48 protein-coding genes (2 of these 48 only partly in view) are annotated in these 57671 nt (G+C 50.5%); 35 read left to right on the top strand and 13 right to left on the bottom strand.

What is annotated here, in order from left to right; translation table 11 throughout:
• The 8 genes from SATMO3_RS26510 to SATMO3_RS26475 form a co-directional block, all read left to right on the top strand.
• Window positions 1-285: the 3' portion of a hypothetical protein gene (locus tag SATMO3_RS26510; protein WP_371373380.1), read on the top strand. Its footprint begins 75 nt before the window's first position; only the last 285 of its 360 coding nucleotides appear in the window; the start codon falls outside the window, past its left edge; it ends in the stop codon at window positions 283-285.
• Window positions 286-436: 151 nt separating this feature from the next.
• On the top strand, window positions 437-763 hold the full coding sequence (locus SATMO3_RS26505) for a single-stranded DNA-binding protein (RefSeq protein WP_175490584.1): 327 nt from the start codon (window positions 437-439) through the stop codon (window positions 761-763).
• Between the two features lie 450 nt (window positions 764-1213).
• Window positions 1214-1528 carry a hypothetical protein gene (locus SATMO3_RS26500; protein ID WP_371371732.1) on the top strand — a complete coding sequence of 105 codons (315 nt, stop codon included), beginning with the start codon at window positions 1214-1216 and terminating at the stop codon, window positions 1526-1528.
• A 49-nt stretch (window positions 1529-1577) separates the two neighbouring features.
• Complete coding sequence (locus SATMO3_RS26495) at window positions 1578-2114, top strand: N-acetylmuramoyl-L-alanine amidase (RefSeq protein WP_371373377.1); 537 nt, start codon at window positions 1578-1580, stop codon at window positions 2112-2114.
• A gap of 265 nt (window positions 2115-2379) precedes the next feature.
• Window positions 2380-2601, top strand: a complete 222-nt coding sequence (locus SATMO3_RS26490; protein ID WP_090939609.1) for a DUF1659 domain-containing protein — start codon at window positions 2380-2382, stop codon at window positions 2599-2601.
• Window positions 2602-2646: 45 nt separating this feature from the next.
• Window positions 2647-2871 (top strand): DUF2922 domain-containing protein, encoded by a 225-nt coding sequence (locus tag SATMO3_RS26485; RefSeq protein ID WP_371371731.1) that lies wholly within the window; start codon window positions 2647-2649, stop codon window positions 2869-2871.
• Between the two features lie 22 nt (window positions 2872-2893).
• Window positions 2894-3049, top strand: coding sequence for a YvrJ family protein (locus tag SATMO3_RS26480; protein ID WP_090939604.1), 156 nt, complete (start codon window positions 2894-2896; stop codon window positions 3047-3049).
• Window positions 3046-3222 carry a hypothetical protein gene (locus SATMO3_RS26475; protein ID WP_175490583.1) on the top strand — a complete coding sequence of 59 codons (177 nt, stop codon included), beginning with the start codon at window positions 3046-3048 and terminating at the stop codon, window positions 3220-3222. Before SATMO3_RS26480 ends, SATMO3_RS26475 begins: the two co-directional genes overlap by 4 nt.
• Before the next feature lie 135 nt (window positions 3223-3357).
• Here SATMO3_RS26475 and SATMO3_RS26470 read toward each other — a convergent pair whose 3' ends face one another.
• The 6 genes from SATMO3_RS26470 to SATMO3_RS26445 all read right to left on the bottom strand — a co-directional run bounded on the left by SATMO3_RS26470 (window position 3358) and on the right by SATMO3_RS26445 (window position 13381).
• Window positions 3358-3798 (bottom strand): OmpH family outer membrane protein, encoded by a 441-nt coding sequence (locus SATMO3_RS26470; protein ID WP_371371730.1) that lies wholly within the window; start codon window positions 3796-3798, stop codon window positions 3358-3360.
• Window positions 3799-3803: 5 nt separating this feature from the next.
• Window positions 3804-4070, bottom strand: a complete 267-nt coding sequence (locus tag SATMO3_RS26465) for a hypothetical protein (RefSeq protein ID WP_371371729.1) — start codon at window positions 4068-4070, stop codon at window positions 3804-3806.
• Window positions 4067-8662, bottom strand: a complete 4596-nt coding sequence (locus SATMO3_RS26460; protein WP_371373374.1) for a beta strand repeat-containing protein — start codon at window positions 8660-8662, stop codon at window positions 4067-4069. The genes SATMO3_RS26465 and SATMO3_RS26460 overlap by 4 nt, the downstream gene beginning before the upstream one ends.
• Window positions 8663-8676: 14 nt before the next feature.
• A complete protein-coding gene (locus SATMO3_RS26455; RefSeq protein ID WP_371373372.1) occupies window positions 8677-10380 on the bottom strand; it encodes a ShlB/FhaC/HecB family hemolysin secretion/activation protein in 1704 nt (567 codons plus the stop codon).
• Window positions 10381-10553: 173 nt separating this feature from the next.
• Window positions 10554-10781 carry a DUF2442 domain-containing protein gene (locus SATMO3_RS26450; protein WP_090939587.1) on the bottom strand — a complete coding sequence of 76 codons (228 nt, stop codon included), beginning with the start codon at window positions 10779-10781 and terminating at the stop codon, window positions 10554-10556.
• Window positions 10782-10906: 125 nt separating this feature from the next.
• Window positions 10907-13381 (bottom strand): LuxR C-terminal-related transcriptional regulator, encoded by a 2475-nt coding sequence (locus SATMO3_RS26445; RefSeq protein ID WP_371373370.1) that lies wholly within the window; start codon window positions 13379-13381, stop codon window positions 10907-10909.
• Window positions 13382-13469: 88 nt separating this feature from the next.
• On the opposite strand from SATMO3_RS26445, the gene SATMO3_RS26440 reads away from it, so the two are divergent.
• From SATMO3_RS26440 to SATMO3_RS26405, 8 genes are all read left to right on the top strand, one after another.
• Complete coding sequence (locus SATMO3_RS26440) at window positions 13470-13976, top strand: hypothetical protein (protein WP_371373367.1); 507 nt, start codon at window positions 13470-13472, stop codon at window positions 13974-13976.
• Between the two features lie 322 nt (window positions 13977-14298).
• Window positions 14299-14511: a hypothetical protein gene (locus tag SATMO3_RS26435; protein ID WP_371373364.1), complete on the top strand. Its 213-nt coding sequence runs from the start codon at window positions 14299-14301 to the stop codon at window positions 14509-14511.
• 123 nt (window positions 14512-14634) lie between these two features.
• On the top strand, window positions 14635-15597 hold the full coding sequence (locus SATMO3_RS26430; RefSeq protein WP_371373361.1) for an AAA family ATPase: 963 nt from the start codon (window positions 14635-14637) through the stop codon (window positions 15595-15597).
• Window positions 15598-18054, top strand: coding sequence for a S8 family peptidase (locus SATMO3_RS26425; protein ID WP_371373358.1), 2457 nt, complete (start codon window positions 15598-15600; stop codon window positions 18052-18054).
• Window positions 18055-19202: 1148 nt separating this feature from the next.
• On the top strand, window positions 19203-19424 hold the full coding sequence (locus tag SATMO3_RS26420) for a SymE family type I addiction module toxin (RefSeq protein WP_371373355.1): 222 nt from the start codon (window positions 19203-19205) through the stop codon (window positions 19422-19424).
• A gap of 145 nt (window positions 19425-19569) precedes the next feature.
• On the top strand, window positions 19570-19776 hold the full coding sequence (locus SATMO3_RS26415; RefSeq protein ID WP_371373352.1) for a hypothetical protein: 207 nt from the start codon (window positions 19570-19572) through the stop codon (window positions 19774-19776).
• Between the two features lie 202 nt (window positions 19777-19978).
• The gene (locus SATMO3_RS26410; RefSeq protein ID WP_371373350.1) at window positions 19979-22063 is read left to right on the top strand and encodes an ATP-dependent endonuclease; all 2085 of its coding nucleotides are present in this window, start codon (window positions 19979-19981) and stop codon (window positions 22061-22063) included.
• The gene (locus tag SATMO3_RS26405; RefSeq protein ID WP_371373347.1) at window positions 22057-23808 is read left to right on the top strand and encodes a UvrD-helicase domain-containing protein; all 1752 of its coding nucleotides are present in this window, start codon (window positions 22057-22059) and stop codon (window positions 23806-23808) included. Before SATMO3_RS26410 ends, SATMO3_RS26405 begins: the two co-directional genes overlap by 7 nt.
• A 668-nt stretch (window positions 23809-24476) precedes the next feature.
• Here the strand turns inward: SATMO3_RS26405 and SATMO3_RS26400 are convergent.
• The 3 genes from SATMO3_RS26400 to SATMO3_RS26390 all read right to left on the bottom strand — a co-directional run bounded on the left by SATMO3_RS26400 (window position 24477) and on the right by SATMO3_RS26390 (window position 26893).
• Window positions 24477-25235: an SDR family oxidoreductase gene (locus SATMO3_RS26400; protein WP_371373344.1), complete on the bottom strand. Its 759-nt coding sequence runs from the start codon at window positions 25233-25235 to the stop codon at window positions 24477-24479.
• Window positions 25236-25399: 164 nt separating this feature from the next.
• Window positions 25400-26035 carry an O-methyltransferase gene (locus SATMO3_RS26395; RefSeq protein ID WP_371373341.1) on the bottom strand — a complete coding sequence of 212 codons (636 nt, stop codon included), beginning with the start codon at window positions 26033-26035 and terminating at the stop codon, window positions 25400-25402.
• Between the two features lie 411 nt (window positions 26036-26446).
• Window positions 26447-26893, bottom strand: a complete 447-nt coding sequence (locus SATMO3_RS26390; RefSeq protein WP_371373338.1) for a MarR family winged helix-turn-helix transcriptional regulator — start codon at window positions 26891-26893, stop codon at window positions 26447-26449.
• 133 nt (window positions 26894-27026) lie between these two features.
• On the opposite strand from SATMO3_RS26390, the gene SATMO3_RS26385 reads away from it, so the two are divergent.
• The gene (locus SATMO3_RS26385) at window positions 27027-27263 is read left to right on the top strand and encodes a SymE family type I addiction module toxin (RefSeq protein ID WP_371381802.1); all 237 of its coding nucleotides are present in this window, start codon (window positions 27027-27029) and stop codon (window positions 27261-27263) included.
• Between the two features lie 29 nt (window positions 27264-27292).
• On the opposite strand, the gene SATMO3_RS26380 is transcribed toward SATMO3_RS26385, so the two are convergent.
• Window positions 27293-28228 (bottom strand): LysR family transcriptional regulator, encoded by a 936-nt coding sequence (locus SATMO3_RS26380; protein ID WP_371373335.1) that lies wholly within the window; start codon window positions 28226-28228, stop codon window positions 27293-27295.
• Between the two features lie 122 nt (window positions 28229-28350).
• Between SATMO3_RS26380 and SATMO3_RS26375 the strand changes: the two genes are divergently transcribed.
• The 5 genes from SATMO3_RS26375 to SATMO3_RS26355 all read left to right on the top strand — a co-directional run bounded on the left by SATMO3_RS26375 (window position 28351) and on the right by SATMO3_RS26355 (window position 31690).
• On the top strand, window positions 28351-28530 hold the full coding sequence (locus SATMO3_RS26375; RefSeq protein ID WP_371373332.1) for an N-acetyltransferase family protein: 180 nt from the start codon (window positions 28351-28353) through the stop codon (window positions 28528-28530).
• A 134-nt stretch (window positions 28531-28664) separates the two neighbouring features.
• Complete coding sequence (istA, locus tag SATMO3_RS26370; protein ID WP_371371065.1) at window positions 28665-30173, top strand: IS21 family transposase; 1509 nt, start codon at window positions 28665-28667, stop codon at window positions 30171-30173.
• Window positions 30170-30907 (top strand): IS21-like element helper ATPase IstB, encoded by a 738-nt coding sequence (istB, locus tag SATMO3_RS26365; protein ID WP_371371064.1) that lies wholly within the window; start codon window positions 30170-30172, stop codon window positions 30905-30907. Before istA ends, istB begins: the two co-directional genes overlap by 4 nt.
• Before the next feature lie 39 nt (window positions 30908-30946).
• Entirely contained in the window at window positions 30947-31327 is a 381-nt protein-coding gene (locus SATMO3_RS26360) for an N-acetyltransferase family protein (RefSeq protein WP_371373329.1), read from the top strand.
• Between the two features lie 21 nt (window positions 31328-31348).
• Window positions 31349-31690, top strand: a complete 342-nt coding sequence (locus SATMO3_RS26355) for a GlpM family protein (RefSeq protein ID WP_371373326.1) — start codon at window positions 31349-31351, stop codon at window positions 31688-31690.
• A 249-nt stretch (window positions 31691-31939) separates the two neighbouring features.
• Here SATMO3_RS26355 and SATMO3_RS26350 read toward each other — a convergent pair whose 3' ends face one another.
• Window positions 31940-32521, bottom strand: coding sequence for a TetR/AcrR family transcriptional regulator (locus tag SATMO3_RS26350; RefSeq protein WP_371373323.1), 582 nt, complete (start codon window positions 32519-32521; stop codon window positions 31940-31942).
• Between the two features lie 537 nt (window positions 32522-33058).
• On the opposite strand from SATMO3_RS26350, the gene SATMO3_RS26345 reads away from it, so the two are divergent.
• Entirely contained in the window at window positions 33059-33805 is a 747-nt protein-coding gene (locus tag SATMO3_RS26345) for a DUF169 domain-containing protein (protein WP_371373320.1), read from the top strand.
• Window positions 33806-34050: 245 nt separating this feature from the next.
• Here the strand turns inward: SATMO3_RS26345 and SATMO3_RS26340 are convergent, their stop codons facing one another.
• Window positions 34051-35793: an ABC transporter ATP-binding protein gene (locus SATMO3_RS26340; protein ID WP_371373318.1), complete on the bottom strand. Its 1743-nt coding sequence runs from the start codon at window positions 35791-35793 to the stop codon at window positions 34051-34053.
• A complete protein-coding gene (locus SATMO3_RS26335; RefSeq protein ID WP_371373315.1) occupies window positions 35787-37604 on the bottom strand; it encodes an ABC transporter ATP-binding protein in 1818 nt (605 codons plus the stop codon). The genes SATMO3_RS26340 and SATMO3_RS26335 overlap by 7 nt, the downstream gene beginning before the upstream one ends.
• A gap of 390 nt (window positions 37605-37994) precedes the next feature.
• Between SATMO3_RS26335 and SATMO3_RS26330 the strand changes: the two genes are divergently transcribed.
• From SATMO3_RS26330 to SATMO3_RS26275, 12 genes are all read left to right on the top strand, one after another.
• Window positions 37995-38978: a helix-turn-helix transcriptional regulator gene (locus SATMO3_RS26330; protein WP_371373313.1), complete on the top strand. Its 984-nt coding sequence runs from the start codon at window positions 37995-37997 to the stop codon at window positions 38976-38978.
• Between the two features lie 303 nt (window positions 38979-39281).
• A complete protein-coding gene (locus SATMO3_RS26325) occupies window positions 39282-40022 on the top strand; it encodes an energy-coupling factor transporter transmembrane protein EcfT (protein WP_371373309.1) in 741 nt (246 codons plus the stop codon).
• Window positions 40023-40089: 67 nt separating this feature from the next.
• Entirely contained in the window at window positions 40090-41583 is a 1494-nt protein-coding gene (locus SATMO3_RS26320) for an ABC transporter ATP-binding protein (RefSeq protein ID WP_371373306.1), read from the top strand.
• A 12-nt stretch (window positions 41584-41595) separates the two neighbouring features.
• Window positions 41596-42204 (top strand): MptD family putative ECF transporter S component, encoded by a 609-nt coding sequence (locus SATMO3_RS26315; RefSeq protein ID WP_371373303.1) that lies wholly within the window; start codon window positions 41596-41598, stop codon window positions 42202-42204.
• Window positions 42205-42271: 67 nt separating this feature from the next.
• Complete coding sequence (locus SATMO3_RS26310; RefSeq protein ID WP_371373300.1) at window positions 42272-44254, top strand: TonB-dependent receptor plug domain-containing protein; 1983 nt, start codon at window positions 42272-42274, stop codon at window positions 44252-44254.
• A 122-nt stretch (window positions 44255-44376) separates the two neighbouring features.
• A complete protein-coding gene (locus tag SATMO3_RS26305; RefSeq protein ID WP_371373297.1) occupies window positions 44377-45357 on the top strand; it encodes a helix-turn-helix domain-containing protein in 981 nt (326 codons plus the stop codon).
• Window positions 45358-45455: 98 nt separating this feature from the next.
• Entirely contained in the window at window positions 45456-46223 is a 768-nt protein-coding gene (locus SATMO3_RS26300) for a thioesterase II family protein (protein ID WP_371373293.1), read from the top strand.
• A 73-nt stretch (window positions 46224-46296) separates the two neighbouring features.
• Complete coding sequence (locus SATMO3_RS26295) at window positions 46297-47046, top strand: 4'-phosphopantetheinyl transferase superfamily protein (protein WP_371373290.1); 750 nt, start codon at window positions 46297-46299, stop codon at window positions 47044-47046.
• Between the two features lie 189 nt (window positions 47047-47235).
• Entirely contained in the window at window positions 47236-48051 is an 816-nt protein-coding gene (gene aroF, locus SATMO3_RS26290) for a 3-deoxy-7-phosphoheptulonate synthase (protein ID WP_371373287.1), read from the top strand.
• Window positions 48052-48170: 119 nt separating this feature from the next.
• On the top strand, window positions 48171-50150 hold the full coding sequence (locus tag SATMO3_RS26285; RefSeq protein ID WP_371373284.1) for a (2,3-dihydroxybenzoyl)adenylate synthase: 1980 nt from the start codon (window positions 48171-48173) through the stop codon (window positions 50148-50150).
• Window positions 50122-51141 (top strand): salicylate synthase, encoded by a 1020-nt coding sequence (locus SATMO3_RS26280; protein WP_371373281.1) that lies wholly within the window; start codon window positions 50122-50124, stop codon window positions 51139-51141. The genes SATMO3_RS26285 and SATMO3_RS26280 overlap by 29 nt, the downstream gene beginning before the upstream one ends.
• 52 nt (window positions 51142-51193) lie before the next feature.
• Window positions 51194-57671: the 5' portion of an amino acid adenylation domain-containing protein gene (locus SATMO3_RS26275; RefSeq protein ID WP_371373278.1), read on the top strand. The gene runs 2603 nt beyond the window's last position; 6478 of the gene's 9081 nt are visible here — the first part of the coding sequence; the start codon lies at window positions 51194-51196; the stop codon falls past the right edge of the window.

Below are 57671 nucleotides of genomic sequence, written 5' to 3'. Positions count from 1 at the left end.
TTGTGGGGTGTACTGATGCACCTGTTTAACCGGGCCGGCTGGCCGCCCCGGCTGACCTTGGCAGCCAGTACACTGTTAGGGTTTTTGGGTTATAGTTATGCGACGCTGTCGCGGGCCCGAGGCGAGCTGGTGGCGGTCGGCCTCTTAGTTCATACGCCCCGCCCCGGCCGGCTGGCACCGTATTATGAACTGCACCCACTGAGTGGCAAAGCTGTGGATAAATCTGTTGATAACCCTGTGGATAAACCGCGATTGACTTTAGTAAAGCCCATTTGCCAATCATAATGAATGGCAAATGGAATGGCAAAACCGGATTTGTCAATCATTATGATTGGCAACCTGAATACATTATTTAAACGTAAACTTTATTTATAAACGTAAACCAATAATAGTAATAGAGCCTGTGACTATGTGGACAACAAGGGGGAGGATGGGCATGAATAAGGTCTTTCTGGTGGGAAGCTTGTCCCCGGACCTGGACATGCGCATAACCAACAGCGGCAAGGCGGTTTGTTCTTTTTCTTTGACCGTTGCTTTTAAGACCAGGGTGCGGGAGGAAACCGACGCGATTGACTGCGTCGCCTGGGATGCGCTGGCGGAGCAGATTGGTCAGGCGGGCCAAGGTGGTCGCCGGGTGGCGATTGAAGGGCGGCTGCATACGCGGCAGCTAGAAGGAGCAGACGGGCAGCGGCGGAAAGTGACCGAGGTGGTGGTCCGGGATATTGAGTTTTTGGACAGGCTGGGCCTGGCCCGGCCGGGGTAGCCAATCAGACAGAGGTGTTGTGTGATGGAAAGTAAGACGTTGGCGGTAGCGATGCCGGAGCGGATGCATCGGGAACTGGCGAAGTTTGCGGCGTTGTTTATCGGCAAAACTGCTCAGGAGCGGCCGGACGCGGGAATATAGCCTGGAGGAGGCGCTGCTGCTGGCGGCTATGATTTATATTGATGACTACTTGTACCGGCAGCGGCAGAATGTGCCGCTGGGCGGCGTTTCCTCTTCCCCTCCCGTTTCGCGGGAGGGCTCAGGGGTGGGTCCATCAACCCTGAGCCAGGGCGAAGGTCTGCGTCAGCAGCGGTGGACGTCCGCTAATGTTTTGTTTATGTCCAGCGCAGCGTTAGCCCGGCGGAGCGAACCCAAGGGGGCGGGCGTGGACATAAAGGCCATTAGCGGATGGCCGCCTTCCCTTCCCTGGCAGGGAAGGGTTAGGGATGGGTGGCCGTCGCCCCCAGCAGGTCGGCGGCGAGCGTCAGAGAGCTGCGGGCCTGCTCCCTTGCCAGGCAGACGGATGCCGCCTGGCAGGATACGGCTTTAAGCGTCAGCGGTGGACGGACGGGAGCGGATGAGGAGAGTGGAGCGCCAGCGAAACGCCGCAAGGAGCGGACGACCGGCCATAGAGCGGTATCCGTCTGTAAGGCACTGAGCGGAGCAGCCCGAGGACGGCGGGCGGAAGACGCGGCAGCGGCTGCAGCGCCGCCCGCAGGGATGCGGAGCGGGCGGGCTTGCCTGTGTGGGGATTATTCTGTCTGACGCCAGATGGGATACGATCGGACATACGATAAAGAGGTGAGAAAGAAAAATGAAAATTGTCATCGACCCCGGCCATTCCGGGCCGGTGGAACCGGGCGCCTGCGCTGTCGGTATACGGGAGTGCGATGTGGTACTGGCGATTGCCAAGCTATTGGCCGAACAACTGGCCGATGCGGGGCATGAAATCATACTGACCAGGACGGGCGATATTGCGACCGATGACCTGGGTTTCCGGGCTGAATTGGCCAACGTCAACGGGGCGGATGTGTTTATCAGCATTCACGCCAACAGTGCTGCCAGCCCGGCGGCCCATGGCACGGAAGTGTATCATTATCCGGGCAGCAAATGGGGGCGACGGCTGGCAGTCTGCCTGCAGGCCCGGCTGGTGGCCGAACTCAATACTGCCGACCGGGGAGTGAAAGAGGCTAATCTCCAGGTACTGAGGGAAACGGACTGCCCGGCGGTGCTGGCGGAAGTGGCCTTTATCTCCAATGAGGCGGACCGGTCGCTCTTAACCAGTTATGCCGGACAGTTGGCGGCGGCCGTGGCCATGGCCGGCGGGCTGGCCGATTATGCGGCCGGGTAGTGGTTTTTAACGGCGAGGCGAGGATTGTTGATGCCGCCGGTGGGGTTCCCGTTGCTGTACAGGTAGAAAATACTTTACAATATTGCGAATTGCTTATATAATAAATACAAAATGAAATAATGCTCCTGGAACGGGCAAAAAGTAGATGACCCGCGCGGTTTTTCGGCCGCGCTTGTCATAATCCGTTCCAGGCGCAAATCAGGCACACCTCCCGGGGTGTGCCTTTTGCGTGGGATTATCCGGGAAGGAAAGGAGGCGAGAGACAGTGGCCGTAGTAAAGTTACCGCAAACCAGCACGATCGCCATTAAGCTGCAAAAGGGCGTGACCACGTCCGGCAGTCCGGCCTATGTGACCCGGAACTATACCGGCAAACCGGCGGCAACCGACCAGGATTTGTTTGATGTCGCGGTGGCATTGATGGGACTGCAGGCGTATCCACTGGCGGAGATTGCGCGGGTGGACAACGCCATCCTGCTGAGTGAGTAAGGGCAAGGGGAAGTTTTTAACAAATGATAGGAAGGGGGGAACAGGATGGCTGATACCAATACCAAGACGCTGGAGCTGGTATTTATCACCGAGGGCAACAAAGAGGTGACGGTGGTGGTGAAAGACCCCAAGGACGGGGTGACGCTGGCCGAGGCTCAGGCAGTGATGGCGACGATTATTGCTAAGAATGTGTTTGCCGCCACCAGCGGCGATTTGGTGACCGCCAAGGAAGCGCAGCTTCGTCAACTGGCGATCACCGAGTTGAGCTAATGCGGGAAAGGAGGCCCTGCAGATGGAAGAGTTGGCCCGCCTGACGGCGACTTACGGTTTTCCCATGGCAGTAGCCTTCTATCTGTTGGTCAGGCTGGAAAAGCGCCTGACCGAGCTGACCAGCGCCATCAATCAGATGTGCAGTTGCGTCGAGAGGATGGAGGTCACGAAGAAATGATGCTAAAGACTGTGTATGGCCCGCCGCCGGCCGATCGGGAACGGATTGAGGCGACGACGGAAGATGCGATAGACGGCGCGCTGGTGCGCGAGACAACTGAGGAAGCGGCGACGGCTGCAGACCTCGCAAAGGCGGGTTGTCCGGCAGCCGGCCTCGACAGGCAGCCGGAATAAGCCGTACGTCTGGGTGTACGAAGGGCCGGTCGGGAATATTCCCGGCCGGCCCTTCGCGTTGCGTGCCGACAAAGCCGTGCGTAGGGGCCCGCTTTCCGGAAGCAGCAGGGAAAACTCCCTGCCGCGCAGTTTTTTTTATTTGACGGTTATGATTTTCAACACGTCGGCGGTGATGTCCACGCCGCCGCAGACGACATCCTGTTTGCCGATGACAATGGACAGTCCTTTGGCTTTGGCCACTTCATTGGCAGCCGCCGTAACCTTGGCGGCAATCGGCCGCAGCAGCTCCTGGCGCTTTTGCTCCACGCGCAGGTCAAGCTGGCGGGCAAGGTTCTGTTTGTCGACCTCGTTTAAGCCGGCTGCTTTGCTGTCAAATTCCTGCCGGACCTTCTCTTGCTCGGCTTGTAGTGCAGTATTGGCCGCCGCCGTGTCGGGGTGCTGGTTGATGAGGGTGATAAAGTCCAGATAGCCTACCGGACCTGTGGCCGGGGCGGCCTGCGCCGTGCCCCAGGCGCCCAGCAGAAGGCACAGGGCCAGGAGGACCGGGACTATTCGCTTGTTCCGGGATGGTTGCATGTTGATCAGTCTCCTTGTTGTATCGCTGCCGCTGTGGCAGCGTTCGTTTGTTTTAGTACGCCGGCGGCTGTGAGCTGCCGGACGATATCCTGCTGAATGGCCAGCGCCTGGACGAAGCCGTCGAGCGGCAGAATAACACGCTGGTTGACTTCGACCACCGGCTGGCCGTTATCGCTTTTGAGCTGCGGCTGCACGGTCATGAGGTCGATGCGGACCAGGTTGCCCGTGACGTGGACGGCGCTGACGCCGTCGGCAAAAATTTCTTTGTTCATTCAGTTTCACTTCCTGTTGATGATGCAGAATTGGCGAGGCCGGCGGGAGTCAGGACAGTCAGCGGATAGCCTCCGGTGTTGATGCCGCTGCCGATGATGGTCAGCGGCGCGTAGAGATTAGCGCTGCCGGTCAGATAACCGCTGAGACCGGAAAAGGCGGCGCCGCCGGGCATGGCTCCGGCCAGATGTTCGGCGTGCAGGACGGCGCCGTCATAGGTTGGGTCGGCCATCCGGCCGGTAATGGTCAGGGTGCCGTTAACAAAGGTGATGGCATAGTTGGCGGCGGTCAGGCCGTCGGGGGTGATGGTATAGCTGCCGGGGCGAAGGGCTCCCTGGGACGTGCCGCCATAAGTGAGGGCGCCGGTCAGCACGGAGCTGTCCTCGTTATTGACGAAGCCGGAGTAGGTGACGCCACTGCCGCCGCTATAGGCGAGGCCGTCGTAGGTCTTGGCGGCGTTGCTGGCGGTGACGGTGAAGGCGGCGGGGTTGACGGTGAGGGTGCCGTTAACATAGCTAATGGTATAATTGCCGGAGGACAGGCCGCTGGCTGAAATGGTGTAGGAGCCGGCGTTGACCGCTCCCTGGGCTGTGCCGCCGTACGTGAGAGAGCCGCCCAGCACGGAGCTGTCCTCGTTATTGACGAAGCCGGAGTAGGTGACGCCGCTGCCGCCGCTATAGGCGAGGCCGTCGTAGGTCTTGGCGGCGTTGCTGGCGGTGACGGTAAGGGCGGCGGGGTTGACGGTGAGGGTGCCGTTAACATAGCTAATGGTATAATTGCCGGAGGACAGGCCGCTGGCTGAAATGGTGTAGGAGCCGGCGTTGACCGCTCCCTGGGCTGTGCCGCCGTACGTGAGAGAGCCGCCCAGCACGGAGCTGTCCTCGTTATTGACGAAGCCGGAGTAGGTGACGCCGCTGCCGCCGCTATAGGCGAGGCCGTCGTAGGTCTTGGCGGCGTTGCTGGCGGTGACGGTAAGGGCGGCGGGGTTGACGGTGAGGGTGCCGTTAACATAGCTAATGGTATAATTGCCGGAGGACAGGCCGCTGGCGGTAATGTCGTAGGAGCCGGCGTTGATCGCACCCTGGCTGGAGCCGGAGTAAGCGAGAGCACCAGTCAGCACGGAGCTGTCCTCGTTATTGACGAAGCCGGAGTAGGTAATGCCACTGCCGCCGCTATAGGCCAGGCCATCGTAGGTTTTACTGGCGCTGTTGGCGGTGACGGTGAGGGCGGCCTGGGTGATATCGGCCGTCGTGGTGGTGCTGACGGTATAGTTAGCGGCGTCGGCGCCGGCGAGGGTGACAGTCACGGTCTTGCCGGTGCCGGCGTTTTTGTCGCTAAAGGTGCCGTCGCCCAACGTGACAGCGTCACTGCCGTAGATCGTGCCGGTTAATGTGCCGGATACGGTGGCGGCCGTGGTGCCGTCGTAAACCTTGTTGTTTGCCGTAAGATTGGTGACGGTGAGGGCAGCGGGGGTAATGGTCAGAGTGCCGTCATAGCTGATATCATAGCCTTGCTGATTGGAGTAAAGGCCGTTTAAGGTGAGGCTGCCGTCGGCGGTGGAATAGGTGCCAGCGTTTTTGCTGCCCGTGGTGTAGCTGAGGCTGCCGGACACGCCACTAGTGGCGTTAGAGTCGGACAGGGTGTAGCCGGAGGCCGTGCCGTTGACGGAGCCATTATAGGTAGTGGTGGCGGCGGTTACGGTGACCGGCGTCAGGAAGCTCTCAAGCAGCGGATAGGTATAGCCGTCATAGATGCGCCAGACCGCGCTGACACTGCCGGTGTCCGTGATGTCGCTGCCCCAGTTGTAGCTTGTGGCGGCAAAAGCGCTTTTCCGGGTGGAATCAGCGGCCAGACTGGCAGCCGATGAATACAGTCCAATCACGTTGGCGGCTTGATCAAGGCTGTCGTAGCCGAGGCCAATTGCTTGGCCTGAGGTGTCGACATCCCAGTAGCTGCTGGTCATAGAGCCGTCGTTATAACCGACAAAGCCGCCAGCGTAGTAGGAGGAGGAGGCGGAGGAGGAAACCGAGCCGGTGCTGTAGGAGTTGGTGATGGCGTCGGAGTTATAGCCGACAAGGCCGCCAGCGTAGGAGTAGTAGGAGGCGGAGGAGGAAACCGAGCCGGTGCTGTAGGAGTTGGTGATGGCGCCGGAGTTATAGCCGACAAGGCCGCCAGCGGTGGAGTAGGAGGAGTAGTAGGAGGAGGCGGCGGAGGAGGAAACCGAGCCGGTGCTGTAGGAGTTGGTGATGGCGCCGGAATTATAGCCGACAAGGCCGCCCGCGTAGGAGTAGGAGGAGTAGGAGTAGGAGGAGGCGGAGGAGGAAACCAAGCCGGTGCTGTAGGAGTTGGTGATGGCGCCGGAGTTGACGCCGACAAGACCGCCAGCGGCGGAGGAGGAGGAGGAGAAGGAGGCGGCGGAGGAGGAAACCAAGCCGGTGCTGTAGGAGTTGGTGATGGCGCCGGAGTTGACGCCGACAAGACCGCCAGCGGCGGAGAAGGAGGAGGAGGAGGAGGAGGAAACCGAGCCGCCCAAAAGACCGACGTTTTGCAGCGTCGCGCCGCTGCCGGTATAACCAAACAGGCCAGCGTAAACAGCGTTGGAAGAAGACAGGTTGATGGTCAAAGCGCTGACGGTGTGGCCCAGGCCGTCGAAGGTGCCGGTGAAAGCATTGCCGTAGGTGCCGATAGGCGTGAAGCCGGAGTATTCGGTGATGCCACTGTCTACGTAAGCATTCCAGTAAGCCGTGCCACTGGCGTCGATGTCATTGGCCAGCGTGTAATCGTTGCCCAGCATACCGGAGGAACCGATGCCCTGCAGGCCGTAGACGTCGGCGATCTGGTACGGGTCACTGCTGGTGCCGTCGCCGTCCAGCGCCCGGATAAAGGTGCCGCCGTTGATGCGAAAATCAGTGGCGGTGAAGCTGGACAGGCTGGCGGTGATTTCCCGCCAGGTGCCGCTCTGCAGAATAAAGGTGCCGACGCTGATGCTGCTGCCGTTAGCCGGGGTGATGATGCCGCTTGTTGTGCTGTTGCCACTGGTCGAGGTGTTGGCCGCCAGGGTCAGGCCACCGCTTGTGGCGGTGATGGAAGAGTTGAGGTTAATGTTGTTATAGGCCGACAGCGTCAGGGTATTGGTGCTGGTCCAGGTGAGGTCGCTGTTGACGGTGATGTCGCCGCTGCTGCCGCTGTTCAGCTCGCCGGTCGTAGTACCGGACACGCTGGTGACGGTGGAGCCGGAACTGCCGGTGCTAATGGTGACGTCAGTAGTAGCCAGCGCCGTTTGCAGCGAGGTTGCGGTCATGTCACCGCCGGTGTCGGCAATGATGAAGTCGGCCGGATCTAACAGCCAACTGCCTGTTTTGCCCTTGTCTGCCGTGGTGTTGACGCTGGCCGTATCGGCCACTTTCAGCGACTGTTTGCCGCTCGTCTCCACACTGCCGCCGTCACCGGACAGGCTGCCGCCTTGGGCGGAAATCGCCCCGGCGAACTGGGTCGTATCCTTGGCCCAGACCACTATCTGGCCGCCGTTGCCGCTGGTAATCGCGTCGGCGGTGATGGCTGCGCCCTGTTCCACCGTTGTATTCGTCGCCTGGTATTCGCTGCTGCCGCCCTGGTAGGCCCCGCCGATCAGCGCCGTGCCGCCGCCGGCATCGCCGGAGACGTCAAGGATAGAGCCGGTTTGCACCGTGACGGTGTCGCCCAGCAGTTTAATGGTGCCGCCGGTCTGGCCACTGGTTTTGCCCGAGGCGTCGAGGGTACCGGAGTTGACCACCGTACCGCCTTCGAGGCGGATGACGCCGTTGACGTTATTGACACTCTGCGCTCTGATCACGCCGCTGTTGTTGACGACGGTGTTGAGCAGCGCGTCCTTGGTGCCGGCGGTCATGACGACCAGGTCGCCGCTCGCGGTGATGGTGCCGGAGTTGGTGGCGCTGCCGCCGGCCGCGCCGGTGTCGACGGTGAGATTTAGCAGGCTGTCGCCGCTAAAATCGAGCGAGACGGCCTGGCCGGCTCCCAGGGCGGTGACCTTGGCGGCGATGACGCCTTCGTTTTTGACCTGCGGACCGATCAGCACCGCTTCACTCGCGGCGGTGATCGTCCCCTGATTGGTGACGCCGTTGGTGGCAGTGCCGCTAAAGGTGTAGTTGGCGTTTAGAAAGTCACTGTCGGTGATATTGAGAGTCGAGGCTACCAGGCCGCCGGTGCTGACCTGCGATCCGGAAGCGAACAAAATCCCGTTGGGATTAATCAGAAAGACCTTGCCGTTGGCGGTCAGGGTGCCGTAGATGCTGGAAGCGTCGGTGCCGATGACCCGGTTTAAGGTCACGGCGGAAGACGACGGCTGGATAAAGTTCACCGTTTCGCCGCTGGCGATAGAAAAGCTCTGCCAGTTCAAAATGGCTTTGTCGGTGGTCTGGGTGACGGTGGTGGTGGCGCCGCTCGCCGTAATGGCGGCGCTGCCGCTGACCACCGTGCCGCCGGTGGGATTGGCGAAAGCCGGGTGGTAGCTGCTGAGAAACAGCAGTCCGGCGGCCAGAGGCGGCAGCAGGTTTTTTGTCAGACGCTGCCAGCGTCGTTTCCATTTGCGTTGCATGAATGTATCCTCCTTTAAAAATATTTGACGGCTTGCAGCCAGCAACGGCCGTTTTTGTCGGTGTCGGCGGTGGTAGTCTCATGGCCGGCTTTCCAGGCGTAGTCGAGGCGGACGGTAAAGTCGCTGCCTTGCACCCAGAGCAGTCCCAAGCCGGCGGCGGCCAGGCTGCGGCGGTTGTCGCCGGTGGCGTAGGGGTCTTTATTGGTCATGACGCTGCCGTAGTCATAGAAGGTGTTGAGGTAGAGATTGTTTGGCCCGGACGAAGCGGCCGGCAGCCGCCAGCGCAGTTCGCCGGTCAGCTTGTAGCCCTGGTCGCCGCCGCCTTCGCCCTGCGGGTAGGCCCTGACGCCGTCGGCGCCGCCGAGGTAGAGCTTTTCGGAGGAGTCAAGGTTTTTACCGGCGAGCTGGCCGGTGAAGCTGAGGTTGAAGTTGAGGTTTTGCGCCACTGCTTGCTGACGACGGTAATTTAACACTGTCTTAGTGAAGTGACCGTCCGTTTGGGCGGTGGCGGCGTCGGTTGCCAAGGAGGCCGCGTCAGTGAGATCAAGGCTGCCCCAGTACTGGGTGAGGCTGAACGAATTGGTGCCGCCGCCCAGCCAGGTGTCGGCGCTATTGCCGGACAGGGCGATATGCCAGAGGCCGCTGGTGCGGGGATTGTAGCTGCCGTAGCCGGTCAGGTCGTCGCGGAGCTGTTTATGGTCGTAGCCGAAGCTGCCGTACAGGCTGGCGCTGCGGCTCCTCGTAAGCGGATAGGAGAGCTGGTAGCCGGTGACGGCCGCCCGGCCGGTGGCACCTAAGGAGGCGAAGCTGTCGCCGAGGGTATAGCCGACATGGGAGTAGCTGAGGTCAAACGTAGCACCGTCGGCGCCGACGGGGATATTGTAGCCGAAATTGTAGTTGTCGATGCCGTCGCGGGTGGTCATCCCGCCTACGGTCAGGGCGTCGCCGGCGCCGCTGAGGTTATTGATACGGAGCTGGGTGCCGTAGCGGGTGCGGCCGGTGTAGCGGCTGCCCCAGTTGTCGCTGTAGAGGGCGCCGCTGGTTTTGGCCGTGGCGGATGTTTCTACGGTCAGGTCGGCGGTGCCGGCCTCTTTGCCGGGCGACAGGGTGGCTTGGGCGTGGACGCCGGCGAGGTCGTTGATGAGAAGCAAGGCCCGTTCGAGCGGCTCACGGGTAATGACGGCGCCCGGACGGGCGGCGAACAGCATGGCGCGCAAGCGGTCCGGGGCGATAGGGCCGTTACCGGTAATGTTCACCTGGCCGTAGGTGCCGGGGACGACGGCGATTTCGACGACGCCGTCCCGGATATCCTGGGCCGGCAGGTAGGCAAAGGCGACGAGGTAGCCTTGCCAGCGGAGATACTGGGTGATTTTGCCGGTCAGCCGGTTCAGTTCACCCAGGGTACTTTCTTTGCCGGCTTCGTTTTGCACGATCTTTAGCAGTTCATCCGCCGGCACCGGCGTTTCGCCGCGAATACGAAAGGCGCTGACAAAAAATTTCTGACCGCCGTCGGCTGCCGGGGCAACGGGCTGTTCTTCGACGGCGATAGCGGGGGTTTGCCGCTCAATCGGCTGCTGCGCCGCCGGCGGTTTTGCATTGTCGAGGATGGTGCCGGTGTCGGGCCGGGTGGCCGCCAGGGCCGGCAGGGCGGCCGAAAAAACGGACAGGGCGGTAAAGGCGATGAATTTTTTACCTGGATGCCAACAGTATGGTTTCATGGGATACTCCCTTTCTTTGTTTTTTAAAAATTTATCCGATGGCTAACCCGCTCTACTACTCCCGCTTCTACAAGCGGCGCGTAAAGAGCGGCTAAGTCCCTGGATCATTGCGACTGCAATTCAGGCGGCGTTAAAACGCCGTCTGAATGAAGTCTCCATATATCGCAGCGGTTTTATTTGGCGATCAGCTCGATAATTTCGCTGACGGCCATGGAGATGCCGCGCGGCCAGTACACCGCTTTGCCGTCGGTCCGGGCGGCGCAGAACACCTGCTCGTCCCGGAGGCTGGAGAAGCGGACGGTCTCCAGCTTGCTTTTCATATCCAGCGTGACGGAGTGGTGGTTGTCAAAATAAATCGTGATACAGTAACCGGCAGCAGGCACTGCTTTGAGTATTTTCATAGAAACCTCCTTTGGCAAAATTTCTCGTAATGATGAGACTTAGACTATTACGCCAATAAAAAAAGTCCTTCACTTTATCATAAAGTGAAGGACTTTTGAAAGATACTATACGAAAGTAGAGTCTTTTATGGTTCCCGGTAGTTTCGCTCCATTATCAGCCGCGCCAATGTCGCTCTGTTGGCGATGCCCAGCTTGGCGTAAATGTTTTGCAGCGCTTTTTTGACGGTCACCTCGGCGACGACCAGGTTTCCGGCAATGGTCTGATTGGACAGCCCGGCGGCAACCAGACCGGAGATTTCCCGCTCGCGGGCGGTGAGGCTTGCCAGGTCGTCGCCGGGGACCCCCGCGGCCCGCATGACGGCCAGTTTGGGGGCGAAGGCGGCGTACGTCGCCGTGATGTTACGGATAAAACCGGCATACCGGTCGTCGTTGGCAAGTTCGCGGAGAACAGGCGCGAGGTCTGCCCCATTTTCCACAAACGGCATAATCAGTTGGTCGGCGGCGGCTATGTCTACCGCCTGGCGGAGCGCCGCCTGCGCTTCCCGGGGATGGTGCAGGCGGTGATAGGCTGCCGCCGCATAGATATGGGTGTAGACCTGGCCGAGCAGGTTGGGAAAGGTGCCGGCCACGTCAAGAAAGTGGCCGGTCAAGCCGAGCAGCTTCAGTTCCTGTCCGCTGAGCAGCAGGACCTTGCCGTAGACAATGTTGAAAAAGGTGTGGTTCAGCAGCGGCAGCCGGCTTGCCGGCAAATCCCCGCCCGCAATCCAGGGCGGGATTTTTTGTGCCTGCCCCAACTGGGCGTAGATGACGCTTTCGCATAAATCAACGGTATGGGCGTGCTGGTAATGTCCGTACTCATCAATTTCGGCGCGCAGCTGCCGCAAAAGCTCCCATACCGCCGGCAGGTCGCCGGCGATCAAAGCGAGCCGGCTCTGCAGGAACAGGACGCAGAGCCGGATGGCGCTTTGCCCGTTGTCCTGGGCCGACTGCAGGGCCTGATGGAGGGCAATGTCGGCAGGTTCAAAGTCGCCCCGGTGAAAAGAGAGTTCCGCCTGCAGCACGTATTCGGCACCGGCGCCATGGCCGGAGGTAATCCGGCAGTAACGCGGCATATAGGCAGCGTAATCCCGTGCGGTTTGATCAAGCAGCCCGCTTTGCCGGTAAAACAGATACAGCACGGACGGCGAGCTGAGATTGTCGTCGTAAAACCGGGCCGGTCCGTCCAAGAGTTCGTACGCTTTGGCGTGATGCTCGGCCATGGCCCACAAGTCATTGTACTTGGCAAAGCTCATAATCAGCTCAAACTCGCCTAACAAATGTCGTTTTGTTTTTTCGTCGGGAACGGTTTCAATATAGGTACCGGCTTCCCGGCACGCGGCGACATACAGGTCTCTTTCATCAAAGGCGAACAGCTTTTGGGCATAGAGCAGGCAGGCTGCCGGATGGTTTCTTCTTATTTTTGCCGGGCAGTCTGTAAAATAGCGAATGAGTGTTTCTTTATGTTCAATATTGGTACTGCGGCCGGTATCCAGGACAAAGGCCAGCAATAACTGGTCGAAATCACCGGACTCATAAAAGCAGTCCATGGCGTGGATGTAGTCGCTGTTCTCCCGGTACCAGCTTCCCGCCGCCTGCAGAACGGCCCGCCGGCGCTGCGCTCCCTGCTGTTCTAAGAGTTCCCGCAGGTAACCGGTGAAGATATTGTGCAGCTGATAGGTCCGGTTGTAAGGGTCGAATTTGATGAAGGCATTGTTGGCCATGAGATAGCTGACGATCTCCCCGGCGTTTTCCTGCGGGCACAGCGCTTTCGCCTGCGCCAGGGTAAAGCTGTCGAACACGCAGATGGTCAGCAAAAATTCCTTTACCGCCGGCGGGCACTGCCGGTAGACGGCTTTCTCCAGCAGTTCGGGCAGGCTGGCCTGCCGCTCAACCTTTCCTTCGCGGGCGAAGGTGAGCAGGCTGAGATACAGCGCGCTGATCCAGCCTTCGGTATAGGCGTACAGCGCGGCGGCTTCGCCGGGCCGGAGACGGATGCCGCACAGTTTGTAGTAGACGATGATTTCTTTTTCGGCAAATTCGAAACAGCTTTTGCCGATGACCTGACAAAACCCTTTGAGGGCCAGTTCGGTCGTGTTTTCCCCGAACTGTGTCCGGGAGACGAGGATGATATAAAGATTAGTCGGCGCCGTCTTCACCAGGCGCTCGATGAATTGATCGACAGGCGGGGAGGCGAGCAGGTGGTAATCATCGAACACGAGGGCCGTTCGTCCGGCGAATACGATATTGCCGATCAGCTCCAGCGCCGCTTCCATAAACACGCTGTCGGTGGGAACGCCCAGTTCGGCCAGGCGGTTCGCACGGCTCTCGTCGTTTTTTTTCAGCAGACGGCAGAAGCCGCGCCAAAAACCGCTGGCCGAGGTGTCGGCCAGCGTCTGCCACAACACGTTGGCGTCACTGCCTTGTAAGAAGTCTTTGACGGCAGTGGTTTTTCCGTAGCCCATCGGCGCTTCCACCACGGTCAGCGGCTGTTCCCAAATTCCTTCCAGGGCTTGACGGAGTTGTTGGCGGATATAAATGATATTGGCGGCTTTGACGCGCATGGCGATACCTCCGGGAGACTGCTCATTGCAGGTGATGCCGTGAGAAGGGGTTTCCTGTCACCTTGAATTTGCCGAATTTTTTCCTTATATGCTTATTTTAGTATGGCCAGAGTCGGTTGTCCAGAGATACAAGATTGCCGGCAGTGATGGTAGTCAAGCGGGCGCTGCCTGTTGTAAAAGCCGGCGAATAAAGTCGAGCCTCATTGACCGGGCTGCTCCGCCCAGTGCTAATCAAACGGCTACCGCTCTATGCCCGGCCGTCCGCTCTTTGCGGCGATCTGCTATCCTCATCCGCTCCCGGCCGGCCACCGCTGGCGCTCAAAGCCGTATCCTGCCGAGTGGCCATTCGTCAGCTTGGCAGGGGAGCAGACCAGGTCACTCCTTGGTACTCGTGCCCGGACTGCAGGAAACGTCGGCTGGCCCCGCACACTGCGCGGGGCCTCGGCAGGCCACTCCAGCCGGACCGGCCGAAACACCACCGGCCGACCCAGCCGGGCGTCCTGCCGACCGCCGGGAACGACAAACAGACACGCCAGGGCTTTGGGCGACCAACCGCTCCACCGGGCCACCTGCCGCCACTCGCCTGGCCGGGTGATAACCGCCGTTCGTTCCCTGCCGCGGCCGCGCCCGTCCCGCCCCGTGGACACAAAAAGCGCGTGTCCACTCTCCGTCCTCCCTTCCCCCCGAGCCCCCTAGCGGGAAGGACTACCCCCCAAACCCCCCAGTAAGGAGCGGCCAAATTATTTGGGGGGTACGCGGCCACGGCAGGGCCCTTCACTTGGCTTAGCAGCAATTGGGGCGGCGGCACCAGACGGCCCGGCTCCGCTGGAAAGAACCCACCCCCTGACCCCCTCCCGACGAACAAACGGGAGGGGGAAGAGGCCACTCGCTGCCAACAGCCCAATCAACGGCTTACCATGAGCAGCCGCCAAAACCATGCGGCCGCCCAGCGTAAGCCTAGCCCGGATGCAATGGCAGGCTGGGCAGGGGAGAGCACCGGCTACGGCGGCCAAGCCCATGCCGCCGCGCCCCGTGCCAACGGGCCTGCCGGCAGCAAGGGAGCCGCGAACTGCGCGGCGGAAGAATTCTGTATGGCATTTAAAAAATTGGAATTTGAGCATTTTCAATAAAGGTATTGAAGACAATACAGGAGAAGTATAAAATATAAAGATTGGAAAAAATAAATTATTGAGACTATTAATGCAACTAAGTTTTTTTGATACAATAAGATATATAAACAGGAGGTGATTGCCGTGGCGACCGCAGAACAATTAAAAATGCTCATAAGATCCCATTTTGATCAAAATGATGAACGGTTTCGTACGATTGTCCTGCAGTTGGCGGCGCATGAAGCTAACCAAGGGCATAGTGCACTGGCCCGTGACATTCGAGATTTAATTGACAAATCAAGAAATGGAAAAGTCGTTCCATTTAATAAAGAGCTACACGAGTTATTGCATAATGCAACTTCTGATTATCGGTTATCTAATTTAGTTGTTTCGGAAGAACTGCGCACGCGGATTGATCGTATCTTGCGGGAGTTTAAACAGCGGGATCGTTTGCGTAAGCATGGTCTGGGCAATCGCAGAAAAATTCTGTTGGCAGGACCGCCGGGGACGGGCAAGACCATGACCGCTGCTGTTCTGGCAGGCGAACTGCAACTGCCTTTCTGCACGATTCTCGTGGATAAATTAGTCACAAAATACATGGGGGAAACGAGCGCTAAACTCAGGCAAATTTTTGATGCTATCCGAGAATTTCCTGGAGTTTATTTGTTTGATGAATTTGACGCCATTGGTTCGGAACGCACTCTGGATAATGACGTTGGGGAAATGCGGCGGGTACTAAATACCTTTTTGCAATTTATTGAGCAAGACTGTTCGGATAGTCTGATTGTGGCGGCAACCAATAGCATTAAACTATTGGATCAAGCTCTTTTTCGCCGGTTCGATGATGTTTTGTATTACGACTATCCAACGCAGAATGAAATGGTACAATTGATTGAAAATCGTTTGAGTGGATTTTGTGACTTTTCATCCGCCAATGTATTTGAAATGGCGGAGTTTGCTAAGACGCTAAGTCATGCCGATATAACTAAAGCTTGTGATGATGCAATTAAAGAAGCCATACTTAGCGATCAAATGACCGTAATGCCGGATCTACTGCGAAAGATGATTGCAGAGCGGCATTCCGTCTATGATTGGGGCGAAAAATAAATGCCAGAACGCTATGATAATCTGTTTTTACACGACACGGTAAGCCGGATCAATTATACAAATCCCCAACAAAATGGGCCGCGTTTTAGGTTGCCACCCCGCGATGCTGGACAGCACGGTGCAAACATCCAGCGACAGCTCGATGCTGCCTGGCAGCGATATCAGGAGGAATTGACCAGTCGGCAAGCGGTTGCCGTGCCAGCCCGCGAAGGTATGTATCTGGAGTTTGAAAGTGCTCCAGGTTATGAATTAAAAATTAAAAGCCTGGAAGATTTGCGCATGGGCGTGCGATTGTTAAATGTTCGAGCGGTAACTGTTGGGGAAAATACGGTTCAACGGGCAACGATTTTTGTGCCGCATGATAAACGGGCCCATTTTCTTAATAAGACAGAGGCTTATATGGAAAGTGGGAGGAATAAACCCTTACTGGCCAGTATTGAAGAGGTCAGACAGGCTGTACTGGAATCCTTTTGGCAAGGCGATGCAGACTGGATGCCAGCAGCAGACGTACCTGTGTGGTGTGAAATATGGTGGTCTAGCGATAGACCCGAAGTATTGGCAGCATTTAAAGAAGTATCTGCAGCCTTGGAAATACAGTTAAAAGAAGAAAGCATCTATTTCCCCGAAAGAACGGTCATTTTAGCTTTTGTTAATCGCAGTCATTTATTGGAACTGGTCCAAACTAGCCCCTATATTGCTGAATTCAGACGAGCGCCGGAAACAGCTCGCTTTTTCATTGAACAATCCAATCGCGGGCAAAGGGAATGGGTAGATGACCTGCTTGCACGATTACAGGTTCTGCCGGACAGTCAGGTTTCGGTGTGTGTGTTGGATACAGGGGTAAACAATGGACATGCGTTACTGGGCCCACTAATGGAAGATGATGATCGGCATTCGTATAATCCGGGTTGGGGAACGTATGATGATGATGGCCATGGAACAGAAATGGCTGGGATAGCCGCTTATGGCGATTTGCAAGACGCTGTCACTGCAACTACACCGGTTCAGGTAGCTCATAAGCTGGAAGCTGTTAAAATATTACCACCTGTTGGAGACAATAATCCCGAACTGTATGGAGCGATCACGTCTCAGGGGATTAGTAAGGCAGAGATACAGCGTCCAGAATACCAGCGTATTCTTTGTATGGCTGTAACAACGGATGCGTATTCCGTAAATGACGGGCGTCCCGATTCTTGGTCAGGAGCAATTGATGAGATTGCTTCCGGTTATTTGGATGATAGAAAACGGCTGTTCTTCATATCGGCCGGAAATGTCAGAAACGGAGAAGACTATTTAAATTATCCCACGAGCAATATTTCCTGCCGTGTCGAAAGTCCGGGACAAGCCTGGAATGCGGTAACTGTAGGAGCGTATACAGAAAAGGATACACTCACAGATCCAGATTTGCAAAGCGCTCAGCGGGTTGCTCCTAGAGAAGGCTTGTCACCTTTCAGCACGACGTCTTGTCTTTGGGAGCAGAATAAATGGCCAATCAAACCGGAGATTTTATTAGAGGGCGGCAATTTAATCCGCGATGATCTTGGCTGTTTTACTTGTGATGATCTCTCGGTTTTGACCACTTATCATAAACCGGCTGAACAATTATTTACCTGTTTCGGGCAAACCAGTGCGGCTACTGCCCAAGCCGCCTGGATGGCGGCTCAGCTTCAAGTGGCATACCCTAGCGCCTGGCCAGAGACGATTCGTGGTCTGATGATTCATTCCGCAGACTGGACTTCCCAAATGCGGGAACAATTCTTACCAGCAAACCCGAGCAAAGGGGACTATCATCACCTATTGCGAACGTGTGGTTATGGGGTGCCGGACTTGGCGCAGGCTCGCTGGTGTGCTCAAAATAGTGTTAACCTGATCGTACAAGAAAGTCTTCAGCCCTATGATCGTAATGGTAGCAGATATGCAACAAAAGATATGCATATCCATCAACTTCCTTGGCCGCAAGAAGTATTGTTGGCTTTGGGAGAGCAAACAGTACGCATGCGTGTGACTTTATCATATTTTATTGAACCAAGCCCTGGAGAAATTGGCTGGAAAGACCGTTATCGTTATGCTTCGTGTGCATTACGGTTTGATGTAAATAATGTGAATGAAGACTTGAACAATTTTAACCGGCGGCTGAATGCCGCAGCCCGTGATGAGAGTGAGTTTGATAATGATAGTGGCAGTGACCGATGGCTCATTGGTAAAAATACCAGGCATCGTGGCTCCGTGCATTCCGATATCTGGGAAGGCACCGCGGCGGATCTGGCAACAAGCAATTTAATTGGAATTTATCCTGCCATTGGCTGGTGGCGGGAGCGCCACGGGTTGGGGCGATGGAATAAAGAGATTCGGTATTCATTGATCGTTTCTTTAAGCACTGAGGCGGAAACAGTGGACTTGTATACACCTATCATCAATATGATTAGAATCCGAGTACCAATAGAGATTACACGATAGCCGATTATATTTATACATACAGCGACGATATTTATCCTTTCCTTTACGAATAAAGATATAAAACCTTATGGTTTTTATTCCATGAGAAAAAAGACCCTGGAATACCTCAAAACTGACGAGGCGTTCTTGGGTTTTTTATTGTTATAAACGGCTTATGCTGAGCAACGCCAAGCCCATGCCGCCGCGCCCCGTGCTAACGGGCCTGCCGGCAGCAAGGGAGCCGCGAACTGCGCGGCGGGGCATAAAAAAGCCGCCTTCAGGTTAGGGAAGGCGGCATAGTAGCAGAGCAGAGCCAAAGGCAAAAAATCTCTTTTTCGCTTGGCAAAATATGTTATAATAATAATCGTACAGGCTGCTCGGGGGATGGTTAGCCCCTTTCCGTTAAAGGAAGGGGGTGGTAAGATGACTATTTACGAAGCATTGACATTTGCTGTCGCATTTGCCACGCTCATGGTATTGGTCACGACCAAAAAGAAATAACCGCCCCTGCTCAAGACGGCGGTTATTTCTTAAATAACGTCAACTAGGGCTAACCGTTTTCCGGTTAGACAGCCTGTAGGGGCTGGCGTGTGTCGAGCACGTCAGTCCTTTTCTTATATTATACCCATTGGAATAGAAATATGCAATCTGTCAAGAAAAATTTCTGCTGACAGAATGACTTTACTTGCAATTCAGTTCAGATACGCTATAATGGACATAGGTGGAAATTAAAAAGTCGCCGTGACCTGAAAGTGTTGCAAGCACTCCCAGGCACGCGCAGGTGAAAACGGCACCTACACGTAACAGTGACTGTCCACGACGACATTTTTATTATACAATGCCGTCCGCTTGAATACAAGCAGGACTGCAGCGCAACGGAAATGTCTGTCAGAGAGCAGGACTGTGCGACTTCATGCAGCAGATAATGAATTCATCCTTAAACCAGCAACGGAAGGGCAAGTTCGTTTACATAGTTCATGACCCGCATTTCTGTTGCAGCCGGCTGTTGGTCCGGTTTTTTGGTATTAGGGATGCAAGCAGATGATGAAGCCAAGCGCATGTGTAGGGTGTAAAAACCTCGCATGCGCTTTTTAATTTCCCCCTATAAAAAGCTGGTGCTTGGACAGGACCGAGGGCCTTGCTGCAGCTTACGATAGGGGGTATATAGTTTGTCTGGTGAAAGCGAGAATTCGCGTATTTTGACTGTCTATTATACATACCTCAATGGCAAGAAACGACTGCCGCTCATCCGGCTGCAAGGCCAATGGCTCCAGGACCTTGGCTTTCAGAGTGGTGATAAGATTGCCATTGAAGGAAATAGCGGGGCTTTGCTTATAAAAACGGTGACCGATAAAATCACCATAAAAGATAAAGGCGAGTCTAGTCACTGAAACGCCCCGTCGCCGGTCTTTTCATGGTATCACACCGGTCAAGGCTGCGCCTGCTCCGCTCTCGCTGCGCCCCTGCGGGTGACACGGTGTGCCGTTCTCAGGTGACGGCGGCGGGAGCTGCTGACAAGAGCGGGAGGTGCCGGGTATGTGGGACGATCTGAGCAGGTGGTGGAGGGTGGAGATCGCGCTGTGGGTTTGCTATTGGGACGCGCTGGACCGTAAGGACCAGCCGAGTGTCCGGTACTGTGTCAACCACAGTTTGCTGCTGTCAGTCTTTTGGCTGGTGGCGTTGATCGGCGGGCTGATGGTTTTTGGAACGATTGTACAGGTTTTACAGGGAGGCTGCCGGTGATGCTGGCAGCTTTTTTTTGCGTCAGCCAGTGAACTGCAATATGCTACTTTTTAATTAGATATTAATTTAGTTGAAGACGATTTTTTAATAAAAAATCGTTGCTGATCACTTAACTCTTATTATTATTGAAGGAAAAGAAAAAAAAATGAATTTACATAATTATCAGTATTATGAAGATAAATAAAAAGGTGTGTGCATATATATGTATCTGCAAAAGCTGGTCATTAAAAATTATCGGTGCTTTGACGAGAAAGGGATTGAAATATATTTTAAGCCTGACATAAATGTAATTATCGGTGAAAATAATATTGGAAAAACGGCAACTATTGACGCATTGCGACTAGCTTTCTCTTTAGGTGGTGGGCGTAGAGAACTTTATGTGACGCCCCAGGATTTTCACGTAAACAAAACAGGCGAACCGGCAAACATGATTGCTCTTGATCTAACTTTTGCAGACCTATCAGAAAAGGAACAGGCTACATTTTACGAAATGTTAATAATAAAGAATGAGATTACCGCGCAATTACAAATTCGTTATGAACGAGATTTAAAATTACAAGGATTAGAGCGGATTAAGACAACAGTCTGGGGAGGTGAGCTTGAAGGGCAAAGTATTAGCTTTCAAATTTTAGAACTTTTGAACCACATATTTCTTGGGGCGTTGCGCGATGCAGAAAGTGATCTCCGCCCAGGCAAGGGGAATCGTTTGGGCCAGTTGCTAAGAAAAGTAGTAGTCGGTGATGACGACAAACAGTCGATTCTAGAGCATGTTAGACAAGCAAATCGGAAAATAATCAACGAAAATTCGGTAAGAAAAGCCGGAGAGATAATCAATAGAAATCTAAAAGAAATTGAAAAACGGAGACTAAAGCAAAATATTCAATTAGGTCTTATTCCGCCAGACTTTAATAAAGTAGCTGATTCACTCCAAACACTTTTAGTTACAGGCAAAAAGTCTCTCAAACTGCAATTCGAAGAAAGTGAATGGAAGCAAATTACAACTAGATATGATGTAAAAGATTGTCCTACTGAAAAATTGAACGGAAAAGTGTTAGTAAACTTGGACGTTGTAACAAGCGAGTTAATTGGCCAGGACTTTTACGATTTTTTGCTAGAGAATGCTAATTTTACTTTTGACCTGCACCAGAACGGCTTGGGGTACAACAATATTATTTACATAGCTACAGTTCTTGGAGATTTAATTGAGCGAAAGAATATTGAGGCATATACGTATAATGCGCTACTTATTGAAGAACCGGAAGCACATTTGCATCCACAACTACAAGACCTACTCTTTACTTTCTTTACGAATCGATTACAGAATGGAGCAGAGGCTTCGCCAATCCAATTGTTTATTACATCACATTCACCAACGTTAACGTCAAAAGCCCAAATCAATAATGTAATGGTGTTTCATGAAGATCGAGCAGGAAATGTAGCAGTAACTTCACTCTCAAATTGTCCGTTACTTGCTGAGGAAAGAGCGGATTTAAAGCGGTATCTTGATGTAACGAAATCGCAGTTGTTTTTTTCAAAAGGAATTATACTGGTAGAGGGTATATCGGAAGCACTATTGCTGCCTGTGCTTGCCAAGAGATTAGGGTGCCCATTAGATGAGAATGCTATTGAAATTGTAAATATTGATGGAGTTGCTTTCGAACCCTTTGTAAAATTATTTAACGCACCTGAAAAAGAAAAGAGAATTAATATTCCTTGTATTGTTGTTACGGACGATGATCGATGCACCGACAAAACTGAAGATGGTGATGATGATAGCAATGAGGAAGGTGAACCTGAAGCAAGTGGGACTGCAATAAAGCTCAGTGAAAATGATTTAAAACTTAAGAAAGCAGATATTAAAATTGTTATCGAAAAACTCCGGGGCGGGAAACCCTCGGCAAGAGCAGTTAAAGCAAAAACGTTTGATGCGGAACTTGTTACCGTCAGCACTGCCTTTAAAACATTTGAATATGAATTAGCAAAAGCCTCAAGAAAAAATATTAACGTGATAATGACAGTTCTCAAGACTATGCAACCCAAAAATTACGCATGGATTTTGCAGGAAATAGAGGACAAAGCTCTAAGCGACGAAGAAGCAGCTGTGTTAATTTGGTTAGCTGTCCGCAAAGAAAAAGGCATATTTTCTCAGAAGTTAGCAGCTAAAATAGAGGAAGTTGATGAAAATGGAGTATTTAAACACGAATTTATAATACCCAACTATCTGCAAAAAGTTTTTGAAATGGTTTGTCCAACACAATTAGAAAGTGTGAGGGATGTGCTGTGCTAACAACTTTATCTACGCAGCAAAGAGCAATAATTGATCCTAAAGGGCAAAATATTCTAAAGGCCTGCCCTGGTAGTGGGAAAACCTATACGGTTGCTTGTAAGTTGGCATACCTCATGGATTCATGGACCCATAGGAACGCGGGCATTGCTGCCTTGTCCTTCACCAATGTGGCCAATGAGGAGATACAAGCGAAATTAGCGGAACATTCGATTGTACCTAGTTATCCACATTTTTTTGGAACCCTAGACAGTTTTATTAATAAATGGATATTTCTTCCTTACGGACATTTAGTTATGGGATGTAATTCACGTCCGAATATAGTCGGAATAGGTGAAAATGGATGGGAACTTCCCCTCGCATGGAACTGGGGGAAAGCTTACCAGGAGTGCTGGGGAAAAAATTGTAATCTGTTGAATTTTACTTATAATGAGACGGGAGAACTTATTAATACGAACCAATTATTAAATAAAGATACATGCCCCTATGAAATGGCTAGATGCACAGAGTTAAAAAAGCGATTTACGCAAGCGGGATTGGCAACACAGTCAGATACTGCATACTGGGCAATGCGGATATTAAACGATTTTCCTGTAGTAGCTAAAGCCTTGGCGAGTCGATTTCCGGTACTCATTATTGATGAAGCACAAGACACTAGTCATGTTCAGATGAAAATTGTGGACCTACTTGTACAAAATGGTTTATCGGAGGCCTCGTTAATCGGTGACCCAGATCAAGCAATATACGAGTGGAGAAATGCTAACCCGGCAATCTTTTTGGAAAAGTATTATGATAGTGGATGGAACTCGCTAGATTTAACAGAGAACAGAAGAAGCTCGCAGCTTATTTGTAATGCTACACACCCCTTTTCATCATTGAAAGAACCGGCCATGGCTGTAGGGAATGCATCGAATTGCAAAACCACACCGATTTTGTTAATGTATAAAGCGGAGTCTGAAGAGGAGCTTCTTAAGGATAGATTAAAAGAGTTTTGCAATGAAAATTCAATTGAAATTTCCCCCGATTTAGTTGCTATTTTGTGCAGAGGAAATACAGGACTACGTAGAGTTTTAAAGGTTGAGAAGAATAATGTAAGTCCCTGGAATGATGAGATTACTCGATATTTTGCACAGGCGGTTTATTATCGAGATATAAAGAATCATAAAGATGCAATGACGTGTGTCGATACTGCTCTACGAAAAATTTTTTACGGTACTAATGCTCACCGAATCAATTATGTAGAAACAGAGATTAATAAAACCATGGGGATGGAAGCTTGGAAAATCATGCGCTGGAGTATTCTTAAGCATGCACCAGCAACTACGCTGGCAATTGAGACGTGGAAAACGCAAATGCAGATATTGATAAAGACAGTACTTATAAAAGAAGTGGAAATGAAATATAAAAGGACTACTTTAAAAACCAGAAGTGTTGCGTCATTTTTTGTAAAAGCTCAATCCGAAGATATAATGGTAGAAACAATTCATGCGTCAAAAGGAAAGACCTATGATGCTGTAATGGTGGTGATCTCAAACAGAGGGAAAGGGACTGTGAAACAGATTGCGCAATTAACACCGGCTGACGAAGAATTGAGAAATATATATGTAGCAATGACAAGGCCGCGAAAGCTCTTAATTGTAGCAATTCCTGCAAATACTGCTCAGAAAGATTTATTACGATTCCCGAAAGGAGTATGGGAATATATATCACTTAAAGCAAACGCAGAAGGCGAGAGTAAAAATAGTTAAAGCTGCAGATTCTATTAAGATAGGAGCTAGAAAGCAGCCAGTCTGTCAGTAGGTGACAATTTGTTATAGAAAGATAAAAAACCACCACAGCACGGTGGTGGTAAATGGCAGACCTGCCAGAAGTTTTCTGTCAGAGGACACTTGCCAAGTTGCTCAGATTGCGTTATACTAATCTAGCGCCCAACGAGCCACTCCAAAAACGGAGCAGGCAGTGGAAGCTGACCAGCAATCAGTCGTTACTGTACTACAACAACCGTACAACAACGCGGCTAAAAAGTTCTGTGACGGTCTGTAATGAAAATCCAGCATTATCAAGCTTTGATGATGTTTTGAAAACGAAAAATGATGACCAAATTTGACTACGAATCAAAAGGTCGCAGGTTCGAATCCTGCCGGGGTCGCCATTGATATTTCAAAGGTTTTACGATACTTTCGTAAAGCCTTTTTTGTCGTTTTTATAGCAATTTGACAACAACCGTGACAACAACGCGGCCGAATTGCTTTTTGTAATTTTTCATTGTAGTGGTGATTCATGGTCGGTTGAGGCAGCCGGACAGGAAGAATTGAGCCATAAGGCGATTTTTTCCTGTCCGCCGGATTTGTTGCATGGTGACTTCCGGCAAGGGCAGGACACGTTGCCGGGCGGCCGTTTTGGTATCAGTTTTATGTTATTGGATTGAATCTTTCATTGCGTTGTACAATTTTTCTGTGAATGCGTCAATTTCATCTCGTGACATACGCATCCTACCTACGGAATTGCCATATCCAATTTCCGTTTTGCCTTCTTCTAATCCCCTAAAAATGCCGTTTGCGAAGGCCTCTAACGGCTCCATATTTATGTTCCATGTTCCGTTTAAATCTGTTTTTACTGCCGGTGGAGCTACTTCGATCACTTCTAGGGATGTGGCTGAAAGCTGGTATCTTAGGCTCACGTTAAAAGAATGAAGGGCCGCTTTTGTGGCAGAATAAATCGGAGTAACCGCAAGCGGTGTAAACGCTAGACCAGACGTCACATTTATAATAGTCGCCTCTTTTTTCCCAGTAAAGAATGGTGCGAACAACATGGAAAGATGGATAGGCGCTTCCAGATTTGCCGTAATTTCTTTACTGAAGTAGCCCCAATTATTCTTCGCATCTGCTTTTAACACATTGAAACGCTGTAAAACTCCTGCATTGTTGACTAATACATTTACCTCTGGATAATTTACTGTTACCCAATCAAATAATGCGGAACGCTCGGATTCTATCGTCAAATCGCATGTATAGGTAATGATGCCCGGAAAAGTTTCTTTGGCTTTTTGGAGTACATCTTCACGCCGACCGCAAATTATTACTTGATTCCCCCCCTTGATAAAGCGCTCCGCAAAAGCCAGCCCGATACCGGAACCTCCACCAGTAATGAGTATTGTATTTCCAGATAATTTCACATCAATTCCACCTTTCATTTCAATTACTTAGAATTTTAACCACAGAACTCATGAAAATTTAATAGGCATTCCTCTATATTGCCAGCAACACCTCCTCAAGCGATCGTGCAATAGACTCACAATGTCTTATAATAAATGCAATGTATTGTCAATTGTTTTTGGCCTTACCATCTTTTTACCGCTACCGTAAACCCATCGCCAATCGGCAATAGTGTACTCTCAAGCAGCGGGCAATCGGCTACTCTTTTATTAAAATTAGCTAAGGTTTCCCTCATTTTTTCGCATTTAAAAGCCGGAAACAGTGTGATAGGAAAGAGTGTATCCTCGGCCACCAGCAATCCACCTGGATTGAGCAATCTGACACAGTCATCAAACAGTGCAGCATACAACTCTTTATCGCCGACATCCTGAAAAATCAGGTCATAATCTTCTTTCAACATTGGGATAATATCGCACGCGTCGCCTATTCTGACCTCTATCTGGCCTGCTACCATCTCGCGTTCAAAATTTTTTTTTGCTTGTTCGGCCACTTTCGCGTCAAATTCAATTGTAGTTATTTTACCACCATAGACTTTAACCGCTTTGGCCATAGAAGCAGTTGAAAACCCCACGCTTGTTCCGATTTCCAGAACTTTTCGCGGTTTGGCTAAGGTGATTAATACTTGCAGCATTCTAGCCACATCGTCATCGATAACCGGACCGAAATCTTTTAATTCCGTAACCTCGGTATACTTTTTCTGAGTTAACTTTCTTTTTTCATATAAGCTTTCGATATAGGCGTGAGCTTTTTTAAAGTTCAATTTCTGTTCCTCCTTGGTTTCAATATTAAGTGATGCATAGGCTTTTCAATCTAAAATAAAAATTCACATCTCCTAACAAGGGGTTTGGATATTTTTACTCGTCCATACGAATAAAAAATGAGGCTAATAGACCGAAGCATAAGCAAAGAGCCAAGGTCAGAAAGGTTAAGAAGTAACTGCTTGTTTGCAATATGTTTAATGTAAAGATGGGGCCTATGCTGGCACCGGCAAAGAGAATTAGCGTATAGGCGGATACCGCGGCACCTCGCGCACTTGCTCCCAGTCTTCCGATAATGGCTATTAACGTAGGAGCGAAGATAGCCAAAATGACAATAGTTAGCCAAGCTAATTATATAGCCGAAAAAATTAGCCAGGCAAATTAAATAAAGAAATAAAAATCGGTGTATAATTTTATAGACCGATTTTTATTAGCAAATGCAGCAAGCAGACAGTCTCTTCATCTGTTAATTTGCTAGTGAGATTAGCACAGGCCTTCCAATAGTGCGGTAAAGCAAGATCTAGAAGATGATAACCTTTTTCCGTTATTGTAACATTAACCATTCTTTGATCTTCAAGACATATGGTTCTTGTAATCAATTGATGTTCTTCCAACCAAATTAACTGTTTGGTTACAGATGCACGTCGTATTCCAAGTTTATTGGCAATTTCCGAAGGTTGTAACGGCTGGTTCGTGCTTGTATTGTATAGTAGCAAGAGTAAAGAAAATTTGCTTTCGGAAATATTATATTCTTTCAGTGCATTATTTATAGTATCTAAAACATCATCTGATGTTTGCAGTAACACTTCTCCCAACTGTGCGCGTATACTCGGGGGAATTGTGGCACTCTGTTTTTTCATAGGTAAATTCCTTTAATATTTAGTTTGCCAGGCTAATTAATAGTATAAAGATTAAAGATAAAAATGTCAAGGAACGTTTTTGGCGATTTTTGTGTATTGTTTGGCTTTTAATGCCATTATTTCGTGAGCTGTTATCATCAACACAGAGGGGATAGGAGGCAAGGATTATATCCCATACGCTCGAATTCTGACTGTCTATTATACACACCTCAATCATGGTAAAGACAGGTGGCCGCTTATCCGGCTGCAGGGCAAATGGCTCCAGGACCTTGGTTTTTTAAGCGGGGCAAAAATCGCCATTGAAGAGCACGACGGTGCATTGCTTATTAAAGCATTACCTGATGACAAGAAAGATAAGCAATGCATGTAAGCGCAGATAATGTCCCGCCGCCGGGCTTCTCACGATATCACACCGGAGCCATCTTTTGGCGCAGACTTTTTTAAAGCAGTTGTTAAAAAATCAATATAAACTATAAGCTCCTCCGGCAAAAATACATCGTTTCGTTTTACCAAGCCCAGTTGAAGCAGATTGCCTTCTGCTAAGGGGATAGAAATAATATTAGGGTCCATGTAATCGTTCACAATACAGCCAGTTCCTAAATTATAGCCATCTGTGTTTGCAAGAAGATTATTCATTGCACCTCGGTCCTTCAGATAGACTATCTTCTCAATATTATCCACATCAATAACTTCTTCTGCAAAATGGAGCAGTACATCGTCCTGCTGGTAAGTCAGATACGGATAGTTTCCTAATTGCTCTAAAGTAATTGATTTGAGATGGGCTAGAGGATGTTCTTCTCGAAGAAAGACGTGCTGCTTCAGTGAAGCGAGGGGAGTAAATATTAGTGATTTTGAGATGAAGTAACGCTCAAAAAAATTCTTGTTTAAATCGGTAAGAGATAAAATTCCAAGAATACTTTTGCTTGTATACACGTCATCAATCACATCAGTTGTCTTTCCTTCCCGGATTGTCAGCTCATATTTCCGTTCGGCGAAATAATCCATTAGATTTGCCACAGCCTCTATAGCAAAACCGTAATGTTGAGAAGAAATAGAAAACTTTGTTAAGTCCGTTGACTTCTGCTTGTTAAAATGATAGACGACGGACTCCAGTTGTTCCAGCAGCATTTTAGCGTAAAATAATAAATCCATGCCATCTTTTGTAAAGACGACCCCTTTGTTCGTTCTATCTAAAATGGTAACTCCCAGCTCGTTTTCCATTTCCTGTACTGCTTTACTGATGCTAGGCTGTGTCACATAAAGGGCAGAGGCAGCTTTGCTAATAGAATTATGCTTGGCAATCTCTACAATATACCGAAATTGTTGAAGCGTCATGTCCGCACCGTCCCTCAAACTATTCTGCGAAATGTTCTGCCATAACTTTATTCTATAGCAAATGCTTAATAGGGTCAATTTTACGTTTTGCAAGACAAGGGTTAAAATATAGAAAAACGGTTTTGAAAGGAATTGAAAAAATGATAAGGGAAGCAAATGAAAAAGATTTAATATATATTCTAGAAATTTATAATGATGCTATATTGACCACAACAGCAATCTATGATTATAAGGCTCATACTCTTGATGATAGAATACAATGGTATGAAAAAAAGAAACAAGATGGGTATTGTAAATGGTAAACTAAAATACAGAGTTTTAAGCCAGTAGAACTACAAACTTTCTCGCCACAAAGCACACAGTTTTTCGCCAATAACTACACAGTTTCCAGTCAGCTGATACAATAGAAGCACGCTGAGTATGGAGGCTGCTAGAAATGAAGGGATATTCTGTGTATAGCAAAATACATCAACTAAAAGAACGCGGATTCCGAAAAGATACCGTGGCGAAAAGTCTTGGCATCAACTGGAGAACAGTGGACCGCTACTGGAATATGACGGTGGATGAGTATGAATCTAATGTCGCCACGGTCTGCAAGGTCAGGCTGCTAGACGATTACCAGGACACAATCATCAGCTGGCTACGGGATTATCCTACGCTTAGCGCAGCACAGGTTTGTGATTGGTTAAAAGAACACTACAGCGCGACCTTTAGCGAACGAACGGTCTCTCGGTATGTAAAGAACCTGCGGAATGAGTATGATCTGCGCAAAGCACTCAATCAACGAGATTATGCAGCTGTTCCTGAATTGCCAATGGGGCAGCAATTGCAAGTAGACTTTGGCGAGAAGTGGCTGAAAAATGTAGACGGTGGCCGCATCAAGGTCTATGCTGCAGCTTTTGTTCTGGCACATTCCCGTTTTAAATATGCCGAATTACAGAGCCGCCCCTACACCGCTTCGGATTTGGTGCGAGTATGTCACCAATGCTTCAGGTATATGGGCGGAATGCCGCAAGAGATGGTTTTTGACCAGGATAGTATCGTTTGCGTGGCAGAAAATGCCGGTGATATCATACATACTTATGAATTTGAAAAACTTCGGCAGGAGTGCAAACTGAGTATTTATATGTGCCGTGGTGCTGACCCTGAAAGCAAGGGGAAGGTGGAAAGCACCGTGAAATATGTGAAAGGCAATTTTCTGGAAAACCGGCTTTACGTGGATGATGATATTCTAAACAGCAGCTGCCTGGATTGGTTGGAGCGTACCGCAAACGCAAAAATTCACGGAACAACAAAGCGTGTGCCTGCCGAAGTATTTGCCGAAGAACGGGAATACTTACGGCCGCTGGTCGATTGCGCAGAAAATAACGGCGCTCACCTATGTAGAACTGTCCGCAAGGACAATACCGTTATTTATGACAGCAACCGTTATTCCGTTCCACTTGGCACTTACAATGCGCAAAAAGAGGTTTGTATTGTGCCCAAAGATGGCATTTTATACATTCAGACTGTATTTGGCGATCGCATTTGCCAACATCGCATTTCCAACGGTCGGGGTCTGCTCATCCAAAGCAGAAGCCACCAGCGCGACAGAACCAGCTCTCTGAACCAGATGCAGGTTGCACTGGGTACGCTTCTTCTTGCCAAGGCGGATGACTTTCTCCAAACGATCCGTACAGAGAAATCCCGGTATGCCAGAGATCAATTTAAGCTGATCCATACGCTCTGCGACCAATATGCTGTAGACGCTGTCCTGGAAGCTGTAGGTTTTTGCCAGTACAGTAACCTTTACAGCGCGAATTACATAAAAGACTATCTGGAACACAATGCCTTTAAACAACCCCAGCCGCCAGAGTTGCCCCTTCCGATGAGCAATGCAAAGTATCATGTGACAACGCAAAAGCGCTCGCTTGATGTCTATGCCAAGGAAAGTGGTGACCGATGATGATGCGGCCAATTGACCGGGTAACTGGACTACTTTCTGATTTACGCATGACTCCCGTGGATTTTGAAGCACTTTTTGCAGGTAAAAATTCACTAACACCCGTGGAGAGTGTAGAACTGTTTTTACTGGAACAGCAACGGCTTCGAGTACAAAAACAGAATCTGCTACGCCGCCGCAGAGCAAGCCTGCCTGCTGAGAAAACCATGGATTCTTTTGATTTCGGTTTTCAACGCAGTGTTTCCAAGGAACAGATGTTGCGGCTAAGTGATATGACGTGGGTTGAACAAGCATACAATGTTTGCTTGTTGGGGCCTCCCGGCGTTGGTAAAACCCATCTTGCTTTGTCCCTGGCGGTGAAGGGGCTGAACTTGGGTTATGCAGTGGCGTTTGAAACCTTGGATACCCTTATGAAGATTCTAAAAACGTCCGAAATTTCCAGAGCCAGCAAACGTCGACTCAGATATTTAAGTAAGGCTGCTCTGGTGATTGTTGACGAAGTTGGGTTTATGCCACTCTCCCCGGCAGAGGCTAATTTATTCTTTAGCTTTGTGTCTTCTATGGCCGAGCGTACTTCGATGATTATTACATCAAACAAAGGGTTCGACGAGTGGGCTGAGTTCCTTGGCGATGCAACGATTACAACAGCCATTCTTGACCGCCTAATCCACCACTGCGAGATTATCAATATGACTGGTGACAGTTATCGCTTAAAGCACCGCAAAAGTATTACTTGAAAAACTCTGCACTTTGTGGCGGAAAACTCTGCATTTTGATTGACTGCTTACAGGTATCCACTGTTAGTCTTTGAAAAAAGTGATAAAGTTGTTGCCTTTGCTACTTTTGGTCCTTTTAGAGCTTGGCCGGCATATAAATATACAATAGAGCATTCTGTGTATGTTCACAAGGATTATAGGAATGAGGGTATTGCAACAAAATTAATGCAGGAAATAATAAAAATTGCTAATGCAAGAGAATACGCAACACTTGTTGCTGGAATTGATGCATCAAATGAAAATAGTATTAAAATGCATGAGAAGATGGGATTTAAATTCTCGGGTGTAATTAAAAATGCAGGGTTTAAATTTGATAAATGGCTAGACCTTGCATTTTATCAACTGGATCTGAACGGACCGAAAGTGCCTACAGAAGGATAAATTCAGAAAGAAGAGATTCTATTGGATTTAGTTATTAAATGCGTTATAGCTGTTATTATTATGGGCATCGTGCATTATATATCAAAAACAGAAAATTATTATGTTGCTGGATTAGTATTAAGTTTCCCGGGCTTAAGTATTCTTGCTTATTATTTCATGTATATTGAACATGGAGCTTCAAAAGTTCGTGAAACAATATGTTTTGCTATAGTTTCGGCAATACCTTTTGTAATTTTTCTTTTAGTATTAAATTTTACCTTGAAAAATTATAATATATGTAATTCGATTTTAATATCAAGTATGGTTTGGTTTTTTCTCTCATCAATCTTAATTATAGTGTGGAAAAAATTTCAGCTGATTTAATAGGCGTGGAGAACATTAAAGATGTTTAGCGGTATAGGCCCATTCAGAGAGCCGTATTCTTGTCCGAATTGTCCAAAGACACAAAAGATGGACTGTTTCAGTCCATCTTCCGGGTTCTGCCATATCATCCCGCTAACTGCAAATGTAGAAGCTAGCGGAACCATTGCAAAGCCTTTTTTGTCATTTTCATAGCAAGTTGCCAGCAACGCAGCTGAACTGCTTTTAGTAAATTTTCATTGTAGTGGTGTTTTACACAATCCAATAGCCGGTCAATGATATTTCGAAAGCATCTTCCTCGATCCCCAGGATGTGTACTAATAGAGATTGGGCCATTTTTGCTTTGCTGGCAAAGATGTCAGGCGGGTCTTGAAATAAAATGGCTTCCCACACACAAGCTAAGGTACTCCAGAAAAAAGCAAGAGCTTGTTGCTGACAGGCCACATGCATGGATCCTTCCTGATTGCCTTGTTGAATTATTTCAGCAAGCAGCGGGTTAAAGATGTCTTCAACTAAGAGTCGCCAGGTTTTGTAATACAGATTAAGATGTTCTTCAGCCCATAAGCTTTTAAAAAGAATATTAGGCTCTTTAGGCAGAAACAGGCGTTCAATAAACAATTCCAGCTTGGGTAAGGCTTTGCACCGATTGCTTTCCAACTTGAAAGAAGCGGCCATTTCAGTGGCCCAGCGGTTGCAAATTGCCTGTACAATAGCTTCCTTGGAAGGATAATAGTGATAAAAAGTGCCTTTTGCGGCGCCGGCTTTTTTGGTAATATCAATAATCATCGTTTTTTGATAGCCAACGGAGCGAAACAGATCCAGTGCTGCATTCATCAGTTCGGTCCGCCGGACTTCAGCTTCTTTTATGATTCTTGTAATAAAGTGTACCTCCTAACCGGTATTTCCGATCCTATTGCAAACAGATGGAAATGGTAGTAATAGTCAATAATGACCTGGGTCAATTATAATTTTATATAACCAGTATTTGTATTGTCAAGGAGAATAGTTATGAGTAGATGTGTAAAATCGTAGAGAAAAATTCTATGTACCGATTGACGGAAAATATTCAATTTCGCTACTTTTTTCTTGACAATTCAGATTATATTTTTATAAAATTATATTGACCAGGGTCAATGATGGTGTTCTCGAATCGGAAATACTGGGTATAAAGAGTTTGTCGTTACAAAATTTTAATACTGGATTTCCCGTGAATTATACAAAGTTTTTGCCGCCAAAGTGAAGATTGAATTGTGATAGGTAAAATCTTTTTTTTTGTCTCATGATTGACCTGGGGCAATTTATCGGCTTTGCACATATATACGAAGGAATCATCAGGGAAACAGTCAACTCAAAAAAAGGAGGAAATCAGTTATGCAGAGTGAAATTGCGCAGAGGCTAAAACTCAAGTATTCGCCAGTAGCCATTTTATTTACCAATGAGAAACCGCAGGGTGCTTTAGAGTTTAAGGAAGGACGCTGGGGGTGTGTTGCCGCCATGTTAACCGCAGCTGCCAAGGGACGCCGGGCTGTTTTCAGCCGTACTACGTTTGGCTGTGAGGGGGGCGGCATCGGCTTAGGACTGTTCCATCAGTATTCAGAAGGCATGGAGTACTTTCTGTCTACAGGAAAAGACGGCTTGACTCCGGTAAAGGGAATACGCGAACCGGAGGGTTTCAAAAAAACACCTGAACTGGCAAAAGCCTGGATGGGATCGGTTCCTAGTATTGATATACCGGAACAGTATATTGTATTTACGCCACTGTCTGAAGTGGATACCGCCAAAGAAGAACCGAAAGTAGTTGTGTTTTACGCCAATCCTGACCAATTGACTGCGCTCATTGTTTTGGCCAATTATGGTCGTCCCGGCTATGACAGTGTTATTGCACCCTTTGCGGCCGGTTGCCAAACTACCTGCCTGTTTCCCTGGAGTGAGGCAGCCAAGGAACGTCCGCGGGCTGTTATTGGGATGACGGATGTTTCGGTACGTCCTCATATCGACGCCGATCTCTTATCCTTCAGTGTGCCGTATGTTATGTTCAGAGAGATGGAAGACAATGTGCCGGGCAGTTTTCTTGATAAGCATGAATGGAAGAAAATAGCTGAGCGGATTCCAGGCTGATATATTATTGATCTGCTAACCGGCTAAGTTCTGTAGCGGAATATTTCCGCTACAGAACTTTTTTTATTGGTGACAAGTCCTGTAATAGTACATTGGGATGGTTTAGGTCTAATAAAGTTAAAACTGATATCTATTTTGAGAATCTGTCCAACTAGGATCGAAACATTGTACGACCGCTTATGTATGCCTGTATCCTGGAGAAAGACGACAGAAAACAAAAATAAGGGATCCATTGGCTAACTTTTTTATGCAGAAATACGCCAGCCATTTGTTTTCATCTGCAGCTCCCATAGACGGGCATACAGCCCCTTGTTTTCAAGTAGCATTTCGTGGGTTCCCTGCTCAACGATTTGTCCTTTATCCAATACTACGATATTATCTGCTTTCACAACGGTTTTCAGCCTATGTGCAATCATAATCACGGTCCGGCCTTGAATTAAGCTGCTGATGGCATTTTGCATTTCCAACTCATTTTCCGGGTCAAGAGAAGAGGTAGCTTCATCCAGGAGAATGACCGGAGCGTTTTTGAGGATGGCCCTCGCAATGGAAATACGCTGCTTTTCGCCGCCGGAAAGCGTAGAGCCGCCTTCGCCCACCATGGTGTCGTACCCTTGCGGAAGTTTGGCAATAAAAGTGTGACAGCAGGTTACCCGGGCAGCCGCTTCGATTTCTTCCCGGGTGGCATTTTCGCGCCCGTAGCGGATGTTGTTGGCGATGGTATCGGCAAACAGGTAGACGTCCTGAAAGACCATGGAAATTTTTTTCATAAGCTGCTCCGGATCTATTTCGCGCTCATCGCTGCCGCCAAACAGTACTTTACCCCTTTGCGGATCGTAGAACCGGGCAATCAGACGAAGCAGCGTGCTTTTGCCGCTTCCCGAAGGGCCAACGATGGCGGTCAGGGTTCCTTCCTGCAGCTCTAACGAAATATTATCCAAAACAATGTTTTGATTATAGCCGAAGGTAACGTTTTCAAACCGGATGTCATGCTGCTCCGGCGGTTCTTTTACTCCTGTCATGCCAGGCTGCTCCAGCAGGTTTACAATGCGTTCACCCGCCATGACGTCGTATTTAAATGCCGGCAGACGCATGATAGCGACCGATAATGGATCAAAAACATGAGTACCCACCAGCAAAAACAGAGCAAGCAAAGGTACTGTTATTTCCCCGCCTAAGATGAGATAAACACCGACAATAGTAATTAAAGACAAGCCTGTTTGCATAAAGGCGATGGCGACTAGAAAGAACGGCCCCAGTATGCCTTCCAGCTTGATGCTTTCCTGCATATAGAGATGAAAGGACTGTTCAAGTCTTTTGAAGTTTTCGCCGCGCAGGTTGTATGCCTTGATAACTTTCATGCCCCAAAGATATTCCTGTAAACGGTTGGACTGAGTGAGTTTGGCTTTAGAATGTCTTTTCCCGAGTCTCTGCTCCAAACTGGAGACTCCCCACAGAATCATTACGGCAATGGGAAAGCCGGCAAACATCGCCACAGCCATTCGCCAGTCCCAAAAAACCAAGCCTAGAAAAGTCAGGGCAGGGACAACAATTCCGCTTACAAGCTGCGGCAAAATATTTGTCGCAGCATTTTCTGTCTGGGTAAAATCGCTCATCATCATATTGCCCAGTTCGCCGGGGTCCTTGCTCATAAGAAAACCAAGCGGGAGCTTGCGAATGTGTTCGGCCAGATTTGCCCGCCCTTCGGCCGAAGACTGGTATGCTGTGCGGTAGGTGGCGCGGTAAGACATCAGTTCACAGACAAACACTAAGACAAGGAATAGCAACATACCTCCCCAGGCAAGCCACATGCCTTGTATATTCAGGAATGGCTGTTCCTGTGCGTAGTATGCATAAAGTATGAATACCGCTGCCGCCATGCAGCCGAAGGGAAACATATTGGCCAAATTGGCAAGAACTGCCCAGCAGATGGGTTTTAGGAGTTTTCTGGGATTGCCGGCAGTGATATTATGCAATTGCTTCATCAGCATGCGAATACCTCCTTTGCCTGTACGTGATCAATTTGCCAGTCAGAGGAGGATGTATAGGCGTCCCACATCCTCTTATACAAACCGCCATGGGAAAGCAGCTCGCTATGGGTGCCTGCATCGACAATCTCCCCTTCTTTCAGAAGAAGGATTTGATTGGCGTCGCGGATGGTCGTCAGGCGATGGGCGATGATCAATACGGTTTTATCCTGGATGAGTTTTTGCAGGGCAAGCTGCATCTGAACTTCATTTTCCGGGTCGGCATAGGCTGTAGCTTCGTCCAGAACAAGAATCGGAGCGTTTTTCAGAATCGCCCGTGCGACTGAAACCCGTTGTTCTTCGCCGCCGGAAAGATACACACCGCCTTCGCCGATCGGTGTGTCATAGCCCTGGGGTAAATGCTCAATAAATTCATGGCATTGCGCAGCCTTGGCCGCCGCGTACACCTCCTCTTTCGTTGCCGCCGGCTTACCCACCAGAATATTGTTGAACAAGGTGTCCGAAAACAGGAAAGTATCCTGGAACACGAAGGACATGGCAGCCATCAGGTCGTTTGTACTCATGTTCCGGATGTCCACGTCGCCGATCGTGATCCGCCCTTTAGGAACATCCCAAAACCGGGGGATGAGCTGGGCAATGGTAGATTTGCCGGAGCCGGAGGGCCCCACCAGCGCCGTGATCTTTCCCGGGGGAGCTGTAAAGCCGACATGCTTCAAAACCTCCATACCGCCTTGGCCGCCATAGGAAAAGGATACATCGTGGAACCGGATCTCATAGGAGGAAGGCTTTTGACAGGTTTCCGGCTCCGGTATAGTTTTTTCCGCCAGTATTTCATCAATGCGTTTCACACCCTCCTCGATTGTGTTAAGGGTGGAGGCGAGAGTATTAAGTTTGAAGACCGGTACGGTAATGCCCGGCGTCAGAATGAGAAAGAACATCAGTGTTGTGGCAAAAGCCATATTGTCGGGAACTGCACTGATGAAAAAAAGTCCCACAGGCAAAATAAAAGTTGCCAGCGATAATATAATGGTTTTAAAGGCTACATAGCCGTTTTGGAAATTGTCGGTGTACTTTACGCTAAAGTCTCTGTATTTAATCATGTCGTCATAGAACTTCCGGAACGAGTGGACAGTCTGCCCGAATATTTTAATGGATGGCATGCCCCGCATATACTGAATGGAGGAGATATTGATGTTTTCCAGAGCGTCAAAATACTCCTTTAGGCCTGCCTTGGCTTTTTTGCCGGCCATCATGGAGTATTGAGCGGCAAAACCAAGCAGCATGGGGATGACACAGGCCAGGGCAAACCAGATGTTCAGGGAAAACATGGTTATAATGATTGCCGCGAGCATTACAGCGGTATTTATCAGATCAGGCAACTGATGGGCGATAAAAAGCTCAATTCGGTCTACATCCAATTCAACAATTTTTTTGATTTTGCCTGTGGCATTTTTATTAAAATAGCCAAGCGGAAGAGCGCCGATATGATCCGATAACCTTACCCGGATGCCGTACAGGATTCGAAAGGCGGCAATGTGCGAGCACATGCCCCCAATATACATGAAGGAATAACCCAACACCATCCCGAGAGCGCCCCAAATGCCCCAGTTTATGATGTAGGCAGCGTCCACAGCTCCGAGGTCCGCCGCATGCTGTAAAAGTTCGGCCAGCACATGATACACCGCTATATAGGGAACCAACATCAAAAATACGCTTATGGTAGACAAAATTCCTGACCAAGCAAGCAACGGCTTCTTTTCACCGGCAAGCTCTAAAAGTCTTGCGATGCCTGTTTTGCCTTTTTTTTCTTTCATGAGTGCCACTCCTTTTTGTTTAGTTTTAATTCGTGACTGGAATACGCTTACGATAGTAAAGGGCCTTGTTATGAGCTACGTACGTGGGAATGTGCAGGTGCTAATGTGTGAACCAATGCTCTTATTAACTTGAATAGTGATCCAAAAAATGTTAATATTGATAATGATAATCATTTTGAATAACTTTATCTTACCTATCGCTGACGTGTGTAGTCAATGTAAATACCGTAAATGTGTCTGAATAAGACATATTATTGTCCGATTGCGGTATTAACCACGTTTTCAAGGATTTTTATACGTAGTTACTCATTGTGCTAGCAAAAGCAGGACTGTGATCTTTCATGGTTTGACTACTCAGAGCTTAATTTCGTATATTCAAAGGAGAGGGCTATGCATGGATTGAAAATGGATAGACAAAATAAAGCAGAAGTAGAAGAGCACTGGTTGTTTTATAACGACAGGCCGTATTTGATGTATTCCGCCCAAAGTAATATCAACTGCTCCCCAATACCCCCGCAATTTGGCCATGGGCATGTGCGGCAGCTGCTAACCAGTTCTTTTGCTCAGGTCAAGGACTCGGAACTTACATTTTGTGAAACAGTGCGAGGCGGCGCTAAGTTTAGCATTCCACGCATTGTGCTGTATTTTTGTCTGGCGGGAGAAATTGTTCTGGAGGATAAAGAACAGGTTATCGACACTGCTAATTTTCTTGCTTTCAGCGCAACCGACCTACAGCGCGTAATGTTTAAGCCAAATCTCCGGCATAGGATTGTCACCGTGGAAATCTATCCCGACAAACTCAGGGATCTCAGGGGGGACTGCTTATCAGCCGCATTACGCAGCTTGCAAATACCAAACAAATTTTTCTTCACCCATAAACTGTCACCGGCCATGAAAATCATTTTGCATCAACTGGCCCATTGTCCTTATCATGACCCGGTACGCACCATCTATATGGAAGGGAAGCTGCTTGAGCTTATGGCAGTTTATTTAAATGAGACCATCTATCAGAAAGAAACGCTGCCAAGCCGTTGCTCCAACCTTTCCCGGCAGGATGTAAAAAGTATTTATAACGCCAGGCAAATTTTGGATCAAAACTTTATCTCGCCGCCAACCCTTGCCGGTTTGTCCAAATTGATTTGCCTGAATGAATTTAAATTAAAGAATGGTTTTAAGCAGCTGTTCGGCCAAACCGTGCATTCTTATGTTGTGAAGAAAAGGCTGGAACTGGCCAAGCAGTTGTTTGAGGAGAAGAATGTGAATGTAGGGGAAGTGGCTGCCTACATCGGTTATTCAAATGCCAGTTACTTCGCACTGGCATTTCGTAAGAAATTTGGCCTTAGTCCGAGTGAGTACCTGGCGCATAGGGAATAGTTTAAGAGAGTCAATTCACGATTGTATCATTTTTGGTACAGTCGTTTTTTATTTTTGCTCCTTCTCGATAAAGTAGACTTAGCCGGTCTTAACTCCCACTTGTAGAAGTGAGGTCTTAGAGCGGGTTAGTCGCCGGATAGAGACGCCAGGGATGCGCCAGCGGTCCTAAACGGTAGTTGGCGTAAGAAAATCCGTTTACTGTTTATTTAATCCGTTTAGAGGTAGATTGATCTGGATATTTTTGGTATGATTTACAAGTGATAGAGATAATCATTATCATTAAATGGAGCGGAGGTGAAATTAGTGGATGGTACCGTTGTCTTTAAAGCTGCCAAGCCAGATCCCCGGGTATGGATGTTCCTGGTCGTTATTGTATCTTTATTGACCTTCTTATGCGGGAGCCGCCTTGAGCTTTTTATTATGTTTGCGATACTGGCCGTAATCATGGTTTTTCAAAAGATGATAGTAACGGCCGGCTACTTTTTGGCTTGGTATACGGCCTTACTGACAGTCAATGAATTTCTTTGGCTTATACCCATACAGCCAATCAGTATGATTATTGCGATGATTATTTTACTATTATTCCGGCTCATACCTGTTTACATGGCCTACATGATCCTGCTGGAAAAGACACCTATGAATGAATTGATTATTGCCTTGGAGCAGATGCGTGTTTCCAAGATGCTGATTATTCCATTGGCTGTGGTCTATCGTTATATACCTACAGTGAGGTGTGAAATTATGTATGTCAAAGATAGTTTGAAAATGAGGGGCCTGAAGCCATCGTTTACCGGTATGCTTTTACACCCGGTAACGACAGTCGAAAAATTTATGGTTCCCTTGCTGATTCGCAGCGGCAAACTGGCCGATGAGCTGGCGGCGGCGGCGTTATGCAAAGGGTTGGACGCAGAACACCTGAGGACGTCCTGTGGCGGGGTTAGTTTTAATAAGCAGGATGCCTTCTGCTGCATTGCATGCGCGGTGGTTGCCGTGACCTTCATTATTTTGCACTATCATAACCTCTTTGACAGTTTCATTTGGTAGAAAGGAGAAAACCCTTGCGAGACTTAGGACTGATACCAGGGCGGGGAAAGGGCCGGAAGCAGACGTTATGACGGAAACCATGCCGCAACAGGATGATAGTAGACTGAAAAAAACAGTGATTCAACTCCGGAATGTGCATGTTACCTACAAAAATAGCAGCCAGGAAAGTCTTACGGGTTTTACCCTGAATGTAAGAAAAGGCGAATTCGTAATCTTAACAGGCAAGAGCGGTTGTGGGAAAACAACGGTTACCCGCTTGACCAACAGTTTAATACCGAACTTTTTTGACGCTGAGTTACAGGGGGAAGTACTTGTCGCCGGTCTGAACATAAAAACGGCCTCTATTCGCGATATATCACGCAGGGTAGGATCGGTTTTTCAGGATCCTCGCTCCCAGTTTTTTACTTTGCATGTTGGCAGCGAATTGGCATTTCCCAGTGAAAACTACGGTATTGAAAGATGCACGATGCAAGCCAAAATAAAAAAAACCGTCCAGGATTTAACCCTTAACGGGCTGATGACAAAATCTATTTTTGCGCTGTCCAGCGGCGAAAAACAAAAAATAGCGGTAGCATCGGTTTATGCATTAGAGCCTGAGCTTTATGTTTTGGATGAACCCTCCGCGAATTTAGACTCAGTGGGAACTGATCAGCTTCGCGATATCTTGCGCACACTCAAAGACAAAGGCCATACCGTCATTGTTTCTGAACACAAGCTTGCCTATCTGGAAGATTTGGCTGACCGTGTGGTTTTTATGGAAAACGGACAAGCGCAGGAGGATTTTAGCGGCAAAGATTTTTTTGCAAAGCCGGGCCAGTGGTTCCGGGACAGGGGACTGCGTTTCGCAGGTAAGGCCGGCCGGCTGGCGGAAGTCAAGACGCTCCACCAGCAGGAAGGCAACCAGCTCCCTTATTTGCAGGCAACGGCTGTATCCTTTGGTTATAACCGTGGAAAATCAATTCTGGATAATATTTCGTTAAGCGCGTATTGTGGTGAAATTATCGGCATCATGGGGAAAAACGGAGCTGGAAAAAGCACTTTGATACGAGTTTTGATGGGACTGGAAAGACAAAAGCGGGGAGACATACTTATTCAGGGAAAGACGGCCGGGAGAGAGGCGCGAATCCAAAATTCGTTCTATGTTATGCAGGACGTGGATTACCAGCTTTTCGCCCCCAGCGTATGGGAAGAGATGTTGTTGGGTTGTAAAGCGTTTCCTGACATTACGGAACGGGCAGAACAATGTCTGCGTTTTTTTCAGCTGGAAGCCTATAAAGAGACCCATCCCGCCTCTCTTTCGGGCGGTCAAAAACAACGCCTGGCGATTGCGTTGGCCTGCATGCGCAATGCTAAGCTTTTGTTTCTGGATGAGCCTACCAGCGGCCTGGATGGCGAGAACATGATAAAAGTCAGCCGGATCATCAGAACACTGGCGCAGGAAGGACGGTGTATTTTTGTTATTTCGCACGATCAGGAATTTGCGGCAAGTACCTTTGATAAAATCCTGTATCTGACGGAAGATGGCAAGCTGACCGGTTACGACGGCAATAACCACAAATAAGGGGGGAAGGTAATGCTAGCGGCAACAAGGCATAACAGTCAGACGGTCCGATATTTAATCACTATCGGCATTTTCAATGCCTTAATCATTGGAATTTTTATGCTGATGGGTTTTACCATTGGACTGATTCCGGTAGTTTTAATTTTTATGCCGGTTATTTTAGCAATTCCAGGAGGAATCATCTTTATGTTGATGCTTGCGAAAGCGCCGATGCCAGGGGTTTTTGTCATCAGTGGCGCCATACTGGGACTGGTCTTTTTAAATATGGCCCCGGCCGGTGTGTTTGGCTTAAGCATCTTCCTGGGAGGAGTTCTGGGCGAATTTGTATGCCGCTATATGGGGCGGGAAAAGTTTAGTGCGAGGACAGCTGGTTTTGTTTGCTACATGCTGGGGTTTGCCGTAGGGGAAAGCTTTCCGCTTACTTTCATGAAAGACGCCTATGTGGCGCAGCAGGCGGCCAATGGTACAGAGCAAATGGCCATACTGCAGGAATGCCTGCAGCTTATGAACCCGACAATGCTTGGCGTGATCTGCCTGCTTACGGCGGTTACGGCCTGCCTGGGCAGTTTATGGGGAAAACGGCTGCTGCACACGCATTTTAAAAAAGCCGGCATTGCCTAAGCGGCGAAAGCCGCCAACTAAAAAAATATATAGTTTGTCTGTTTTAACATTATGATGGGGTGATAGTGTGAGGAGAAAGCAAAAACAGCGTTTAGTCGGTGCACTGGTCGGTTGTACAGTACTGTTGGCCGGAGCAACGGCCTATGCAGAAGAGCAGGAATTCAGCCTGGACGAGTATGTGGTGACCGCCAACCGGATGCCGGTCAAAAAAACGGAAACGGCGGCCAGTGTAACAGTCATTACCCGGGAGGACATCGAAAGGAGCGGCGCGGTCAATGTTCCCGATGTTTTGAAAAATACCACCGTGACCATCCAAAAAGACCGGACGGCCAGCGTGCCGACGCTCAACGGCGATGTGCGCGTACTGGTGCTGGTCGACGGCCGGGAGGTCAACTGGAAAGGCGGCGGCATGCATATGGGCCAGTCCGGCGCCGATCTCGATTATTTGCCCAATGTGGACAGCATCGAACGGATTGAAATCGTCCGGGGGCCGGCTTCCGCCCTGTATGGCAGCGATGCGGTCGGCGGCGTCATCAATATCATTACGCGGAAAAGTTCCGGGCCGTCCACCCGCTATACGGCGGAAGCCGGCAGCTGGGGGCTGCGCCGCTACAAACTGGCGACCGAGGACAAAATCGGCGACTGGAGCTTTCGGCTCAATCTGGAGCGGGAACGCCAGGACGACTATCACTATCACAGTGGCTACAGCGGCGACAAGGACGCCAGAGCCGTCAACACGGATCTGAACCAGGATAAGCTGAACTTCCGCCTGGACAAGGACTTTGGCCGGGATCGGTCGCTCACTCTGACCGTTGACCATACCGACGGCCGGAAAGGTTTTAACGTCATGCCGGACTACCATGCCTTTGTTGATTCCGGCGGTGGCACCAATTATTTCGCCAATATCGTCAAGACCTATGTAGAGAATAATGTTTCTTTGACTTATAGCTGGAATCAGGGCGAACAGGCCAATAATTTTATCCGCCTGTACCGCAACTATTTGACCTATGACTACAATAATCATATGAATATGTACTATCCGGATTATTATTTCAACGGCCTGTCCTATACCAACCAGGCCGATGGGGCGGAATGGCAGCAGACCTGGAAAATAAGCGACCGCTATACCCTGCTGGGCGGCGCTGCCTGGCGCCAGGTTACCGCCGATTCCCTGGAGTACGCGATTCCCTTTATGGGAGTCACCGGCTATACCTACAATGACAAAAAGATTTCCAACCGGGCTTTCTTTCTGGAAAATAACTGGCGGCTGCCCAAGGACTGGTCACTGTCCGCCGGGACCCGTTATGACGATTACACCCTGTTCGGTTCCAAAGTCACGACCCGGGTCACGGCTAACCGCAAACTTAATGACTCTACCAATCTCTATGCCTCCTGGGGCCAGATATTCAAGACCCCGTTTATCGCCGATGTCTATGGCGGCGGCTTCATGGTGCCCAACCTGAATCTCAAGCCGGAAACCGGCGATGTGATCACCCTGGGGCTGAACACCCGTCTCGCGGCCGGGACCGAACTCCAGGCCAGCCTGTTCAGCAGCCGGCTGGAAAATGCCCTTGACTACATTACGGTCGGCACCAACAAGTACCAGTGGCAAAATGTCAATGAGCTGAAAAGAAAGGGACTGGACTTGAGCCTGAAACACCGCTTATCGCCGCAGTGGCAGGTAACGGCTGGCTATTCGTATACCGACATCAAGGAAGAAGGAGCGACCCGGCGGGACGAGTTCAGCAATAATGAACCGCATGGCTACCGCCTGGGACTGCAGTACGGCCAGGACAAATGGAATGCCGATTTTTCACTCCGGGGCGCGACCGGCCGCAGCCGGCAGGCATATTCCGCTTCCGACTACTGGGTGGCCGATGTGGGGGTCAATTACCGGCCCGATTCCCTTACCCGCATTTATGTGAAAGCCTACAACCTGACCAATGAAGCCTATGAGCTGCATGATTCGTACGGGGACGCCAGCGGCTTTACCGGACTCTATCCGATGGCGGGCCGGCAGATTGTTTTTGGTGTTGAGCAACGGATTTAGAGGCAGGGCAATTAGGGTAAAAAAATTCCTGGATAATGACAGTGCTGGCCTTTGCGGCGGAATGCAGCTGGAAACTGATTTGAAAACTTTTACAGTGCGGCTGACCGCATGAAGCAGCGGTGGTGGTAACAATAAAAGATTTACAAAAGGATATGTATGAATCCTTCCTGCTAGAGAGCGGCTTTTACCGTGATACCAGCAATGAGGGATTCAGCCGGGAAGGGACCTGTTTTAGGCTTTCACCGGAAAAGGGTAAAGGACATTACTGGGTATATACATTTGCCAATCTGTTTTCCATTTCGGTTTTGGATTTTGTCTTTTACGAGGACTTTTTTGTGGAATATCCGCAGCCCAGGTATTTAGACATCGGTTATTATGAATCGGTTTCCGGCGAGCAGTTAGAACCGTACAAACGCCTCGCCTGCTCCTGTATACGGGGGCATATCGGCAACAATAATCTGTATCAGGCGCTATATCATAAAAACATTCCGATCCGCTCCACCAGCATTTCCATTATGCCGGAATATTACGAGGATTATCTGCGCGCAAAATACCCGGGGGAGTATGAGAACCCCCAACAGGCGTTTAGCAGCGTGGATGGCTCCACAGATTTTCCGGAATTGGTATTTTTGCTAAAGCAAATAAAAAAATGCCGGTTTACCGGCATAGCGGCCAGATTATATTTTGAAGGCAAAGTAACGGAAGCGATTTCTCTTATCGTGCAAAGAACCAGGGAAATACAACCGGTTAATACGGTAAAAAGGATTTCGCAGCCGGATCTGGAGGGTCTGGAAGTTGTTGCGGCCTATATAGACGATCATTTCGACCGGACGATTCATCTGGAATCGCTGGCCAAAATCGCCTGTATGGGAACCACAAAGCTAAAATACACATTCAAGGAAGTCTATAAAACGACGGTATTCGATTACATCCTCAACAAGCGAATGAGTCAGGCTGAGCATTTGCTGGCAAATACCGATCTGAACATTAATCAGATTTCTCAATGTGTTGGCTATAAAAAGGCGAGCAGCCTTGCTGCGGTCTTTCGAAAAAAAAACGGATTGTTGCCGAATGAATACCGGCGGTTGGCGATGCAGCAATAGCTAAGATCAACCTGGCGTACGGTTGCCGCACTCATATGGGCTTGTAGCAAAGCCAGGGTGTGGCAGCAGCTCAAATCTAGGAGAACTGAGGAAACAACATGAAACTGCAAACAATGGTCACTCCGTGGCTGCTTAGCTGTCCGGCGCCTCAGGATAAAATCCGCATGTTCTGCCTGCCCTATGCAGGCGGAGGCGCCTCCATTTACCGGGAATGGGCAAAGTCCCTCACGGCTGATGTGGGAGTATACCCAATACAGCTGCCAGGCAGGGAAAACCGGATAACGGAACCGCCGTTATCTGCAATGAGTGAGCTGGTAGCGGCAATTTCCCAGGCGATTGTTCCATACTTAGAGCGCCCCTTTGTCTTTTTCGGTCACAGCCTGGGAGCGCGAATTGCGTTTGAACTGGCCCGGCATCTTCGCCGCAGGTGGAATATCCAGCCTTGCCGCCTGATCGTTGCCGGCAGCCGTGCGCCGCACCTGGCGGAGCCCAAGCCGCTTCACCAGCTGCCGGATGCTGAGTTTGTACAGGAACTGCGCCGTTTTTCCGGAACACCTGAGACAATTTTGCAAAACAGAGAACTCATGGACTTGTTTATGCCGGTTCTGCGCGCGGACTTTACTGTTGATGAAACCTATGTCTATTCGGCAGAATCGCCCCTTGCCTGTCCGATTTCAGCATTCGGCGGCACCGAGGACCGGGAGGCAAGCCGGGAAGAGATTAAAGCATGGGCGGGTCATACCTACGGCGTTTTTACTGTTGAACTGGTCAGGGGAAATCATTTTTTTCTCCAGACGGGAAGGGAGTTGCTTTTGCGATCGGTGTCGCAAATTCTTTTGCAGCATTTGCCAGCGACAGGCGGGTAATTAGTAATCCGAAAGAAGTCACTGGGATATTTTGCTACTACAGATCAAAATGGGAAAAGCAGGAGGGGAGGAGTTGGCCAATAACAGCATAGCCTGCCCGCAAGTCCGCATAACCCAGTTTGATGAAGGACAAATGAATTCCGCTGCGTTCCTGTCACTGCCGGCTGGTGAAGTACACCTTTGGCTGATATGTATACAGGCATTTGAAGCCAGAAGCAAAGAACTGGGAGAGTTTTTGAACGAAGCGGAAATAGACCGCATGCAACGATTCCGTTTTCCGGGGGACAGGCTGCGCTTTGTTGTAACACATGGGATACTGCGGCTATGCATCGGGCGATACCTTGAGCTTTCTCCCCGGCTGGTTGGTTTCCGGAGCGGTTGTAACGGCAAGCCTGAGTTACATGGATACTGCGGCGAGGCGGAGATCTCTTTCAATATTTCCCATTCGCATAATCTGGCGGTTCTTGGCTTCACGAAATTTCGCAGTCTCGGTGTTGATGTGGAGCATATCCGGCCTATACAGGACTTTTATGAAATTGTCAGTCATTATTTTCATCCCCGGGAAAGAGTGGCGCTGCAAAGCCTTTCCCCTGGCGAGCGGCACAAGGCGTTTTTCGCTTACTGGACATGCAAAGAGGCCTTTGTCAAGGCGACAGGGGAAGGGCTGAGCCGTTCCTTGGATTCTTTTTTCATTTCCCCTGTCGGGGGAAATGAAAAAAGAATCCTCACACCAGGCGGCGACGGGATAAGGCCGGCACGCTGGAAAATTATTTCATTCAGGCCTGCCCGGGACTACGCCGGCGCTGTTGCGTTCGCCGTATAGTCTGCGTGATTTAAGCGCTCAAGCCCGGGAACTACGGCTGGAGTGGCAAAAAATTAATGAGAAAGCATGAGGCGTGGTTGAGAGCCTCTTTCAATATAAAAAGCATATTGTCCCGCTTTACTGAGTGATAGCTGCTTCACCGTGAAATTAAGAGTGGTTTTAAACTGATTACTGCGAGGGGGTAATAAAGTGGAGGCGTTAGTAAAAATAAAAAAGCAGCAAGATGATCATAAGACAACGATTGCTTTTGGCAACACAAGCATAGGGGGCGGGAAGTTCGCTATTATTGCGGGTCCATGCGCCGTTGAAAATGAAGAGCAAATCTTTATGACCGCAAAACTGATTCAAAATCTGGGGACGGTATTTATGCGGGGCGGTACATTTAAACCGCGGACCATACCGTATTCTTTTCAGGGCTTAGGTGTTGACGGCTTATACCTGTTGGGAAGGGCCAGGCAAAAATACAATCTTATCGTTAATACAGAAGTTATGAGCACGGACATGGTGGAACTGGCAGCAAACCATGTGGATATTCTGCAAATCGGCTCAAGAAACATGCAAAATTTTGATCTATTAAAAAAAGTGGGCAAAACCAGTACGCCGGTCATTTTAAAGCGGGGCCTTGCGGCAACGATACAGGAGTGGTTAGGGGCAGCGGAATACATTATGAATGAAGGCAACCAAAATGTAATACTGTGTGAGCGGGGCATAAGAACCTTTGAAAAATATACAAGAAATACCTTGGACTTGAGCGCCGTGCTGGCAGTAAAGCAGATTAGCCATCTGCCTGTTATCGTGGATCCAAGCCACGGTACCGGCAGAACGGACATGATCCTGCCAATGGCAAAAGCAGCGATGGCTATTGGCGCGGACGGTATTATGGTGGAGGTGCACCCAAATCCGGGCCAGGCGTTGTCGGACGGCGAACAATCGCTAACCTTTGAACAATTTGAAAATCTGACAGGCGAAGTAGCAAGACTCAAAAAAGTCTTTAATTATAACTAGTTTTCTACTCAGTCCTATTTAGAAAAAATGTCTGTTACTATAGCGTAAGCTGTCGGGCCGGAACTGCTGCGACAGAAAGAGCAGGTAGATCATCAATAACTATTGTGGGAGGCGCTAGAATGAACGCGTACCAGGAACGGCTGACTGCCGCTGAGAAACAATACGAACAACCCGGTTTTTGGGAACCATTAACTCTTGGGCAGCAATTAAGAGTATGGGCTGAAAAATATCAAAACAGGATTGCGCTTGTTGAGGACGGCGCCAGACTCACCTATTGGGAACTTGACCGTAAAGCTGATGAACTGGCCGCCGGATTTTTTCATATGGGAATAAAAAAAGGCGACAATGTGATTGTACAGCTCCCGAACCGCATATCCTTCGTGGTTACTTGCTTTGCCCTGTTCCGTGCCGGCGCTGTGCCGGTGCTTGCTCTGCCTGCTCACCGGGAGGGCGAGCTTGACGGAATCTTCGCGCTGGCAAAACCGGTTGCCTATATTATACCGACAACTTTTCTGGGTTTTGATTATAGAAAAATGGCGGATCAACTGCTGAAAAAGCATCCGTCCGTAAGATTCCTTATTACCGATGGTAAAAGTGACGGCAGCGTCAACCTGGCTGATATCAGCAGGCCGCCGGCAAACCTGGAAGCACCTTTCTACCGGGACACGGCCCTCTTGCTTTTATCCGGCGGGACCACCGACATTCCCAAGCTGATTCCCCGGACGCATACTGATTACGCCTATAATGCCAAAGCTGCCGCAGACCGCTGCCAACTGAACCAGCAAAGCGTTTATCTTGCCGTTTTGCCGGTTGCGCACAACTTTCCCCTCTGCTGCCCCGGCATCCTGGGAACACTGTCAGCCGGCGGCAAGATCGTCTTGTGCACCACCACAAGCTCTGATGAAGCCTTTCCCCTTATTGAAAAAGAGCGGGTGACCATCACCGCGCTTGTACCGGCGATGGTCAATCTGTGGCTTGAGGTACGGGAGTGGGATACCGCGAGCGACCTCTCCAGCCTTGAAATCCTGCAGGTAGGCGGCGCTATGCTGGATGAAAACCTTGCGAAACGCATAATGCCGGCACTGAAATGCCGGCTGCAGCAGGTTTTCGGCATGGCGGAAGGACTCATTTGCTGCACTTCGCCGGACGACCCTGATGATGTCATCCACAGTTGCCAGGGACGCCCCATTTCGGCGGGGGATGAAATACGCATTGTCGGCCAGGACGGAAACGATGTTGCGGCAGGCGAATATGGCGAACTGTTGGTGCGAGGCCCTTACACCATCAGCGGCTACTACCGGGCGCCCGAGCAGAACCGCAAGGATTTCACCCCGGATGGTTTTTATCGTTCCGGGGATAAGGCGAGAATCACGCCGGCGGGGAATATCCAGATCGGGGGACGAATAAAAGAGCAAATCAACCGGGCCGGTGAAAAGATTATGCCGGCTGAAATCGAGTCCTATCTATGCCTGCACCCGGAGATAAAAGCCGCCGCCTTGATCGGACTTCCCGATGAAACTCTGGGAGAGAGAAGCTGCGCCTATGTGCTAACCGACCAGCGGCAGCTCAGTCTTACCGACATTCATAAATTTCTGCATGACCTGGGAATTGCGCGCTACAAAATGCCGGATCAAATTGAATTACTGGATTTCTGGCCGCTTACCAGTGTCGGCAAAGTTGACAAGACAAAACTGAAAACCATGGCGGCAGGAGCTGTCCGCACTACAGAAGCTTACCCGGCGGCCTACCGGGAAGAAACAATTGAATTTACCGGTGATGCTCATTATACGGCGGCCGCAATTATTGAATCCGGGATTTTTGCCGACTATCTCCTTTATGAAAATAAGGAAGAATTATCCCTGGGGCTGGGAATTCATGCCATACTAACGGTTGATTCCGCCCATACAACCCTAAAAGCCAATAATAAAACACGGCAGTTTGAAAATGGGACATTAAGCGAGACTATTGACCGGGCCTTCGCGTCAGTTCCGCTTAAAAACTGGCGTGCTTACGGGGTTGCCAACTTTGGACTGGCTCGCTATAATCACAACCTGCCGCTGCTGGCTGAGGATGACTGCCCTGCAACTGTTTATTCCTGAATTTGAAGTGCGGTTTACTCAAGGCAATATTCTGTTAAGAGCACTAAGAGAAGACCAATTGGCCGAGGTTGGCACTGCCGTAAAAATGCTGCTGGCCGGAGGACATAATAAAATTTTCGCAACCGGCCTTGCCCAAAGAGTGGGCAGGCAGAAGCTGGACGCGCCGTGGGTAAATACGCATAACGCAGAAGAATATATGAGAACCGTGGCCGGCGCTGTGCAGGAAATTGGGGAGCGCAAATATCATAAAGTGATTTTGTCCAGAAAAATCCCGCTTAACCGGGAACTCGACATGGCCGCCAGTTATCTTGCCGGCCGAAAGGCCAACTCGCCTGCGCGATCTTATCTTCTCAGCTTCGGCGGTTTGCAAGCGGCCGGGTTCAGTCCGGAAACAGTTGCTGAAGTCGACGCCCAAGGCTGGGTAAGCACCCAGCCGCTTGCGGGAACACGCGCCAGCGGCGGCAGCGACGAAGAGGAGCGCAGGCTCAGAAATGAACTCTTGCATGACCCGAAAGAGATTGCCGAACACGCGGTTTCCGTAAAGCTGGCGTTTGAAGAGCTGCGAAGCGTTTGTGAGGCCGAAACCATTGCCGTGAGTGATTTCATGTCAGTTGCCCACCGAGGGACTGTTCAACATATCGCTTCCCGGTTAAAAGGAAAACTGAAAGCCGGTTATAACTCATGGCATGCCTTTAACGCCCTCTTCCCTGCCGTCACCGCTTCCGGGATTCCCAAAAGGGAGTCGATTGAAGCCATCGGCAGATTTGAGCCTCATTCCCGCAATCTCTACAGCGGCTGCGTCCTAACTTTTGACAGTGATGGTGCCCTGGATGCCGCTCTGGTGCTGCGGACCATTTTTCAAAAAGATAACAATGCCTGGCTCCATACCGGTGCCGGCATAGTTGGCATGTCCGTGCCAGCCAGGGAACTGGAGGAGACGCGGGAAAAATTAAGCAGTTATGCCAGGCAGCTGGTGTGCCGTCAGTCGTAAAGGGACACCGGCGGTAAAGAGAGGGCCGGTACTAGGGAGAGGAGTTGTTGTGATGAACAATCAGTCAAATAGCAAAAAAACTTCTCCATTGAGCTATGAAGAAGTAAGGCTGGAGATCAAGGCCATGCTGCCCGCGCCTGTGGAGTTTGGTGAGGATCATAACCTGATCGAACTCGGTTTGGATTCCTTACGGATTATGAGAATGGTGAACAAGTGGCGGCGGGGAGGAGCGGCGGTTACGTTTGCGGAGCTGATAGCCGCTCCCCGGCTGCGGGACTGGTGGGCTTTACTCAGAAAAGACAGTACGGCGCCTCCGCCCACTGCGTATGTAAAACCGCCTGCCGGACAGGCTGCGGTACATGAGCCCTTTCCGCTTACCGACGTTCAATATGCCTACTGGATCGGGCGGCGCGACGACCAGCCGCTTGGCGGCGTTGGCTGCCACGCCTATTTGGAAATAGATGGTGAGAATGTCGAGCCTGCCCGCCTGAAAGCAGCCTGGGAACAATTGCTGACGCATCATTTCATGCTGCGGGCGGAATTTCTGGCTGACGGGCGGCAGGAAGTGCGGCATGCTCCTATTAGCAACACACTAGTCGTTCATGACTTGCGTCTGTATCCGGAGGGTGAAGCTAACCACGAATTAATGCGGATACGCGACCGGTTATCCCATCGCTGTTTAGCCGTGGAGCAGGGCGAAGTTGCCGGTCTTGAGCTCAGCCTGCTGCCGGCAGGGCATACCCGTATTCACCTTGATATTGATTTACTGGTCGCTGATGTGCAAAGCCTGCAAATTATTCTGCGGGACCTGGCCGCCGCCTATGCCCGCGGCTGCCGGCCGGCGGCGCCGCTCAACTGGAGCTTTGCCGAATATTTAAAACAGGCGGCCCCCATTCACGCTGCCGAACAAAAAAAGGCTGCTGCCTATTGGCAGCAGCGGCTGGCGACCCTGCCGGCGGCTCCTGAATTACCGCTCAGGGAACAGCCGGCCAACATCAAGTCGCCGGTTTTTAAAAGAAGAAGCTATTTTGTAAGCAGTGAGGACTGGCAGCGGCTGCAAAAGCGCGCCGCAGCCTATCAGGTCACGCCGGCCATGGTGCTGCTGACCGCTTATGCCGAAGTGCTTGACCGCTGGAGTACGAATTCACGGTTCCTCATTAATATACCATTATTTGACCGTCAAACCGGGGAACCCGGCATTGAAGACGTTGTTGCCGATTTTACAAACTTACTTTTACTCACTGTCGACTGCTCTACCCCGCAAGTATTTCTGGAGCGGGTACGGAGCATACAGGCGCAGTTTCATGAGGATGTGGCCAATGCGGCTTATTCCGGTATACAACTGCAGCGTGATATGGCGCGTGTCCGCCAGGGAGAGCGCGATTTAGCGCCCGTTGTTTTCGCGTGCAATTTGGGTACGCCGCTCATAAATGCGGAGTGCCGCGAAACGTTGGGCAACCTCGCCTATATGATCTCACAAACGCCGCAGGTTTGGCTTGATTTTCAGACTTATGAAATGGATGGCGGCCTGTTGTTGGCCTGGGATGCCGTTGAGCAACTGTTTCCTGCCGGGCTGGTTGATCAGATGTTTGCCGCGTATATCCGGCTTATTGACTGGTTGGTGGCGGATAAGAGCGACTGGCAGGCGTCGCCGGATATGTTACCCGGCCTGGCGCAGCAAAGGCCGGCCGGGGGCGGTGCGTTGCCCGGTGTGCAGTCAGACCAATGCCTGCACACCCCGTTTTTTGAGCTTGCTGCGCTGAACCCGCAGGCAACCGCCCTGGTCGAGAGTGGCTCCAATACATATGTTTCTTATGGCGAACTAGCCCGGTACGCATTGCGGGTGGCGGCATTCCTCCAGGAACAGGGTGTCAAAGCGGGCGAGCCTGTCGCCGTCACCCTGCCGCGGGGAATCGGCCAAATTGCCGCCGTGCTGGGCATATTGGCGATAGGGGCTTGCTATGTGCCGGTCAGTATCGGGCAGCCTTTTGCCCGCCGCGCCAGTATTCATAAAAAAGCGGCAATTCGCTGCGTACTTACCGATTATGAACGGGAACAAACCCTGGATTGGCCTGACGATACCGCCGTACTTGACATCGCCGTCGCCAGGGACACAGCCCCTCTGGCGGCTCCTGTTGAAATATCGCCGCAGCGTTTGGCCTACATCATATTTACTTCCGGCTCCACCGGCGAACCCAAAGGGGTGGAAATTAGCCATTATGGAGCATGGAATACTATTGCCGACATCAACCGGCGCTATCAAGTAGGCGCAGACGACCGGATTCTGGCGGTCTCCGCCCTGGATTTCGATCTTTCCGTCTATGACATATTCGGTCTGCTGAGCGTAGGCGGCTCGCTTGCGCTGCTTACGGAAGATACACGCCGTGATGCCGCCCGGTGGTTACAGCTGCTGGATAAATATCAGGTCACCATCTGGAATTCAGTGCCGGTTTTGCTTGACATGCTGCTGATAACAGCCGAAAGTGAGCAGCGAAATAACTTGCCGCTGCGCCTGGTAATGCTGTCCGGTGACTGGATAGGCCTGGATTTGCCGGCGCGGCTGAAAAATGCTGCGGAGCATTGCCGCCTGGTTGCCATGGGGGGCGCCACCGAGGCTTCCATCTGGTCCAATTACTTTGATGTTGCCTTACCGTTGCCTGCGGAGTGGATTTCCATTCCTTATGGCCGCCCGTTGGCCCGCCAGGCATATCGCGTAGTGGACGGCGCGGGCCGGGATTGCCCCGACTGGGTAGCCGGCGAGCTGTGGATTGGCGGGGCCGGCGTCGCGCTGGGCTATCGGGGAGATCCCGGACTTACGGCGGAGCGCTTTGTTAATTGGCAGGGTTCGCGGTGGTATCGGACCGGCGACCTGGGAAGATATTGGCCGGACGGGAATATTGAATTTTTGGGCCGGAAGGATTTTCAGGTCAAAATCAGAGGCCACCGTATTGAACTGGGCGAGATTGAAACGGCCTTGAAGCTGCATCCGGGTGTACGTGAGGCTGTGGTCACGGCAGCGGGTGATCCGCGGGGGAATAGGCAGCTGGTGGGCTATGTGGTTTTGGATCAGGACAACCAATCGCTTTTAGTGGCCGAAAACACCGGCCCGGAAACAAACGAAGCGCTTTGGACCGTTGCCGTGCATGCGGGCCGCGAGCAGGCCGGGCAGGTACTGCCCAAGGAGATCAAACCCAAAGACTTCCCCGTATTTTGGGAGTACATGGAGCAGGTGAGTATTTATTACATTTGCCGCGCCCTGACAAACGCCGGCGCTTTTCGTAACGCCGGCGAGAGATATACCACGGAACGTTTGCTGCAGCATTGCGGAATTCAACCCCGTTACCGGCCGCTAGTAAAACAGTGGCTTGAGATCCTGACGGGGGAAGGATTATTAAAGCGGGAGGAAAGCGGCGCCTTTGTCAGCACCCGGGCTTTACCGGCGGAACTGTCTGCAACGGTAAAGGAAAGCAGGACCTACCCGGCCTGGGAAAAACACACCCGTGATCTTTCTCAATATTTAGAGCGGCTTGGCAGCTACAATGCCGGCCTGTTGCAAGGCGTTATTGACCCCCTGGCGCTTTTCTTCGCCGAAGAACTTTGCCTGTCGCCTGACGATCTCAGGCAATCCCTTCCCGGTGTGGCGTCCGCAAACAGCATTGCCGGTAAGGTTGTGGACGCCGTCGTCCGGCACTCAGCCGGAACCGAACCGTTACGGGTGCTGGAAATAGGGGCCCGGTGCAACCAGCTAACCCAGTCTGTGTTGTCTTTACTCAGGCCTGATGCGGCAGTCTACACCTGCACCGATCCTTCGCCCTTCTTTATCCTTACCGCCAAGAACAAATTCAAACAGTATCCGTTTGTTCGATATCAATTGCTGGATATAGACCGGAATCCACAGGCACAGGGCTTTGAAGCGCACCGTTATGATGTAATTATCGCGGCGAACTCTTTCCACCGGGCGCGCAATATCGGCGACAGCCTGTCGCATGTTGAATCCCTGCTGGCCCCCGGCGGTTTGCTGCTGCTGCTGGAAATGACCCGCAACAGCCGTCTGCAGCAGATCAGCACGGGCTTTCTTGAAGAAGGCTTTACCCGCTTTGAAGATGAAAGACAGGCAGAGCAATCCCCGCTTCTTTCCGTAGAAAAATGGCAGCGCATTTTTAAGTCCCGTCAATTTGCCGATGTTGCCGTTTTCCCTGAGCCGGGCCAGCCGGCGAATATTTTCGGTCAGCATGTCCTGGCAGCACAGGCGCCGCTGAATGTAAAACGCTTCAATCCGGAGGCTTTGTCGGGATTTTTACGCCAAAAGCTGCCGGAATACATGGTTCCTGCCGTCTGGCTGCCTATGAACGAACTGCCGCTTACTGCTAACGGCAAGGTAAACCGGCAGGCATTGCCCGCACCGGCTGCCGTTAAACAGGCGCACCCGGAAAAAACTTTTACCGCGCCGCGGACGCCGGCCGAAAAATCGCTTGCAGCTATCTGGTGCCAGCTTCTGGGAATTGAGCAGATCGATACTGCCGACAATTTTTTTCAACTGGGCGGTGATTCTTTACTTGCCACCAAGCTGAGCGCCATGGTCCGTGAAAAGCTGGCTGTTGAGCTGGCCTTGGGGAGTATATTTGCCGAACCAACCATCGCTCAGCAGGCTGAACGAATTCAGGCGCTTATGGGAAAACAGGCCGACAATCCGGCTGCCGCCAGCCTGCCGCAAATCGTGCCGGCTCCCGGACAGCAGCACCTGCCATTTCCTCTGACCGACATTCAGCAAGCCTACTGGGTTGGCCGCAGCGGCGTCTATTCTTTGGGAAACGTAGCCACCCATTGCTATTTTGAGATCGAAGGAACTGATTTGGATATTGAGCGGCTCAACCAGGCCTGGCAGCGCCTGATTGATCATCACGGCATGATGCGGGCGGTGATTTTGGCCGACGGTCAGCAGCAGAAGATTTTGGCGCAGGTTCCTCCCTATCAAATCAGGGTCCTGGATTTGCGGGGGAAAGATCCGGAAACTGCCCGGGCGGGGCTAAGCCATATCCGGGAGGAAATGTCTCACCAAGTGCTTGCCGCCGACAAGTGGCCCTTGTTTGATGTGCGGGCCTCCCTTTTCGGTGAAAACTGCGTTCGCCTCCACATTAGCTTCGATAATTTATTTTTTGACGGCTGGGGCATGTTTCATCTTCTCAGCGAATGGACGCGGCTCTATCGTGAGCCGGCTGCGCCGCTGGCTGCTATTGACTTGTCCTTCCGCGATTATGTTCTGGCTCTGGAACGGCTTAAAGAATCCGATCTGTATCAACGCGCCCGGGAATATTGGTTTAACCGCCTGCCTGCCCTGCCGCCGGCGCCGGAATTGCCGCTGGCGCAAGATCCTGGTTCTGTTGCCGAGCAACGGTTTAGCCGTTTGGATACCAGACTAAGCCGCAAAAGCTGGCAAGAACTCAAGCGGCGGGCGGCGGAGGCGGGACTGACGCCCTCCGGCCTCTTATTAACTGCGTATGCTGAAGTGCTCGGTGTTTGGAGCAAGTCCCCCCGCTTTACCATCAACCTGACGCAATTTAACCGGCTGCCCCTGCACCCGGAGGTGAATGCGATCATCGGTGATTTCACCTCACTGACCTTGCTGGCGGTGGATAATTCAACAGGTAAAACCTTTCACGAACGGGGGCGGAATTTGCAGCAGCAGCTCTGGCAGGATCTGGATCATTCCTATGTCGGCGGTGTAGAGGTACAGCGCGAATTAGCGAAAAGAAGCGGCGACCATCAAGGGCTGGCAATGCCGGTTGTCTTCACGAGCGCGCTGGGAGTCGACCAGTGGAGCGGTGACGGCACCGGTGAAAAATGGCTGGGGAAACTCGTCTATAACATTACCCAAACGCCGCAAGTATGGCTGGATCATCAAGTCGTGGAACAGGATGGAGAACTGCTCCTGATTTGGGATGCGGTAGCAGGGCTTTTCCCGGAGGGCTTGCTGGCTGACATGTTTACAGCCTATTTTACTCTCCTCGAGCGCCTGGCCGATGAGGAAACGGCGTGGCGGGAGACCACGCCCAGCCTTGTTTCAGTTCCCCGGCTGGAAAAAAGAATCGAGGCCAACCGGACGGAAGCGCCTGTTGCACCGGAAACGCTTGTCAACCTGTTTGCAAAGCAGGCTGACCGGCAAGCGGCCTGGCCGGCGGTAGTTTCTTCCGGACATACATTGACCTATGCGGAACTGGCTGGCCGTGCCCGGACGGTGAGGAATCTTCTGCAGTCCAGGGGGGCGCTGCCCAATACACTGGTTGCCGTGGTAATGGAAAAAGGCTGGGAGCAGGTTGTGGCGGTACTCGGAATTCTTAAGTCCGGCGCTGCCTACTTGCCGATAGATCCGGCCAATCCTGAAGAGCGGCGCTGGCAGCTTTTGCGTGACGGAAATATCAGCCTGGCTCTCACTCAGTCCCGGCTGGAAGCGGAACTTAACTGGCCCGCGGGCGTTGAGCGGTTGCTTGTTGATCAGCTGCCGGCCGGGGATAGCCCGCTCGATCTGCCGG

This window comes from Sporomusa aerivorans, from assembly GCF_041428895.1.
Lineage (GTDB): Bacteria > Bacillota > Negativicutes > Sporomusales > Sporomusaceae > Sporomusa > Sporomusa aerivorans.
Note: the sequence above shows the minus strand (reverse complement) of the source record. Positions and strands in the feature narration are given on the sequence as shown.

Excerpts from the sequence above, each read along its gene's own strand:
- SATMO3_RS26505 (WP_175490584.1), top strand. The coding sequence starts at position 437 with ATGAATAAGGTCTTTCTGGTGGGAAGCTTGTCCCCGGACCTGGACATG.
- SATMO3_RS26495 (WP_371373377.1), top strand. The coding sequence starts at position 1,578 with ATGAAAATTGTCATCGACCCCGGCCATTCCGGGCCGGTGGAACCGGGC.
- SATMO3_RS26485 (WP_371371731.1), top strand. The coding sequence starts at position 2,647 with ATGGCTGATACCAATACCAAGACGCTGGAGCTGGTATTTATCACCGAG.
- SATMO3_RS26480 (WP_090939604.1), top strand. The coding sequence starts at position 2,894 with ATGGAAGAGTTGGCCCGCCTGACGGCGACTTACGGTTTTCCCATGGCA.
- SATMO3_RS26475 (WP_175490583.1), top strand. The coding sequence starts at position 3,046 with ATGATGCTAAAGACTGTGTATGGCCCGCCGCCGGCCGATCGGGAACGG.
- SATMO3_RS26470 (WP_371371730.1), bottom strand. The coding sequence starts at position 3,798 with ATGCAACCATCCCGGAACAAGCGAATAGTCCCGGTCCTCCTGGCCCTG.
- SATMO3_RS26465 (WP_371371729.1), bottom strand. The coding sequence starts at position 4,070 with ATGAACAAAGAAATTTTTGCCGACGGCGTCAGCGCCGTCCACGTCACG.
- SATMO3_RS26460 (WP_371373374.1), bottom strand. The coding sequence starts at position 8,662 with ATGCAACGCAAATGGAAACGACGCTGGCAGCGTCTGACAAAAAACCTG.
- SATMO3_RS26455 (WP_371373372.1), bottom strand. The coding sequence starts at position 10,380 with ATGAAACCATACTGTTGGCATCCAGGTAAAAAATTCATCGCCTTTACC.
- SATMO3_RS26450 (WP_090939587.1), bottom strand. The coding sequence starts at position 10,781 with ATGAAAATACTCAAAGCAGTGCCTGCTGCCGGTTACTGTATCACGATT.
- SATMO3_RS26445 (WP_371373370.1), bottom strand. The coding sequence starts at position 13,381 with ATGCGCGTCAAAGCCGCCAATATCATTTATATCCGCCAACAACTCCGT.
- SATMO3_RS26440 (WP_371373367.1), top strand. The coding sequence starts at position 13,470 with ATGCTTATTTTAGTATGGCCAGAGTCGGTTGTCCAGAGATACAAGATT.
- SATMO3_RS26435 (WP_371373364.1), top strand. The coding sequence starts at position 14,299 with ATGAGCAGCCGCCAAAACCATGCGGCCGCCCAGCGTAAGCCTAGCCCG.
- SATMO3_RS26425 (WP_371373358.1), top strand. The coding sequence starts at position 15,598 with ATGCCAGAACGCTATGATAATCTGTTTTTACACGACACGGTAAGCCGG.
- SATMO3_RS26415 (WP_371373352.1), top strand. The coding sequence starts at position 19,570 with ATGTGGGACGATCTGAGCAGGTGGTGGAGGGTGGAGATCGCGCTGTGG.
- SATMO3_RS26410 (WP_371373350.1), top strand. The coding sequence starts at position 19,979 with ATGTATCTGCAAAAGCTGGTCATTAAAAATTATCGGTGCTTTGACGAG.
- SATMO3_RS26390 (WP_371373338.1), bottom strand. The coding sequence starts at position 26,893 with ATGAAAAAACAGAGTGCCACAATTCCCCCGAGTATACGCGCACAGTTG.
- SATMO3_RS26380 (WP_371373335.1), bottom strand. The coding sequence starts at position 28,228 with ATGACGCTTCAACAATTTCGGTATATTGTAGAGATTGCCAAGCATAAT.
- istA (WP_371371065.1), top strand. The coding sequence starts at position 28,665 with ATGAAGGGATATTCTGTGTATAGCAAAATACATCAACTAAAAGAACGC.
- istB (WP_371371064.1), top strand. The coding sequence starts at position 30,170 with ATGATGATGCGGCCAATTGACCGGGTAACTGGACTACTTTCTGATTTA.
- SATMO3_RS26350 (WP_371373323.1), bottom strand. The coding sequence starts at position 32,521 with ATGAATGCAGCACTGGATCTGTTTCGCTCCGTTGGCTATCAAAAAACG.
- SATMO3_RS26345 (WP_371373320.1), top strand. The coding sequence starts at position 33,059 with ATGCAGAGTGAAATTGCGCAGAGGCTAAAACTCAAGTATTCGCCAGTA.
- SATMO3_RS26340 (WP_371373318.1), bottom strand. The coding sequence starts at position 35,793 with ATGCTGATGAAGCAATTGCATAATATCACTGCCGGCAATCCCAGAAAA.
- SATMO3_RS26335 (WP_371373315.1), bottom strand. The coding sequence starts at position 37,604 with ATGAAAGAAAAAAAAGGCAAAACAGGCATCGCAAGACTTTTAGAGCTT.
- SATMO3_RS26330 (WP_371373313.1), top strand. The coding sequence starts at position 37,995 with ATGCATGGATTGAAAATGGATAGACAAAATAAAGCAGAAGTAGAAGAG.
- SATMO3_RS26320 (WP_371373306.1), top strand. The coding sequence starts at position 40,090 with ATGACGGAAACCATGCCGCAACAGGATGATAGTAGACTGAAAAAAACA.
- SATMO3_RS26315 (WP_371373303.1), top strand. The coding sequence starts at position 41,596 with ATGCTAGCGGCAACAAGGCATAACAGTCAGACGGTCCGATATTTAATC.
- SATMO3_RS26300 (WP_371373293.1), top strand. The coding sequence starts at position 45,456 with ATGAAACTGCAAACAATGGTCACTCCGTGGCTGCTTAGCTGTCCGGCG.
- SATMO3_RS26285 (WP_371373284.1), top strand. The coding sequence starts at position 48,171 with ATGAACGCGTACCAGGAACGGCTGACTGCCGCTGAGAAACAATACGAA.
- SATMO3_RS26280 (WP_371373281.1), top strand. The coding sequence starts at position 50,122 with ATGACTGCCCTGCAACTGTTTATTCCTGAATTTGAAGTGCGGTTTACT.